A 51,756-nucleotide genomic window follows, 5' to 3' on the forward strand; every position below is an offset into this window, starting at 1 on the left:
TCGCCGCGCGGCGAGCTCGAGATCACCGACGTCAACCGCATCTATCTCGAACGCGGCGAGCTTTCGGTCGAATGCATGGGCCGCGGCTTCGCCTGGCTCGACACCGGCACCCCCGACAGCATGCTCGAGGCCGGCGAGTTCGTCCGCACCCTCGAAGCCAGGCAAGGCCTGCGCATCGCCTGCCCCGAAGAGATCGCCTATCGCCAGGGATGGATCTCGAACGCCCAGTTGACCACCCTCGGCCAGAAGATCGCAAAAAGCGATTATGGTCAGTATGTACTGCGCGTAGCGCAAGAGTTGGCCGGCTAACGTTTGGCCGACGGTTCCCCCCAGAAGTGAGGCGTGGGCCTGCGTCCCTGCGCTTCCTGGGTAGGGCCCTTATTCAAGGACACGCCCGTCTAGGTCGCGGACAAGGAAATCGTCGGCCCGTGCGGCAATTGTAAAGCAGCGTTCGATCGCATGATGGAGGGTGCCGTCGAGCTGCCGCTCCTCGGGCTCGAAGTCCTCGATCGACAGCCGGAGCTGCCGCAGGCGTGCGAGCGCGGCCGGGCGGAACCAGAACATCGACCCCTCGAAGAAACCCAGACGAACCGCTTCCTTTGGCGCACACATTTGTGCCGTGATCATCCTGACGCGCGCCTCGTTGCCCATCCAGTATGGTGGTGCTTCACGATAGCAGTCCCTCCAACCGACGATGCCCGTGTCGGGCTTTTCGAACGTGACAAGCGTCCTCCACGTCGCGTTACGCTCTCCCGCCAGCATCGTGAAAAGGAGCTTACGCCGGATCTCACCGTCCAGCAGGTGCGGGCTGCGCTTGGTGTGAAGCTTCAGGACAGCATCGTAGGCGTCAAACACCCCGGCATTGAGCAGCGCAATGAAAGGAGCGATGTCGCGGCCCCGATTTTCGCACGGGTGGATGATCACGTCGGGAATGTCCCATACCAGCCGCCGCACCTGCTCGACTCGGTCGGTTGGAACAGTGAGGTGCAGTTTCGCGCCATTGGGGAGCATCGCGCGACAATCGAGAACCTCGGGCAAAAGGTCGAGATAGAACAGATGCGCGACGAGCGCCGCTCTCACATCTGGCTGGGGCGTGGGCGTTCTGAAACGCGCCGCCAATCGTCGTAGGCGTCGCCCAGCCGGCGACACGAAAGCCGCGCCGATCGTGAGCGCTGCAATCTTCTGATAGACGTGGCGGGCATAGGCGCGAGAGCGAAACCCGAGACGGCCGATCGCGGTCAAGCGCGCGGGCAAGGCCATAACACGAGCCTCATTCCGAATAAGGCGCAACTTCGTCGAAGGGCGTGCATGCGTGCTCAATAAGCATGTTTTTGGAGAATTCCAAGGCATTTACCGCGTTCAGACCCTACGTATCACGCGGTACATGATGGCCATCATTGATCCGCCGATTCTCATCACAAAATCAACTCGGGCCTGGCAATTTGCAGACGAGGCGCTCGCCTGCCCCGTGTCGCCAACTCAAGTGAAGATGGTTCGGCGCCCTCTCATATAGGGCGTTTCAACGACCCAAGCTGAGGCCGTACCCTGGCTCACGCGCCGAGCTAACTGATCGAACCCACTCGCGGCGGAATGCACGAAGTCTCTTTCAAGGTATTCGTTGAGCGCAGTCTGTTCGGGCTGGCCATCCTACGCCGCATGAATTAAATGCCTCGTGACTATAGAAGGCAGATTTCGCCTGTGACGAACGAGACTGCACGGACTGCCGCACGGTCGCATGAGGTATGTAAAATGAGCAGCTCGAATAGAGTAGCGTTGATTACGGGAATAACGGGACAGGATGGCGCCTATCTTGCTGAACTGCTCCTTGCAAAGGGCTACACTGTTCACGGCATAAAGCGGCGCGCATCGCTCTTTAATACTGCCCGTATCGATCATATTTTTCGCGACCCTCACGAGACGGACAGCAATTTTTATCTCCATTACGGAGACATGACAGATTCAACTAATATCATTAGAATAATTCAACAATGCAAACCTGACGAGATTTATAATCTCGCAGCTCAAAGTCACGTCCATGTCAGCTTCGATACGCCCGAGTATACGGCCAATGCGGACGCTATCGGGCCGCTGCGTATCCTGGAAGCCATCCGAATACTCGGCATCGAGCGGCGATGCCGCTTTTATCAAGCATCTACATCCGAGCTGTATGGAAAGGTCCAGGAGATCCCGCAGCGCGAGAGTACCCCTTTTTATCCCCGGTCCCCTTATGCCGCTGCGAAGCTCTATGCCTACTGGATCACGGTCAATTATCGCGAGGCTTATGGAATGCATGCCTCGAACGGGATCCTGTTCAATCACGAGAGCCCCATCCGAGGCGAAACGTTTGTGACTCGCAAGATCACGCGAGCAGTCGCCGCGATCGCGCTCGGCCAGCAGGAAACGTTGTTCTTGGGCAACCTTGATGCAAAGCGCGACTGGGGCCATGCCCGGGATTACGTCGAGGGCATGTGGCGCATTCTGCAGCAGGACGAACCCGACGATTACGTGCTGGCGACCGGGGAAACGAAATCGGTGCGGGAGTTCGTCGAGAAATCCTTTGCCCATGCCGGGTTTACGATCGCGTGGCGCGGCGAAGGCGTTGACGAAGTCGGCGTCGATACCAAGACCGGGAAGACGGTCGTGCGTGTCGATGAGCATTACTTCAGGCCGACGGAGGTCGATCTTCTCATCGGCGACGCATCGAAGGCCCGTCAGCGGCTCGGCTGGAAGCCGACGACAAGCTTCGAGCAACTCGTGGAGGAAATGACGCTGGCCGACCTCGCCCAGGCTCGGAAGGCGAAGCAGCTTGGCGACATGCCGTGAAGGTCCTGCTCACGGGAGGCAATGGCCTCGTCGGAAAGGCCATCAGGCGTGTCGCCGCAGAGCTGCAGCTTGATTGGGAGTTGGAGGCGCCCTCGCGCAACGAGATTGACTTCGGCAGCCAAGCGGCTGTAGCGGACTGGTTCGGCGCCCACAGATATGACGCTGTCATCCACGCGGCAGCCCGTGTTGGCGGGATCAAGGCGAACATAACCTACCCGACGGCGTTCCTCGCCGAAAACGCGCTCATCAACACGCTCGTCATCGAGGCGGCGCGCTCTCAGGGCATCGCAAATCTTCTGTTCGTCGGAAGCTCGTGCATGTACCCCAAGGATCTGGACAAGAAGCTTGAGGAGACAGACATCCTCACGGCTCCGCTGGAGCCGACCAATGAAGGCTATGCCTTGGCGAAGATCCTCGGCGCGCGCCATTGCAGCGCCATTTCAAGCGAGTTCGGACTGAACTACCGGACCATCATTCCGTGCAACCTGTATGGCCCGGATGACCATTTTGACCTGGAAAAGGGGCACCTCATCGCATCGGCCCTGCGCAAGATCACGACGGCAAGGGACGAGGCGCTGCCGTCGGTAGAGATATGGGGCGACGGGACGGCGCGGCGGGAGTTCATGTTCGTCGACGATCTCGCGCGCTTCGTGATTGATTGGCTGCCGCGTCTCGGGGAATTGCCCCAGATGATCAACGTCGGTATCGGCCACGACCATAGTGTCAACGACTACTACCGGATTGCCGCCGATGTGGTGGGCTACGCAGGCAGCTTCGCACACAACACCGCGCTGCCGGCCGGCATGCGCCGGAAGCTCATGGACGTGGGCATGTCTAACAGCCTCGGCTGGCAGGCCACAACAGCCCTGAGCGAGGGCATGCGGAAGGCCTATCTGGGCATGCTACGCCAAGACGGGCAGGTCTCAAGGAAGGTATGACAGATATGAGCGTTTCCTTTCCCCTCGCATCGACGACCTGGGACGACGAAGAGCGCGCAGCACTGCAACGCGTCATCGACAGCGGCCGCTTTACCATGGGCCAGGAAGTGCGGACCTTCGAGGAGCAGTTCGCCACGTTCTTCGGCAGCAAATATGCCGTGATGGTCAATTCGGGCTCGTCCGCCAACCTCCTGGGCCTCGCGGCCGCGTTCTATCATCCGGACCTCGGGTTGCAGCCCGGCGACGAAGTCATCGTGCCCGCCGTCTCCTGGAGCACGACCTACTATCCAGTGCACCAGTGCCGCCTGTCGCTTCGATTTGTCGACGTCGATCGCAGGACGCTGAACCTCGACCCCGATCTCGTCGAAGCTGCGATCACACCGCGCACCAAGGCCATTTTCGCCGTCAACCTCCTGGGCAATGCCTGCGACTTCGCCAGGCTCCGGGAGATCGCGGAACGACACTCGCTCCTTCTGTTCGAAGACAACTGCGAATCGATGGGGGCCCTCTTCGACAAGCGACAGGCGGGCACTCTGGGCTTATTCGGGACGTTCTCAACCTTTTTCTCCCATCATATCTGCACAATGGAAGGGGGGGTCGTCGTCACGGACGACCGCAAACTTTACCATACCATGCTCAGCATACGCGCTCACGGATGGATGCGAGAACAGCCGCAGGACAGCCATCTCGCCGGCGACACGGATGAATTCAAACGCCTGTTCCGGTTCGTTCTGCCTGGCTACAACCTGCGCCCACTCGAAATGGAGGGCGCGCTGGGCCAGACCCAATTGCGTAAGCTTCCGGGTTTCGTCGCGGAGCGGCGCGCCAATGCCGCGCGTTTCACAAACGCTTTTGGCAACCTGCCGGGCGTCCGCATCCAGCAGGAGACGGGCGAAAGCTCCTGGTTCGGATTCGCCATCATCCTGGAGGGAAAGCTCGCCGGCAAGCGTGGCGAGCTGGTGCAGAGGCTCCAGCAGGAAGGCGTGGAGTGCCGCCCCATCGTCGCGGGGAACTTCACGGCCAATCCCGTGCTCGCACATCTCGACCACACGATCGCCGGCCCGCTGCCGGTCGCCGAGGAGATCGACGCCAACGGCTTTTTCATCGGCAACCACCACTATGAAACAGGGGACAAGATCGAGGCCATCGCCGATCTGGTCCGCGATTTCGCGCTGAGGCACGCAGCATGACGACCGCCCCGGACAAAGCCCCCCGCAGTTGCGCGCTCTTCGAGCGGCCCACAGCGAATTACGTCGTTCCCGACGAGGTGATCGGCGGCATTCTCGCGGATCCGGCGCAGCCTCTTGCGCGCATCGCGAAGATCATCCCACCTGAAGCGAGCGTCCTCGACGTCGGCTGCGGCAACGGTAACCTGGGCCGAGTGCTGAAGCGCGCGGGCCGGACGGCCGCCATAGATGGGGTCGAGCCCAACGGATTCGCCGCAAATCTCGCACGTGAGCACTACCGGCAAGTCTACGAGAGCGGCATCGCCGAACTCATCGCTGACGGCACTTTGGGCGACTACGACTTTCTCATCCTCGCGGACGTGATCGAGCACGTGCCGAATCCGTTCGACTTCCTGAGCGGCATCGCTCCACTCGTCCAGCGCGGAACGCGCGTGCTGCTGTCAGTGCCCAACGTCTCCTTCGGCGCGGTGCGGCTTTCGCTGCTGAACGGCTATTTCGATTACGTCGATTCCGGCCTGCTGGAGAAGACGCATCTGCGCTTCCTGACACTGAAGACGCTGCTCCAGCTCTTCTCGGACCTCGGCTGGGGGGTCGAGAAGGTCGTGCGGCTGCAGCGCAGCTTCTTCAACGTAGAATTCGACCGGAAGACGATCGCCGCCGAAGAGTCGGTTCTCCGGCGACTAGCCGCAGACCAGGAGGCACGGACCTACCAGCATCTCTTCATGGTGTCGGCTCGCAGCGACGTTGCTCCGCAGTATGAGGAATACGGCGCCAGCGAAGCCGATATCATGGCCCAGATTCCCGACGCCGCTATTATTCCCGAGGGCGACGGGCGGCCTTTTCCTCGCCCGAGCCTCCTCGGGAAGCTTCTGGGACGTTGATGGTGCGCCGGGGCGACGATCGTTTCGACGCCTCGCGCATTTCTGGCAAAGCCGAGACAATGACCAAAGTTTCCATTTGTATTCCAGCGTACAAGCAGGTTGAATTCCTGAGGGCCACGCTTGCTTCGATCGCCGAGCAGCACTTCCAAGGCTACGAGATAATCGTTTCCGACGACTCTCCGAACGACGAGGTCGAAAGGCTGATCGGCGAGTTCGACTTCGGCGGGCGGCTTCGGTACGTGCGGAATAGCGAAGCGCTCGGTTCACCACGCAACTGGAATGCCGCCCTGGCTCACGCACAGGGCGAATACCTCAAGATCCTGCATCACGACGATCACTTCTCCCACCCCGACGCGCTGGGGCGGTTCGTCGCGCTTCTGGATGAGAATCCGCAGGCGCTCTTCGCGTTTTCGGGCACGACCGTAGAGCACGTCGGGGACGGCTCCAAGCGCCACCATCACATAACCGACGCTCAGGCGCGCTCGCTCGCGCTGTTCCCGGAGCAGCTGTTCATGGGCAACGTGATCGGCGCGCCCTCCGCGACGATCGTGAGGCGGTCGCTCGGCATCGCGTACGATACGCGCATGAAATGGCTGGTCGACCTCGATTACTACATTCGCGCCTTGCGGGTCTGCGCCATCTTCGCCTACACGCCGGACCCGCTCATCACAACACCGACCAGCGCCGCCCACCAGGTGACGGAACTGGTGCGCGACGATGCCGCCGTCGATATCGGCGAGGCGCTGATGCTGTTTGAAAAGTGCCTCGATCGTCTCAACACCACGCCCGACGCTCAGGAAATCTGGATCAGGCTGCTGAGGAAGTACAAGATCCGCTCTGCAGACGACCTCGCTCGTTTCGGGCGCGTATCCGTAGCAATGCAGAGCTATTTCAAGGAACTCTACCGGACACCGCGCCTCCGCCCCGTCAGTTCGGCCCTTGTCGATGCCGCCAGAAACATATTGCCACACAGGGCAAGCCGAAGCCTTTTCGCTTCGATCCGCTATGGCCGCCATGTGTTGCGGATGACGCGAAATACCGCGATTAGGACCGCCTCGCGCGTCTATTTCTCCTTACCCCCCGGCTTCAGAGATACCTGGCGCAACTTCAAGCGGAACCTCGGAGGGCATCCGGATTGATTTTCCGATCTCCGCGATCACCTCTTTCGCCTGATCGAAATCCTGTTCCCACCATTTCGACCGGCGGATGATGTCCTGCGTTTCGGCGTCGAAGCGAAACTTGATCAGTCGCGCGGGCGCTCCGACCACAATCGCGAAATCCGGAACATCCGCATTGACAAAGGAATTTGCGCCGACAACGGCGCCGTTCCCGATCTTTACACCGCGGCGAATAACCGAATTTGCGCCGATCCAGACGTCGTGCCCGACAGTGCAAGGTGCAGCCGTCAACTCACGATACACGTCATTCATGAAGATAGAATTCGTCGAGACAGCGCCCAGCGCATGCTCGCCGGGGCCGATGGATACGTTGTTTGCTATCGAGCAGTAGCGCCCCACAGTCGCATTCGATATCAGGCAATTATACCCGATATAGCTATAATCGCCCACAAAACTCTCATCGGAGATGATAGAGTTTTTCATGGCCTCGACATGTTTTCCTTCGAAAATTTTACTTTCAAACTCAGATGAGATTATCGAACGACCCAAAGGCATCGACGTTATCTTTGAATTCAACATTTCCAAATAAAGATCGCCGATGGAATCTCTTATCCCAAATTCAACCGTCCTGAATCCAAATCTCAGCAAATCGACCATTTCTTTGTTGTAGTTATTCTCCATCTTCTCCCGCAATAGGTCTCCGGTAAGCCCCTCCCTGACGACCTTCGCGGCAAATTCCCCCATTATCATCTCCGCCTTCACTCGCGAGAGGACAGCAGAATGATCGCCACGCTCGAAAAAATGACGCTCTACCAATTCGGAAAAGATACTATCGTCGATAGTCTTCACTACAAATTCACGGCTCATCAGCCTTGACAGAATACCGGCAAGCTTTCTCTCAATCTTTTTCTTGACCGCGATTTTCAGCTTAGTAATCAGCGCCTCGCTCCCATTCCCTTACTTCGCGATCAGGCTCTTGATGCGTCGCTTGAGCGCTTGGCGGACATGTCCGGCGAAAGTCTCGCGAGCAGCGACTCCGCCGGCGCCTGGCGCCGGCAATTCCTTCGCGTCGCCTTCCACGTTCCAGGTTGTAACGGCGGAAAGCGCATGCGCCCGGTAATAGGCCTCCTCCTCGTCGACGACGGCGCTGTTGGTGTACCAGGGTAGATGGCGCGCCTGATAACGCCCCATCGTTCGCAGGGCGGGCCCGTAGCAATAGGGCACGCCCGGCCGGTAGAGCGCGAAGGTGGTGTCGATGTCAGCCTCGAACACATCGGGCTCGACCTGGCGGCCGTACAGGCCGCTTTCCCAGGATACGACGCGGTTCTTGAGATGGTAGTGATCAGGCAGGTCGTCGATGCGCAGTCCGAAGCCCGCCTTGAGGATATGCGGATAGGACTGCATGAGCCGCCTGAATCGGAAAACGGCGTCGAGCGGCACCTCCTCGGAGGGAATCACGTCCGGGTCGGTATAGACGAACCACTCCGACATGATCACGGGGTGAAGTTCGGGAAGCTTCCAGAGCGAAGTGTGCCCGAGATTATGGGGAGAGCGGATGACACGATGCCTGGTGGCCTCCAGATAGGCCAGGAGCGGCGGATAGGTCGAGGCGTTGTCGATGATCGTGATGTTCTCGTGGCCGGCGCGCTCCAGCCACTCCAGGAGGCGCCGCAGGCAAGCCACCCGATCGCGGGTATTGATGAAGACCGGCACCGACCTGACGAAGGCGGCAGCCTCGTTCGCCGGCGCCGCCCCGGCATCTGCCGGGATCGATCGTGCGTTGCCTTCGCGGCGCATCAGCGGGCGCAACGACGAGACGGCCTTGTTCAGAGCCCTGTCGAGACCCTGGCTGCCGCTCCGGAAGACTTTTCCATATTCTGCGATCCGACCACGAAGGTCGGCGATCTCGGTGCCCGACACTCCGAGCCGCGGCTCCGCCACCGCCAGCAAATCCTCGAGCTTCTGGACCTCCATGCCATCCCCTGGCCTTGCGGGCAGGGCATTTCCCGTGATGACGGCGTGCGCGACCTGTTGAAAGCGCGGCTCCAGCCACGGCCCCAGCTTTTGTGTTCCAGCCGTATAGTGTGCGAGCTGACGCAGTGCGGTCGAGCGTGCGACGCGTTCATGGGCAGCCGCGCGAACATTGCTGTCCGAACTCGGATGAACGCGATAACGCACCAGCGCCTCGGGAATGTTATCTCCTTTCGCGCCGCAATTGAGCATCCTGGCCCACAGGTCGTAATCCTGCGCAGGCATTTCATGATAGCGAAGCTGGTGAGCGTCCAGAAAGTCCCGGCGCATCATCACCGCCGGGTGGGCGAAAGGCGTCCCGACCATGGAATGCAGGGCGACCGCTGCAGCGCCGAGAGGTTCGCGATGCAAGCCGGTTGGATTGCCCTCTTGATCCATCATCTCGATGAACGAGCCGAGAATCGCGTGATCAGGATGAGCAGACAGCCACTCGACCTGCCGCGCGAGCCGGTGCGGCAATGCGATATCGTCCGCATCCAGGCGCGCTATCAGCGTGCCGCGCGCCTCGCCGAGGCCGAGATTGAGCGCATGCGACAGTCCAGGAGCGCCTCCACTGCGCCGCAGCACCCTGACGCGCGAATCCGTCGCCGCGAAACGGCGCAGGATCGTGGGAGATTCGTCAGTAGACAGGTCGTCCACCACCAGAAGCTCGAAGTCGGCGAAGGTCTGAGCGAGCACCGATATCAAAGTCTGCTCAAGATAGCGCTCCGCGTTGTGTACCGGCACGAGCACAGACACGAGCGGGGAAGCCTGCGGATGAGAGTCCATGTGCGATCAATACCTGACGAGATCCAACATCAGCACGTTACGGCGCTGTGGCCAAGCTCGACCTGCAGCCTGTTCCAGCGCGCTGGAATGAGGTCGGTGGCGTCCATTCCGGGATCGGCGAACCACCGAGCGGGTGCAATCACCCTCGCGTCCGGGCGCGGGTCGAGCCAGGCGCCCCACCAGCTGAACGTGCTGTTGGCGATCACATGGTGCCGACATGCGGCCATGATCCGCATGTCTTCGTAGGCCTTGTCGGCGGCATTGCCCTCGACATGCACCATCTCGATCGGCAGGCGGATGTTCTCGCGCGTCCACGCGTGATCGTCCGAAAAGACGAAACCGACCATGTCGGAGCCGCACTCCTCCATCAGCGTTGCGATCGCCTTCTCGTAATAGGCCGGAGAGCAGGTGCCGTGCACCGCGAGCGCGTTCGGGTTGCTTACGTAGTCCCCGCGCCGGATATGGATCGAAACGGTGTTGTCCGCCGCCGCCCGCTTCACGAACTCCGCATTCGCCGGAGACGGAGCATGGCGAAACTGAAAATCCCTTCTCAATGCATCCGCGAAGTCGGCAAAGTACCGCTCGCTCTGCCAATATCCATCAAGATAGACATTGCCAGATTGCGAAGCCACCGCTGGATCGAAGCGCAGCCCTTTCTCCACGACGTGCCGGACAGGACGGCGCCAAGGAAGCAAGCGGGTCCAGCGGCTGTCCGCTCCGAGGGGCACTGCCAGGCCGGCCGGCGCATCGGGGACTTCCAAAACGAAAAAATCCAGCGCATAGGCATGCACATTGTAGTCGGCGAATGCTTGGCGATCGATTGCTAGGCTGTCACGGTTCCTCAATGCCAGCGCGCGACCAGCTGCATACTGGAACATCTGGTTTCCGAGGCCGCCGATGATGCGGGTCGTTATCATGCTATCGTTGCTTTCCGCCGATCGACGACAAGGCGTCACGTAACGCAGACAGGAGACCACCTCGCGGATCAGCCCGAGGACCTTCGGCTTCAGCCGTCGATGGCCTGTCAGTCGCAGATTCGGGCAAGCTCGCCTCCGGAGCGGGGGCAACCGCTTGGCTGCGCGCGGCCTCTTCGGCGAGGAACTCGCTATTGGGCCGTATCGTGATCATCTCGGGCGGCTTCCGGCTCAATCCGACGATGATCTCCAGTGCGCCCGCCAGGTTTCCGAAGAACTGCCAGCGTGTCAGATAGTCCTGCCGCGCCGCCACCACGGCCGGAAGGCAAGTACCGTAGCCGGTCTCGTCTGCGAGCAAGCTACCAATCCGAGCGATCGCCGCTTCCGGCTCTGCGATATCGATGCGCGTGAACGCGTCGGGCGACGCATATCTCTCCGCATTGACGCTGCCGGAGTAAATCGGATGACAAAAGGCTAGCCACGCATCGGGCATCTTCTCGGTAACGAAATCCCGCTCGTCGCTGTTTTCCAGAACGAGCGTATATCGGTAGGGCAACAGGGTGTCCCACTTGCTTTCAAAAGGTCGAATTCCTCGCCCGAAGATATCGATCGCAGGATGCACTTGCCGCAAACGTTCGAGGAAATCGAGTCGCCGCCTGTGCCCTTCGGTAAAGGCTTTGTCGGATATCAGGACGCAGATGTCCCGGCTTTTGGCTGGCGGGGGCATCACCAGCAGTTCGTCGAGATCGCGCTCCACAAACCAGGGATGAGCGGGCTGAAGGTAGATCTGGCGGGGGTGAGACAGATCGTTGCGGCCACTGATGACATAGCCGAACTGAGCGAGAAACTCAGGATGATACCGGCCAATGTCACTTGGCTCTCCGGTGATGAACACTGTGCGATCCGGCGGACAGAAAACATCGGCTCGCGTCTCGAGCGACTCGAAGACGGCCCACGCCTCGCAATGCTTGAGCGCCTCGTCGACACTGAACCGAAAGCTTCCCCAACGGCCCGAGCGCCCTGGTGTCTGGCGCAACCAAGGCCACCGCGGCGCACAAGTATCCAGCCGGACCAACCGTGTCATATGCGCTGCATCTGCCACTGGGGATCGATATGGACATAGCCGAAGGGCTGCTCGCCCTTGTGTTGGACGTTGTAGTCCTTGGCTTCCGCGACTCGGAACGAGAGTTGCCCCGCCTCGCCGAAATAATCGCAGATCCCGAAACGGCTGGCGTGTACCTCAAAAATATATTCGCCGTGAACAAGAAGGTTAGCGGGGATGACGCCCTCCAGGACAAAATGCCCGATCGGGAACCGCGACTTTTCAGCATCCCAGTCGTCGAAAAGCGCCCGTGCGATCACATGACCGTCGATGGTCTTGACATAGAATCCGAGCCGAAGGTCGTCGATCGGCGTCAGAATCTCGACTTCGATCGAAACCGCAATCTGCTCTTCCCCGACGAAATCCATCAGGTTCCGCGTATCCTGACGGACGTTCATATCGACGAGAATGATATCGTCCGTGATGATCGGCAAGGACGCCGTCCGTCTCGTTATGGTACTGTTCAGGTATTTCCGGACGGCGCTTTCGACGGCCTGCTTCGGGCCGGCCCTGCCGGCCTCGAGCAGAAGGGCAGTATCGCACACGCCCCGCACCGCAGCCATGGAATGGCTAACGAACAGGACCGTCCGCCCTTCATGGGCCAAGGCGTCAAGCTTCTTCTGAGACTTGGCCTGGAAGCCCGAGTCGCCCACCGCCATGACCTCGTCGAGGATGAGAATATCCGGCTCCAGATGCGCGGCGACGCCGAAAGCGAGACGGACATACATGCCGCTCGAATAGCGCTTGACGGGCGTATCCAGAAACTTGGCGATTTCGGAGAAATCGACGATCTCATCGAACCGTCGCTTCACCTCGGCCTGCTTCATGCCGAGAACGGCGCCGCTAAGAAAGATATTCTCCCGCCCGGTCAACTCCGGATGAAACCCGGTGCCGACCTCGAGCAAGCTGCTGAGCCGCCCACGCACACTGACCTTGCCGCTGGTCGGCGCCATGACGCGCGACAGCACCTTTAGCAGCGTCGATTTCCCGGAACCGTTTCGGCCAATGACCGCCATGCGTTCGCCGGGCTCGACCTCGAAGCTGATATCCCGCAGGGCCCAAAAATCGGTACTCTCGTCGTCCTCGCCTGAAGGGCGCAACGAATGGAGCATGCGACCGACCGTGTCGCGCAAGCTCCCACTCTCGGAGTCGCTGGCTCGGCCGATCCGGAAACGCTTCGATAGGCCTTCGGCAATAATGGCTTTTTTCATCGTTTTTATAGGTCGTCGCAGAAACGACTTTCCGATTTCATGAAGAACCGCACGCCCGGAATCAGGCAAACTACGGTAAAGACGACCGCTACGCTGAAGCTGAATTTCGGAAACGGTGTTCCGGCGTCCAACAACGACCAGCGAAACCCATCGATGATGCCGACCATCGGGTTGAGCGCGAAGACCATACCCCACTTGCCGGGCACAACGCTGCTGGCGTAACCGACAGGGGACATGTAGGCGCCCAGCTGCAGAACGACCGGCAGAAGATACCTGAAATCGCGGTAACGGACATTAAGCGCCGCGACCCAGGTGCCGCAGGCCATGACGAACAAACACAACAACAATATACAGACTGGCAAGAATAAAACATTAATTCCAGGAGGATGCCTAAAATAGATCGCCAGCAAAAAATAGATAAAGAAAGATATTACGAAATCAACAACACCAACAAATATGCAACTGACTGGCAATATAATCTTAGGAAAATAAACTTTTGACACGATCGGCGTGTTCGCAATGACGCTATTGCCCGCCTCGGAAAAGGTCGTCGCGAAAAACATCCAGGGGAGGAGGCCCGTGAAAACGAGGAGTGCGTAGGGTGAGTCATTGGACGGCAGCTTCGCGAACCCGCCGAAGACGATCGTGAACACAATCATCATCGTCAGCGGGCGAATGACGGACCAGCTGAAACCAATAAGCGTCTGCTTGTATCGAACGACGAGATCGCGCCATACCAGCAATTGAAAAAGTTCACGGTGTTGCCAAACGTCGCGCCAATAGTTCGGATTCTGCGCGTCGGCCGTAATCTCGATCACTGCTTGATTGCCATCGGGCGCCGATTTGCCCTGTTCGGCAATAAGATACGCCATTAACCGATCATCCTGTGAAATTTCGCACGTTCGCGATGAAGCTGGTAGTGCAAATCCGCGCGCGTTTCTAGCCCGCATGGAGACGCAGCCCCGCCCCGCCTGTTGCGCTGATCGCACTGGCATCACCGACAATAACACTTCACGCGATGAGGCGGCTCTCTCGCCTTGTACAGGATCCCGCACTCAAAGCACACGGCTCAAATACTCGGCTCCAGCATCCCACGGGATCTGCCAAGCTTGCTCGGCACTCTGGAAGGGTAATAGACCGGATAATCCATGACCGAGCCACGACCACTGCCGTCCGAGCTGGGGTAGAGCGACTGAGGGCTCGTCTCAAAGAGGGCCGTTTGATGCGCTCCGAGCCGGAAGACTTTTGAGCGTTGATGCAAACGCGAACGCGTGGTGGAAAGCCATCAAATAGGAGACTTAGTGGGGAAACAACAAGCGTCGAAGCGGCTGCATTCCCAGCCCGAGCTGTTTGCGCCAGCGCATTATCGGTCGCTCGAAAGCGATATGCAGCACAATCCGAACAGCTACGGCGGAAGAAGCAGTTAGCGTGAGCCTGAGCGGCCGCGGAGCGCTAGCGGCGCCAGCAATTTCGCGACTGTAGCTATCATCCCTGCCCGAACCAGATGGATCGCGTAACTGCCTAACCAATGAAACGAAGAACGCGAGATGCAATCCCCAGTGAACACCATCTGGACCTGCTCACCGCGCATCACGACGACGTAAGCCGCCCGGTTGCGGGCGTCCCCGCACAGGATACGGTGTTCGCCGAGCAGCCACAGATCGCCACGACGGCTGACAGCAGTGGCCGCCAGCTCCGGCAGCGCATCGGCCGGATCCACCTTCGCCTGCAATGTGCACCTGTCCAGTCGGCCCGAGATGGCCCGGGCAAACGACAGGCACTTTGCTGATACCCAGCAGCCCGGCCGCCTCGTACCGATCGTGACCGGCGACGATCTCGCCGGCCTTGTCGACCATGATGGGCGCCACGAAACCAAACGCCTCGATGCTCTCCGCGATCAGGTGGATCTGTTTAAGCGCATGCGTATGTGCGTTGCGCGGCGACAGCTCGGACAACTCACGTTCGACGATCCGCAGCGCTAGTTGCGCTATCGCCCGGTCAAAGGCGGGTTGTCACCAACGCCGGTGCGACGCTGACGCGTCCGCGCGCGCGGGTGTCTCCCTTCCCACCACCGGTTGTTCCCAGCTACCTCAAAAGCAGTTCCCTGCTTGCGATCAGTTGAAATTCCTGCTGATTCAGGGGTCTTCATCGCCCGGCGTGTCTTGAAGATCTTCGCGTTTTCCGAATTCTGGAAGGTCAACGAGGCACTTTTCATCACGGAATTCCCTGATGTTTCCTGGCTAGCAGGGAGATGGCGCCCCACCGCCGAGGTTGATTTTCACCCCGCGCAGCATCGGCTCGGACATCGAGAAGCTTGTGCCATTTTGGCCGACGCCATAGACGATCTATAACGAGGAGTGCGCCACAGATGGTCTTGAAGATAATCCCGGTCGTGATGTGTGGCGGTGCGGGAACGCGTCTTTGGCCAGTCTCGCGGGACACGATGCCGAAGCAGTTCATCCCGCTGCTGGGGCAGGGATCGACCTTTCAGCGGGCGATGCAGCTGCTGTCCGATCAGGCCGTCTTCGCCGAGCCGATCGTGATCACCAACGAGGCCTACCGCTTCACTGTTCTCGAACAGTTGCAGGCCGTCGGGTTGTCCGCGCAGATCGTGCTGGAGCCGATGCGCCGTGACTCCGCTGCTGCAGTGGCTGTGGCGACCGAACTGGCTTTGGCGCGCGACGAGCAGGCCGTGGTCGGCGTCTTTGCCGCCGACCATATCGTTCAGGATGGCGCGCTTTTCGTCGAGACCTGCCGCAAGGCCGGCGCCGTTGCGGCACAGGGCCGGATCGTGACGATCGGCATCCCGCCGAGCCATCCTGCGACCGGCTACGGCTATATCCATCCCGGCGAGGAGATTGCCGGGGGCGCCCGACAGGTCGCGGCCTTCGTCGAAAAGCCTGACGCGCAGCGCGCCGCGCGATACCTGCTGGACGGCTATCTCTGGAACTCCGGCAACTTTATATTCGACGCCGCGACGATGCGCGGCGAGTTGGAGGCCTTCGAGCCGCAGGTCCTTGAGCCCGTGATCGCGGCTGTCGCCAAGGCCAAGCCCGATCTGGACTTCCTGCTGCTCGATGCCGAGGCCTTCGGGCAGGCCAGGACGATCTCGATCGATTACGCCGTGATGGAGCGGACGAAGAAGGCGGCTGTCGTCGCCGGCAATTTCGGCTGGTCGGATGTCGGCGGCTGGTCGGCGGTCTGGGACCTTGCGGAGAAGGACGCCAGCGGCAACGTCATCGAGGGCCGTGGCTATGTGCTCGACGGCTCGAACAATCTTGTCCGGTCCGAAGATGCGCTCGTGGCGGTGATCGGCCTCGACGATGTCGCGGTGATCTCGACGCGCGACGCCGTGCTCGTGGCGCCGAAGGCCAAGGCCGACAAGGTCAAGGAGATGGTCGCGCTCATCGCCGCCAGGGGCGAGTCGGAAGCCGGAGCCCATCGCGAGATTCAGCGCCCTTGGGGCAAATATCTCTCGGTCGACATCGGCTCCCGCTATCAGGTGAAGCGCATCACCGTGAAGCCGGGCGGCGTTCTTTCCCTGCAGAAGCACTATCACCGTGCCGAACACTGGGTCGTCGTGCGCGGCACCGCCGAGGTGACGCGCAACCACGAGACCATCGTCGTGCACGAGACCGAATCAATCTATCTGCCGATCGGCTGCGTCCACCGAATGGCCAATCCTGGCAAGATTCCGCTCGAGCTGATCGAGGTCCAGGTCGGGTCGTATCTGGGTGAGGACGACATTATTCGGATAGAAGATATCTACCGGCGCAGTTAGGGCCGGCCATGCATTGGATTGAAGCTGGCCACTCGATCGGGGCCGCACAACGATCCGGGCAGGGAGAGCACCGATGCGTGCTCGCGCCCAGGTCGAAATGGGAGTGCCTGTCGGGTTCGGGCTCGGCGCCAAAACGGCCTGTATGCGCAACCGAAACCACTGGCCGACGTGATTTCGGAGATCGAGTTACCAACGCCGACGCTTATGCTGGGGAATACGTCCCTCTTGCGAACGGGGCACTGAAAGCGGTCATTCGGCAGGACGGAGCGGGTCGGCAGGGGGCGGCCCACGCTGATTGTCATTGGCCAGAGCCAGGGCGATCGCGCCGCAATAGTTTGCCCACGTCGCGATGAACGCGCCGCATCGGCCGCAGAGGACTTCGCTCTCAGACTTGAGAACGCGCGGAGCTGAAACATGCGGAGAGCCACATGTTTCGCATCGGAACTCGTTCTGATCCATGTCGAAACACCCGGACTAATGTCCGTCTGTCGCGGCAAGTTCCGTGCCGGTTCATCCTCTGCCACGATAGACGCCGGAGCGCGCCTTGATCGAATGCCGCCAGCCGAGCGGCGATCCGAAGCACAAAGGCGGTGAGACGGCCGGTGCCGGGGCTGCCCGAGCGGCGCGATGGGCCGCTGTTCGAATGCAACGTTCCCCCGATGCGGACAGGTTCGACCTTCTCCACCTGCAAGCCATGAACCGGACCAGGGCGGCCCATGATCGACGCCTGGAGCGCCTGCTTGCAGGTGCGGCTCGCGCTCAATGCCCGCTGAAGACCAGCGCCTGGATCGGGAGCACCACCGCCTGGATCCGCAGCAGCAGGGCATGCACCAGGGCCACTGCGTCGACGGCATGGAGAACGAATTTTCGCCCGGTCGAGAGCTTGCCCGATACAATCAGGTCGTGGTTGCTCGAATAGGCGTTGGCGATGCAGCTGCTGCCCGGCGTCACTCCATCAAGCCCGTCGGGATAGAGAGGCTCGAGGTAGGCCAGCAGTGTCCCCGGCTTTGCAACCTGCTGGACGTCGACCAATTGATCCCCAGCCCGCACCTGGCCTGTGGCGATGAAGTCCTGAACGCCCGTCACCACCATCGGGATGATCACCCAGGGCTTCGACATACAAGTTACCTCGGCGACCATGCCGACCTTCATCACCTGTCCCTCGACCTGCGAGAAGCCGGCCTGAAGATAATTCCGCCCCGCCTCCTCCGGGATCAGGACGCCGGCCGGCCGCATGATGGGCGTGACGATGTCGCCGACGCGCAGCGTGAACTGCTCGACGCGGCCGTTCACGCCGGCGCGCACGACGGTCTTGTCGAGATCGGCCTGCGCTTGTGCGAGGGCAGCCTCCGCGCTGGCCTTCTCGGCCGGCAGCAAGGTCGAAATGCGGATCTCCGCGGTGGACTTCGCAGCAACGACAGCTGCCAGAGCAGCCTCGCGCCCGGCCGTCAGATTCTCGAGCCGTTCGATCTCGCGCCGCGCAACGATATCGTCGTTGCGGCGCCGCAGCTCCTGCTTTGTCTCCAATTCGTCGAGGGCTTGCTTATGGGCGCTTGCGGCCTCGAGAATGCGGCTCTCGTCGGTGAGAAGTTCGGCCTTGGCAACGGCGATGGCGGCCTCCGTTTCCGCGATCTTGCGCCGGGCCGTTTCAACCGCCGCCTCCTCCCTGGAGCTGTCCAGACGAAAGATCGGACTGCCCTTTGTGACGGGACCGCTGACTCCGAGGTAAACCTGCGCGACGCGTCCGGTACCCTCCGAAATGATCGGGACGGTCCGGAACATCACGGTCGCGTTCGTCGTCGCCGGGTGATTGTAGAAGATCACCGTGATCAGGCCGATCGTCAGCATGAGGCAGGAGATGATGCCCCATCGCAGCTCGAACCACACCGAATAGAAGGTGATTTCCTTGCCGAGCCGCTTGCCCTGCCCGTACCGCCGGTAAAGGTAGTCGGGCAGGAGCGTCAGCATGGAGCAGAACAGAAGCTCAAGCATGACCGCCCTCCACCTTCTGGAGTGCGTTGGGATCGCCCGCGCCAGATCCCGCCACCGGCTCCGCTGCCGCCGCGTCGTCAGCTCTTGTCGGCCGCCTCGGCGCTATCCCGGCAATGCGTTCGAGCGCATGTGCCATTCTGCCGAACAGCCCCGAGAAATCGGGGATATCGATCAAAGCGAGCAGTAGCCCGGCGACCCAGAACAAATGCACATGGGTGAACAGCGCGAGCAGCCCGAGGACCGCAACGATCTCGAACTGGAGCTTCTGGGATTTATGCGCCATGCGCTCCGGCAGGGTGTGCAGCCGAAGGAAGATCAAACCGACGCTCAGCACCGCCAGAAACAGGATCACGGCCGATACGACCATGAGAACGTCTGTCTCTCCCGGCGCAGTGATGAAGGCCGGCAGGGAGTGCGGTGCGAGCGGGTGAAGTTCGGCTGCCATAAACGCACTCCAGTCTCGAATCAGCCGATCCAATTCCGTGCGAAATCGGCTTCCTCATAGTCATCAGGCTTCTGCCGTTTGGGCAACTTGATCTTTTCCCGTGACGGCGCCTTGTAAGGGACGGAGCTGAGGATGTGGGAGATGATGTTGAGCCGGGCCTGGCGCTTATCGTCGGAGCGTACCGCATACCATGGCGCCCAAGTCGTATCGCTGGCGCGAAACATCTCGTCGCGGGCCCGCGAGTAATCGTACCAGCGCGAGTATGATTTCAGATCCATGGGAGACAGTTTCCAGATCTTTCGCGGATCGTTGATGCGCTCCTCCATCCGCCGCGTCTGTTCGTCCTGGCCGACTTCCAGCCAGTATTTCAGAAGGAGGGCGCCGGAATCGACTATCGCCTTCTCGACGCCCGGGACGACCTGCAGGAACCCTTTGGCCTGCTCCTCAGTGCAGAAGCCCATGACCCGCTCGACGCCGGCCCGATTGTACCAGCTACGATCGAAGATCACGATTTCGCCAGCCGCGGGAAGATGCGGCAGATAACGCTGCACATACATTTGCGATTTCTCGCGCTCCGTCGGCGGCGGCAGCGCCACCACMCGGAAGATCCGGGGACTGACGCGCTCCGTGATCGCCTTGATGACGCCGCCCTTGCCGGCGCCATCCCGCCCTTCGAAGACGATGCAGACCTTTGCGCCCGCATGCTTCGCCCATTCCTGGAGATTGACCAGCTCCGCGTGAAGATCGCGCAGCTTCCGCTCGTAGGGCTTTCGTTTCAGAGGCTCGCTACCCTTGGCTTTCATCGTCGGCGCCCTCCCCCTAGGACCAGCTCAAGAAGAACGCGACGTCGCCGGGCAGCCCGCTCGGCCAGTCGATGATCAAGGCGCGAAGCTTGTACTTGGCCGGCTGGAGATGCTCCTTCCAGAATTCATAGGCTTGCCGCGGCCGGCCGGTGAGCGTGGTCGGCCAGTCGGCTTCAGCGTTGTTGATGGCCCTGCCCCGATCCGTGCAGAGCTGGCTCGGGAAGCGCATGACGAGGACCTCGGTCTCACCCCGGCCGGCCGCCGCGCGGGTCTTTGCCGCGAGACTTTGCTTGATTTCCTCGATCTTCTCCGGGGTGACGGCAATTTCCTCCCGCAGAGTGGCAGCAAGCTTGCTCTGCGCTTCCTCAGCCTTGCTCATGGCGCCCGCCAGCTTGGACGCCCTCGCCATTTCGAGATCGGCCATGTAGGACCGAAGATCGTCGGCCGACATGAAGCTCTCGTCGGCGAGCGTGCCTGCGTTCGGACTTTGACTTGCGGGCGACATCGTTCGCATCTCCTTCAACGATCGCAACCAGCGTTCTCGACGCGGGGTCGAGCCGGCGAATTCAATATTTCTGGATGTAGACGGCCTCGGCGAAGGTCAGGTCGATCATGTCGCCGCGCCGCATGCGCCGGAGATCGTCCTTGATCCCGGGGTCGGCCACCGTAAGGCTGCGCGGCCCGGCCGGCCCGACGAAGTCCACGACGCCCGTGGCCGGATCGAACCTCTCGAAACGCGCGGTGATCGTCAGCGACCGCGTGACGAATTTGTCGGGCAGGTTGTTGAAGGACGGCGCGCCGACGGTATCGGTATAGACGATGCCCGGCCGGGCCCCCTTCCTTGCGCGCCTGGCGCCTAGGATCACCCCTTCGGCGCGCTGGATCTCCAGCCTGTCGCCAACGCGAATGCCCTGCAGGTCGCCAAACACCTCCGGAACTGCGACGTCCCAGACGAAACGTCCTTGCCGTACGGAGACGATGCGCGCGGCCGGGTCGACTCCGGCGACTTCGACATTGATCCGCTCGATCTCCACGGGCCCGACACCGGCCACGACGATGGTCGTGCTGGTGACCGTGGGCGCGCAAGCGGCGGCGCCCAAGGCCAACGAGATCGCCAGAGCCCAGTATGCATGCTTTGACATCGTCACTCTCCACCCTGAGTTGAAGTCACCGCTTGTTATTCCTTGATCGCCCCTTCGGACCGGACCTGCCACTCGCCTATCGACTGCCGAAGCTCGGACTCGAGGCCGTCGATCAGATGCCGATATTCGATGCATCGCGCAGCCCTGGCGGGAGCGTCGGAAGCCTCCCAACGCCGCAGGGCCTGCTCTGCGTCGGCGAGGTCCGCGCACAACGACCGGAAGCTCTGACTCCCCAGCACCAGCGCCTCGATCGCCTTCTTATGCTTCGGCAGCAGCCGAATGGCAGCCAGAACGCCCGGGTCCATTGGAGCGCGCCCCCTGCGAAACTGAATAATTATGTGGTCGCCCGACTGGATTGGGAGTAAATAACCGTAGATTACACAGAGAGCGCACCCTTTTTCTTGAAATTTTTACGTGGTTTTCTGGCTTGCGGGAGCCGATTCCATGGAGAATTGTCGTCTTTTTGAGCACGGAAATTTCGAAAACCATCCGGAAGCCGAGCTTCAGGACAGTGAAATTCGCGCTCAATTGGACAAGGTCATCGCCAGCACCGAGTTCAACGTGCCCGAGCGCGTGCGGCAGTTCTTGATCTATGTGATCAACCAGACCCTCTCGGGTCATGCGGACCGGATCAAAGCTTATTCCGTCGCGGTTGAAGTCTTCGGTCGCGATGCGAATTTTGACATTCAGAACGATCCGGTCGTTCGGATCGAAGCCGGCCGCCTCCGGCGCGCGCTGGAGCGCTACTATCTGCTGGCCGGAAGCTCGGACCCGATCCTGATCGAGATCCCCAAGGGCGGCTACGTGCCGCGCTTCCAGCGGCGAGAGGCTCCGCCGACCCACATCGAAAGTCCCGCGCTTATCCCTGCTCCGGAGAAGCAGGATTTGGCGGGAAGAGGCGACGCGTGGTGGGGAAGCCGGCGGTTCGCCTGGGCTATCGTTATGGCAGCGCTGTGCCTTGCCCTCCCGCTTTTGTGGTTAGCCATCCTGCCGGCGCCGGCGCCCCCCGCTAGGGAGCCGCCGCGACCGCAAGGCCCTTCCCTGATCGTCAGGCCGCTCTCGAATTTGTCGGGGCAGCCGGAGGTCAACGTCTATATCGCCGGTCTCGGAGAGGAACTGCTGACGCAGCTCTCGCGCTTCAAGGAGCTGACGGTTTTCGGGGGGGAAAACTCCGCCGCCGTATCGCCCCGCGTCTCGGCCTCGGAGCTCACAAGCCAGTTCGGCAACCGTTACATTCTTGAGGGTGGCATCCGTCTTTCCGACGGCAAGCTGCGGGTCACGATCCGCGTCCTGGATGGGGAGAGTTCCGCCATAATCTGGTCGGGAACCTATGACGCCGACCCGCGCGCCGCCGACATCGTCGGCGTTGAAACGATGATAGCCTCGAAGGTCGCGACGGCGGTCGCCCAGCCCTATGGAATCATTTTCAGCGCCCCACCGCGGCCCACGCAATCGGGCGGCGTCCAAAATCTCGAAACCTATCAATGCACCTATCGGTTCTATCGCTACCGCGCGGTGCTCGATCAAACCGAGCATGCGGCGACGCGCGCGTGCCTCGAGAATGTCACGGCACGCTACCCGGACTTTTCGACCGGTTGGGCGATGCTGTCCTACCTCTATCTCGACGAGGACCGTTTCCAGTTGAACAAGCGGCTAGGCTCGCCGCCGCCGCTGGAGCGGGCGAGGACGGCAGCCGAGCGCGCAGTTCATCTCGATCCGGAGAACATCCGCGCCCTTCAGGCGCTGATGACCGTCCTGTATTTCAGCAGAGAAGCCACCGAGGCGCTGCGGATCGGCTCTCAGGCGCTCGCGCTCAATCCGAACGATACCGAGCTGCTCAGCGAGTTCGGCAGCCGGGTGGCCCAGGCCGGAGACTGGCAGCGAGGAGCATCCTTGCTCGAAGAGGCCATGGCAAAGAATCCGGGCAACTCGGACTACTATACCGGGCTCCTGGCTTTGGCCGCCTATATGGAAGGCGACAACGCACGCGCCACCGACCTCATCCGCCGCGCAAACCTGCGTCGGTTTTCAATCTACCATTTCGTCGCCGCGCTGATATTCGCGCGGCAGGGATTGCACGCTGAAGCAGCGCAATCCCGCGCCGAGTTCCTGCAGCTGCGGCCAGGATTCTTCGACAAATTCGACGACGAACTCAACAGCCGCAACTTCAACGCAAGAGATCGCGCCATTCTGATCCGCGGCGCCATCGAGGCCGGCTTCCCCGTGCCCACCCGTTTCGCCGCTGAGACGGAACGGAGATCCGGCGCTCTCTCGAATTCGGGATCAGCGGAAACCGGCTCGGCGCGTAGCCAACCGTAACCTACTACCCCGGGTTTCATTCGCAGCTTTCTCTTTACCGCAACAGGGCAGCAAAGCGCCCGGTGGACATGGTGGCCCGACGCTGTCTCCTCGGCGGCCGCCATCAAGCACCTCCAGCTTTGATGCCCCAACAGAAGCGTCGCGCCTTGCGCCGTTTTTGTCTCGATCAGGCAGGTTCTCAACTGGAGGCTCGATGATCGCCATGGCTTGCCGACCGTGCCTGCTCACCCTCGCCTTTGCAGCGCTCGCGATACAGGGCGCGTGGGCGCAGACGACGGACTTCCAAGGAGCCTGGCTCGAAGAAGGGCAGGTCTGCACCAACGTCTTCGCGGCGGCGGGGAAGACACTCGGCTTCAAGCGGCCGGCCAACGCCTTTGCCGCGGCGTTCGTCATTCGGGGCCAGCGGCTGTCCACTCCGCTCGCGACCTGCAGGATCGGCCGCGTCGACCCGCAGGGCGAGCGGCAGATCCTGCATCTCAGCTGCACGACGACGATAGCGACCGATACCGCGCGGGCCGTGCTCGCGCTGGGTCAGGATGGCGGCCTCTATCGCTACAGCGCACCCGAGGGGGGCACTGCGATCAGATACCGGCGCTGCACTCCGGAGGCGCTGAAGACGCCTTAGACCCAGATACCGCTCGGAGCGCGTGCCGGAGGCCCGGCTGTCTACGAAGAGACTGAGGATTGGCCATGTCAGCTGTTGTCCACATCGTCGATAGCGACGCGGCATCCCAGGCGGGCATCGATCGGATGCTTCGAGCTTGCGGGTATGAAACCAAGGCTTATGTCAGCGCCGACGAAATCTTGAATCATCGGCCGGATATCGCAAGCGCGAGCTGCATCGTCATCGATACGCAGGCGCCGGATAAGTCGATCCCGGACCTGGTGAATTTGTTCAGCAAGGCCGGCCTGAACCTGCCCGTGATCTTCGTGACCGACCAAGGGGACATCCGGGTGGGCATCCGCGCGATCAAAGCGGGGGCTGAAGACTTGTTCATGAAGCCTGTCGAGCCCGACGAGTTCATCGACGCCATCGGCCGCGCGATCTCCCGCCATCGTCTCGTCAGTGAACACGAAAGCTGGGTTCGCGTCGGCTTGGCACGGCTGGGGCGGCTGACCAAACGTGAGCGGGAGGTTTTCGATCTGGTCGTTCGCGGCAAGATGAACAAGCAGATTGCCTTCGAGCTCGGAACGACCGAACGCACCATCAAGGCCCATCGTCACAAAGTCATGGAGAAGCTGCAGGTCCGCTCCGTCGTCGAGCTCGTGACCTGCGCCGAGCGGCTCGGTCTGCTCCGCCCGACAACCCCTGAGGGATGAGGCTGAGGCCTGCCGCTTATCGGCATGCTTGGCTCGGAAATTTATGCGCAGGCCTCTGAAACGAGGGTCGCAACGTGCCGCCTCCTCACCATGCGCCGGATGGGCTCAAGACGCCGAAGGCAGCCGCCGTCGCCGGCATTCTCTTTTCGGCTCTTCTCCTGTCCTCGCTGGTGTTGGTGCTGCAGACTTTGCGCCTCAACCCCCAGGATCCTGGAGATTGGGTGGGGCCCCAATCCTGGAAGGTTGCGCTCGCACTGAACCTGATCCCCTTCGCCGGTATCGCCTTCCTTTGGTTCATGGGCGTGCTGCGTGATCGATTGGGAGCTCAGGAGAACAGGCTGTTCGCAACGGTATTTCTCGGCAGCGGGTTTCTCTTCATCGGCATGCTCTTCGTCGCGGCCTCGGCCATCGGCGCGATCCTCCTCACTCACGCTGCCCGGCCGGGCGAGCTCATCGGCTCGGTAACGTTCACTCTGGCGCGATCCTTCGCCTACAATCTCGCCAGCATCTACGCGATGAAGGTTTCGAGCGTTTTCCTGATTACCGCCTCGACCATCGTGCTCCGCACCGGGATCACGGGACGATGGACGGCGTTCACCGGCTATGCGGCTGCAGCGGTCATTCTCTTCGGCAGTCACCTCGTCGACTGGACCTTCCTCGTCTTTCCGATCTGGGTGCTGATCGTCAGCTGCGACATCCTGGTTCGCGAATACCGGCGCGCCGACCGTCCCGGTTAAGCGCAATACCGGGCTATCGGGACATCTTCTCCCCGAGCATCCGGACCGCGTCTTCGAGATCGTCAAAAGCGATCGTCGCATCCGGGCCTTCGAAGAGACCTGCCCGCTCCAGAATCTCCCGCGGCTCCTTGTGCAGTTCCGCGATGGCGAATGTCAGCCCCATCGCCGCCAGGTCGGTCCGCCACCGCAGGAGCATGGTGGCCGCGGTCATGTCGATCTGCGCGACGGCGCTCGCATCCAGCACGAACCAGGATGTGCCGGGCGGGGCCTCCTTCGCCACGCTTTCGAGCCGGGAGCGGACGTAGTCGGCGTTGAAGAACAGAATGCTGCCCTGGATCATGAAGAGCACCATCCCCGGCGGTGGCGCGGCGCTCTCCATCCGGTGCATCTTGTAGAAGCCCGGCCTGCCGGCAACGAGCCCGAGCAAGGCATCCCGCGGCCGCATTTCCTTCAGCAGGACATAGAGCAGCGTGCCGGCAATGGCGATGACGACGCCGCTGAGCACGCCCAGACTGATGGCGCCCCACATGCTGATGAGGGCAAAGCCGAACTCCATGCGGCTGATCCGCCAGGTTTCCCGCAGCCCCTGGAGATCGATCAGGCTCAGCGCCGCAAAGGCGAGGATCGCCCCGAGCGCGGCATGGGGCAGGACTCGCAGCACATCGTTCAGATAGATCAGCAGAACCGCCAGTGCGGCAGCAGAGATCAGGCCTGCCAGCTGCGAACGGCCGCCTGCGGCCAGATTGATCGCGGTTCGCGAATCCGAGACCGTAACGGGGAAGCCGGTGAACAGGCCGGAACAGATGTTGGCCGCTCCCAGCCCCGTCAACTCCCGGTCGGCATCGACCTTGAAGCCGTCTTTTGCACCGAAGCTGCGCGCCCCGACGAGACCGGAGCTCACACTGACCAACCAGATCGCCGCGCCACCAAGCACGAGGTCCGGGATCGGCAAATGGGCGACGTTCGGCAGCGCCCATTTCGGCAGGCCGCCCGGAAGGCTGCCGATGACTTTCATGCCCCGGCCTTCGAAGTCGAAGACCGCCGACGCCAGCACCGCCACGACGACCACGACCAGCGGCCCGGGGATCGGGAAACGGAGGCGAGCCAACACGACGAGCAGCCCGAACATGGCTGCGCCGAACCAGACCGTGAGCCAATGGATCTGCGAGGCCTTCCGGATGATCTCGAGCAGCGGCAGCACCAGCCCGTCGGACTCGATACGCACGCCTGTCAGCCGCCCGATCTGCCCGACGAGGATCGATATCGAGATGCCGCTGATGAAGCCGATCAGGATCGGCCGGGACAGAAAGGAAGCGACGACGCCGAGCTTGAGCACGCTTGCGAGGATGCAGAATATCCCGACCATCAGCGCGAGCGCGGCAGCCGCGGCGACGCGACTCGCGGGATCGCCGAGAGGCAAGGTGGCGAGCGTGGCCGCGAGAACCGTCATCGTCGCCGCGTCCGGCCCGACGATCAGCTTGCGCGAGGGACCGAGAAGCGCATAGCCGACGAGAGACAAGATGCTGGCGTAGAACCCGACCTCAACCGGAAGCCCCGCGATGGCGGGATAGGCAACCGCGCTCGGAATGGCGACGGCGGCGATCGCCAGCCCCGCGGTGACATCGAAGCGCAGCCATTCCCACCTGTAGGGAAGCAGCCCTTCCGCGATCGGCAACCAGCGCTTCATCGACGCCACCATCCCGAGTTGTCGTCAGCGCCTGCGGAACCGCGGTTCGGCCCCGCCCGGCAGTGGGCCGCCCGCTCCGCTATTGCGCCTTCTGCGGTACGACTTTCTCCCAACCATGATCGGGGTTGAAGCTGTTCATGCGCGACGCGATGAGACGCGTATTGGGGCCCAGATCCTTCTGATAGACGGTGCCCGCGTGATTGACCAGGAAGCTCGTGATCCCCGATCTCGCATAGGTTGCAGGATAGGCGAGAACGGCGAATCCCCCGATCATGTTGCCGCCCGCGATGTAGTCGGTTGCCCCGCCCGCGGCTGAGGGCCCCTGTTTTTTCAGGATCTTGAAGTAGTAGCCGTGATATGGCTGCGGCGTCCCGCTAGCCTTGTAGCCTTCAGTTGCAGCCTGGGCAGCGAATTCACCAAGCGGGCTCGGTTCCTCGCCCGGCCCGGTCGGCCAGTAGAGACCGTCATGCTTGTCCGGTTGGCTGATGATTCTCTGCGCGTAGATGCCTGTGTTCCGGCCGTCATGGCCTTTCGAGGCGTACTCGAATTGCGCATCGAGGATCGCGAGGCTCGCCTGGATGGCATCCAGCTCGTTCTTGCCGATCCGGCGGGCGAGGAGTTCCCGGCGCCCGGCCTCGACCAGGAATTTCCAGCCGCCGCGCGAACGGACGATCGGGATCGGAAACGGAAATGCGTCCTCCCCGACCAGCAGCGTGGCGGTCCGGCCGGTTTCGACGATCGAATGCCGGGCATCATAGGCCGCGATGAAGCGCTTGCGATTATCGGCGTCGCGAACCTCGTCACCCGAGAAGATGATGTCCCGCCCGGACATGCCGAAAACGGAATACAAGCGCATGGAATCGCCATCGCGCACCGCGGCGGCAAGTGCCGCGGCCGCCTGTTCCGGCGATTGGAACAGCTCCTGTGCGCGAGCGGCCGTCGAAGCGGCACAGAAGCCCGCGGCAATCGCGCAAAGCAGGCGAACGAGCAGATGCGCCGCTGGCCATGTCATGATCATGGAACTGCACCCTCAGTTGCGAAACGCTCCAGCAGATGGCGACGCCGTTTCAGTTCAGAGCTTCCCGGCGGGAATGCGCGAGCCCGAAGCCTTCCAGTGGTCGAAGGTCTGGAAGGGAACGCCGATCTGGCGGTAGTCGACCCGCAGATAGCCGTCCGCGCCGCGATGCACCGCCTCGGGCGCGACCTCCTGCACCTCCTGCGCGATCACCCCGACATAGGTTGTGTGGGCGCCATTATAGGCGAAGCGGTAGAAGCCGAGCCCGTTCTCCATAACCCCCAGCAGCACGACGTGGTTCTTGAGCTGGATGTCGGAACGGCGCCCGCCGCCACCTCCGCGGCCACCGCCGCCTCCCATTCGCCCGCCACCGCCGCCGCCAACGCGCCCGCCACCGCCATATCCTCCACCGCCCATGCGTGCACCGCCACCAGCATGCATCGCGCGCCCACCACCGCCCGACGGCATGCGAGCCATGCTGGCCTGCCCGCGCTGCGATTGAAGGCTCGCGGCTCGGCCCGGCTGCATATTGCCGAAGGCGTTGTCGCGTGCCGGCCCCGGACGGCTTGCTCCGGATTGAGGGCGACGGGGCTGAGCGTTTGCCCGCGGCGGCGCTGAGCCCCGGCCACGGTCGGCGCCTGGACGCTCGCCACCGGGGCGCCCTGCCCGATCCCCGTCCGGCCTGTTGCCGGCAGCCGCGGCGCGATCCCCGCCCGGACGGTCGGGTCTGGCACCGGCTCCAGGACGATCCCCCGGCCTCTGATCCGGTCGTGCGCCCGCACCCGCTCCGCCGCGATCACCATCGGGGCGCAGAACCTGCTCGCCGCTGCGTCCGCGGAAGTCCATCCGGCCTTCGGCTCCGGCACGGATGCTGTTGTCGGAGAATTTCTGCCTGACCGCGTCGTTACGATATTGAACGCCCTGGCGATGCTGGGGGTTATGCTCCCAATGCGTCACGCGATTGCGGTCGATATTGATGTTCCCGCCGGCCCAGTTGACGTTTCCGCCCCAATACCCGCCAGAGGCCCAGCGCCCCAACGCATAAGCGGAGCCGAAGGCGAGGCCCGTCGCAAGAACGCCGGTGGCGATATAGCCCGGCTCGGGGAAATAATAGGGCGGGTATGCGGGATAGGGCCAGGTGCCGTAGACCACGCCCGGGTCGTAATAGGGCACATAAACCGTGCCCGGGTTGGTCGGCTCGATCAGGATCGTCTGCTTGCCGCTAGTCTGCTGGACCGTCACCTTCTGCTGGGAGCCGGACGACAGCTTCTTGGCGTCGTAGGCCCGCGTCCGCATGCGCTGGACGCCGTCCATGATATCCGGCTGCTGGGCAAGCACCGCGTCGCCGAGCTTTTGTGTCCAATCGAGATTCTTGCTCATCATCTCCAGCACGGAGGCCGTCGCGACCAGCGACTTTACGCTCGCATCCCAGGACTGCTTCTCGGCAGCCGCCTTGAGCTGGTCGCCCTTGAGCTTCTTGTTGGCTGCAACCCATCGATCCGCCTGCACCACCTCGAGCGGATAGGTCGAGGCCATCAGCACTTGCGCCAGCAAGTCGTCCGGATAGAGCGCGATCGGCGCGACCAGCGCATCGAGCTGGGCGGCGGAGAGAACCTGCTCGCCCTGCTCCGCCTGAGCTGCGGCTGGCGCTTGCGGCTGAGGAGGCGGCGCAACCGTCTGCGCGAGGGCCTGAGAAGCGAGCCCACTGACGACGACAGAGGCGAACACAATTCGCAGATGCATGGCATGACCTCGCAACAGCTCCGAAACGCCATCTGGGGTTTCGCGCCGCAGTGACGCTCGTTTGCCTATCGGCGGCGTTCGACCAGCGACCTGATCGGACCCTGCCGCCAAAAAGTCTGAACTTCTTCCTGGGCCATGCGCATGTTTGCGGCCATGCGCCCGTCTAGAATGGTGTCGTGGCCTTCGAAGACCATGACCTTCAATCTTCATCTCCGACAGATTCTCTCCGACCAGACGATTACTACCATCCCCGAGGACCGACACCTGTCCCTAGGGACAATACGCCACTCCTCGGCGCCGCCGACCGGGATCGGGATTTCAACCCGAAGGGGAGCGGGTCCGGTTGCGGTCCTCATCCGTTCCCACGCCTTTTCGCCTGGTCATCCCGGAGCGCGGACGGGCCGCGCTCCTTGAGAGAACAGGCCGCGCACGAAGCCTCGGGAAACCGCGCGATCGGCATCGGCGAGGACTGCTTTCAACGTCTGGTACGTCGCGCGCAGAGCGGCCCGTTCAGTTCCATACTCGTCGACAAGCTCGACGATCTCCCATTCGAGTTCGTCCGCTTCCGGCGGCCCCTCAAGCGGCTCGGCTGTCATTGTTCCCATCCTCGGAAATGAGAACATTAGAAGAACGTATCAGGTGACGGAGTCAATCGACCCGGAGTTGCACCTGTCGGTGGTGCCGACGATCTCGGCGGGAGCTGATGCGCCCGAGAGCTGGGTGGAATTCGGATGTCCCGAACCTGCCCGGCAACGGCCTGAGGCTTGCCTGACATTCGGTCTCGGCAATCCCGCCGCCGCCGGCTGTCACCGGGCATGCCCCACTTTATTCCTATTTCCGGGCGCGTTTTCCCACATGGAAACCCTATGCCTCCCCTCATAAATCCGGGAGCGCCGGCTCGCTGACGGCCGTCAGCGGCAGCCGGCAATCGAGGGAGGCTTGCGATGGCGAACTCGGAAAGCATCCAGGACGCAAATGGGCTCCCGGTCGATCCAATCGCCGGTGCAGCGTATCGGGAGCGACCCGATTTTCCGGTAGCGGCCGGGTATCTGGCCGCCCTGGTTTTGACGGCCTTGGCGACGGTGATCGCGTCCGCCCTGGAAAGCGTGGCAGCAGTTCCAAACCTTTCGCTTATCTACGTCCTGCCAGTCATCATGGCTGCCATTGTATTTGGATTTGGCCCCTCGATGCTCGCCGCCGTGGCGGGCGCGTCGGCCTACAATTTCTTCTTCACCGCGCCGCGCTTCTCGTTCCAGGTCGAGGATCCCGCGAACATCTGGGCGATCGGATTGCTTCTCGTCGTGGGCGGGATGGCGAGTGGCCTGGCATCGTTGGCGGCCCGGCGGCAAGGGGCGATCAAATTGCGGCTCCGCCAGGAACAAGCCTTGCAGTCCTTCAGCTCTGCCGTCTCCGTAGCGAGGCAACCCCGTGACATGGCGAACAGGGCCGCTGCGGCGCTGGAAGAGATGTTCCATGTCTCGGTCGCAGTGATGACGCCCGCTGACGGGCGGCTTGAAATCATATCGTCTCTTGGACCGATCACCGCCAGCGCAAGCGAGCTGGCTGCCGCGCAGTCATCGCTCGACCAAGGCCATCTCGCGCGAGCTGGAGTATATCCTTTCGACACCTCGCGCTTCGACTTCTGGCCGATCAAAGCCCCCAATCAGCAGCCTGTGGTGTTGGGCTTGGCATTCGACCCGCAGGAATATCCTGAACATCCCGAGCTGTTCATTGTCGTTGTGGGTCGACTTCTGGCCGCGGCCTTGAGTTCACGAAGCACCGTCCAGCCGGCGGTAGCGGAATGAGAGGCGCCATCGCCCCCTATCCGGCGCACCAGAGCCGCATGCCTTGGAGATCGCGACGGCCTCAGAGCCATGTCCACAAGATCGCGGCGAGCTACAAATGGCTGGCGGCGAGGGCAGAAGAACAGCCCGTAACCCAGCGCCTTATGAGAAACTGGCTGGGGCGCCAGGATTCGAACCTGGGAATGGCGGTACCAAAAACCGCTGCCTTACCACTTGGCGACGCCCCAATGCGTCGCGCCTTCTAGAACGCGTCGCCGTCCTGCGCAACCGCCTCGCGACGTCCATTCGGGGCCTTCGCAAGAAATCATCCCCGACCTGCAAACGAGCTGTTGCGCCGCGCCCGCGTGCTGGCTATAAGCCGGCCACCAGTTGATCGGAGTGTGGCTCAGCCTGGTAGAGCACCTCGTTCGGGACGAGGGGGTCGCAGGTTCAAATCCTGCCACTCCGACCAAAATTTCCCGAGACATATCAAGTAGTTGAGAATGGGCCGAAAGGCCCTTTTTCGTTTCCGGACAGAAACTCCCGCCCACGCAGCAAAAAGCCGGCCCCGATCCGAGCCAGCCTTGTTGGTCAGTTGTGCCTGCCCTATGCCGCCCGGCTAGCCCGGACGGCCTCCTCCCAGTCGCGCACGGTCGAACCGACGTGATCCTGCAAGTGCGAGACGCACCTCAGGATGGCGGCAACGCCGCGGGGGTCGAGGCGATGGCTCGCGCCAGCTTCGAGGAGCGAGCAGACCGCGTCCGCCATCTCGCGAGCGGCAGAGACGTCGTCCTCCATCGCGAGGATAAGCGAAGAGCTTTGCGCGATGGATGTTTGCGGCGTGACGGGGCTAGGACCCGGCGGCGATAGCGGACCTCAGCGCTGCCTCGGCCCTCGGACCGACGTTCCGTCGGCACTCAGGCCATGTGCAGTCTGGAACGCCTTAACAGCTGCTTTGGTCTTCGGCCCGGCCACGCTGCCAACAACAAGCGAATTGCCGAGCGCGACCAGCGCCCGCGGGATGGCGGTCGTATCCATGAAATGCTCCGAATGCGAAAACCGCGCGAGGCAGGCGGGAAGGGGCACAAGCTTGGCTATTCGGCCTGCAGTGGCTAATCCCCAACGCATGGACAAGAAATGGACCACGCAAGCGTCGCGAACCGTGATCAAGGATCGCTGGATCAATCTGCGCGCGGATGACTGCTTCACCCCCTCAGGTCATGAGGTCGCGCCGTTCTACGTTCTCGATTATCCCGATTGGGTGCATGTCGTGGCAATCACGCCGTCCGACGAGCTAGTCCTGGTACGCCAGTATCGGCATGGCGCCTCGGACTTCTTTCTCGAGCTCCCGGCTGGCACCGTCGATGCGACTGATACGGATCCCACCCAGGCTGCTTCTCGTGAGCTGGAAGAAGAAACCGGATATCGGGCTGCGGATTATCGATTCGTGACGTCGCTTTATGCCAACCCTGGCAATCAGACGAACCGTGTCCACACGTACCTTGCCCTAAACGCCATGCCGACGGGCGTTCGCAAGCTGGACGCCGCCGAAGACGGCATGACGGTTCATTTGATGCCGGTCCGAGAGATGGTGTCGGGGCTGAAGGACGGGCTGTTGCCAGAGTCGCTCAACGTTGCATCGCTGTTCATGGCGCTTGCCGCCGCCGGGCGAGTTTCCCTGAGTTAGGCGGCGGCCCGGTCGGAGCCTCGCCCGATCGCATAAAGGCAAAGAGCTTTACGCGGTCGACAGTTGCGACGTGACGGGGCTGGGGCTTGTCGGAAACTGCGGACTTCCGCGCCGCCTCGATCCTCGGACCGACAATTCCGTCGGCACTCAGCCGTGTGCAGCCTGGAGCGCCTGAACCGCCGCCTTCGTCTTCGGCCCCATCACGCAGTCCACGACCAGTGAATCGCCAAGCGCGACCAGCACCTGCTGAATTGCGGTCGTGTCCATGGAATTCTCCCGGTGTGAAAGGCCCGCCAGAGGCGGCCGGTGGTTGCCAAGCGAGCGATGTGCTAGGCTATTTGAATGAAGCCGCGCATTCTTGAGCTAGATGGCCTGCGCGGGATTGCCGCGCTCGCTGTCTACTTCATCCACTCCGGTGGGTTTGGTTTGCGAGGTTTCGGCGATCTCGGGAACGCGATCGTCGATCACGGCAAGTTCGGTGTGACGCTATTCTTCGTCGTCTCTGCGTTTTGCCTTTGCCTCAGCATCGCAACCGCGGTCGAAGGTGAGCCTGTTGATTGGCGTAGGTTCTTCATTCGCCGGTACTTTCGGATCATGCCACTGTTCTACGCGGCCTGCGCGGTGACGGCTGTGGTAAAGATCTGGGGCGGGATGCCTGCAGATTATGTCGCCGGGGTTCTCACCAAACATTTTTCACTGATCACAATGGTTGACCCGACTACGCGAAACGCCCTTATTGGCATCGAATGGTCAGTTTTCGTCGAGTTTCTGTTCTACTTCATGTTCCCCTTCGTGCTCGCGTGGCTCATTGAGGCGCCTTTGAGCATGGTAGCGGTCACGGCTGTCCTGATGTGGCCCCCCGTATGCAAGGCTATTACAGACAATCTCGGGATCGTCGAACCCAACTTCACGATCTTTTGGCACTTCCACTCGTTCTTAATCGGAATGCTGGTCTTCAGGCTTGTTTGGGCCGATGCCCAGAGACGACCGGTGCTTGGATCGGCTCTGTTTGCGGTCGCCGTTGGCCTGAGCGTCGTCGCAATTGACAAGCATGATCACGGATTCAGCGTCTCGGCCGTTTCACTGGCTGCGGCATGCACGATTGCAGCAGCCCATTACGGCAGCCCCCTTGTCGCATGGTTGCGGTGGAGGCCGCTCACTCTCGTGGGAGCCGTCAGCTTCTCGATCTATCTGTTCCACCCGCTTATGATGGGCGTTGTGGGTGAATTCAACGCTCTGACACCGCTGCAGGCCGTTTTGGCGCTTTGTCTCACGCTGGGCGTATCGTCTTGCACCTATCTGGCAATTGAAGTCCCAGCCCAGCAATTCGCGCGGCGCATGACTCTGCGACACTCGCCAACTCCGGCCTGACGGTCTCCACTGGCGTCAGGGTACGGGCTTTCGCAGTGGCCGCCAGTCAGATTGCGCCCGCGCGCGGGAGTGTTGGACAGCCGCGCTCGTCTTCAGCCCGGCCTCCTTCGACCTTCGGCGTCTAGCGAAGCGCTGCCTGCACCTTGGCGACATTCATATCGATGCTCCGCGCATGGAGCGCCTCGGGGGCGGCGAATGGGCTATCAGCCGAAGGGCTCGGCCTTCCGCCGTTCCGATCAGAGGCGGTGCGGAAAACCTCCGCCCACAGGTCCAGCCAGGCTGGACCTCGCCAGGGCACGGGATGAACTGGCTCGCGATCGATGGGTGGAAGCAATCTCCAATCCCAACGCCTGCGGGCGGCTGAAGACTTCGACAACGTGACCGTCGACAACGCGCGCATACTTCTGCATTGCGGACCTCATCAAAACTCCAGGAGGACCATGCCGTCAGCGCCGTTCTGGCCGTCAGCGGTCGTTGCCGCCACGCCCGAGGAACCTCCGCCGGGCTGCATGGCCTTCGAGCTGCTGCCGACAGTGATCGGAGTGCCGGGAGTATTAAAGGCGCCTCCGCCTGCCGAGGCGATATAGGCGGAGGCAAATGAGGTAGCTGTTCGCCGCCTGCTGGCCGAGTTGGTTGATCTGGCCGCTCGAACCAGCGCCGACGACGTCGGACGGCGTCGCGGCGTAGCCGGAATAGCCGGAGCCACCACAACCGGTCGCAGAGTTACCCGTTCCGAACGAAGAAGATCCTTCAGCTTGGGTGTTGGCGCCGGCACCGGCCGAAGTACCCTTGGTGCCTCCAGCGCCCATAACGATAGTGATGACTTCGCCCCGCATGACGTCGAAGACGCCTTCCCAATAGCCACCACCGTTGCCGCCACAGCCGGATCCCCCGGCCGAAATTAGCGCCCCCCACTGCCGCCAGCGCCCCAAACGCGAGAGCGGGCCTTGAAGATGCCGGCTGTGTCGCCGATACCGAGCAGAGCGGCGCGGGATTTGCCTGATTGAGGCAAACCAGCCCATCCCCGGCGAGGCTACGCACACAATCGGACCGACGGTGCGATCACGGGGACGATGAGCCGGCCGTCGTCGAATGCGACGCGCACGTCGAAATCGCCAGCCGAGCAGGCAACTCGCTTCGGCACCATCAGCACGAAGCCGAACCGGGCCCCGGCAAGATCGGGCCGCGACCATGAACGTGCCTTGTCTGCCCGCATCCGCCGCGATCGCTCCATGACGACGATGCTTCCGTTTCGAAGGACGGCGGCGTGGGTCACGAGCTGAGGCTTGTCGAGGTCGATGGCATATCCGCGTATGACCAATGTGTCGTCCGGCAGCCGGTCGACGGAGTCGACTTCCGCGCGAATCGTCGCCGAAACGGCTGGCTTGCCGTCGGTGATGATCGCCGTCGCATGAGCGTAGGCCGCCCGCTTTTCCCGGGCATCGAACTCGGCATAGGCGGCGATGCCGACGAAGATCGCGATGAAGCTGAACGCGAGCGCGCGAAGACGGGATATGGGAGCTGCAGCGATCCTGGTCTTGAACCAGCGGTGCATGCCGAGATCCGCCGGTGCGAGCGCCAGCGCGAATGCGATGGAGGCCCCGATTCCGCCGAGCCAGAGCGCAAGGCCGGGCGCGAAAGCCGGCGCGAAGCCGCCGAAGAGCGTCATCAGCGGCATATGGCAGAGATACAGCATGTAGCTCGCGTCACCCAGACGCTCACCGATGATGCCGAACACTGTTTCGGGCGCCGGCTTCGGAACGCGGACGGCTGCCGCGACGATGAGGATCGCAGGGATGACCGACTTCATTCGCGGATCGCCCGGGATGAGATAGGCGGCCGCCACCGTCGCGGCTATCGCGACAAGCCAGAGGCCCGGTGGCAGCCAGCGACGCCGGGCCAGGCCTGGAAGCAGGAAGCCGACCAGAAACGGCAGATTGATCGCCTGGAGCGGCAGTGCGCTGAGGAGCGGGAGAGTGTCGTCCCGCACGAGACCGTCTTTCGCGAGCGCGACGAGAATGAGGGCGATCCAGCACGCCGCCAGCCAGGCTGCAAACTGGCGCAGGCCGGCAAAACCCAGAAGAGCGAGAACGACGTAGTAGCTCATCTCGTAGACGAGCGTCCATTCGACGGCGAGGAAGTAGTCTCGGGGGCCTGCCGGCGCGAGCAGGAGGCCGACGACATCGATGCTGCGCAGGAAGCCGGCGGCGAAGAACGCTACCCAGAAGATCGCCACCGCGAGCAGCATCGGCGGATAGATCCTGACCAGTCGGTTCACCATGAAGCGGGCAGGATCGTCGCGCTGGATGAGTTCTCCCATCAGATAGCCCGAGAGGGCGAAGAACACCGCCACCCCATAGGCGCCCCAGAACCCGCCGAAAACCGTCAGAAAGCTGGCGTTGCCGCTGATTCGCTCGACGATGACGGAGGCATGGTAAAGCAGGACGGACAGCGCGGCGGCAGCGCGCAGATACTGCAGCCTGACATTTCGAAGCATCAGCGAGCCGTCCTTCGCCGGCGGCGCAACGAAGCGCTCGGACAGGATCGGCTGATCTGCTGCTGGAAGTAGCGATGTCGGCGTATGGCGCATTTGCGATCACTTGCTGCGTTTCGAGGCAAGCACACCCATGTGCCATAGATTGGCGATATTCTAAAGTTCGAGCAGACGGGCGTCGCCTGACAGAATAGACGCTGAGCGTTCCTCACCGAGACCCCAACGAAACCTGGATACCCGATTTTTCCCAGGGGACGTTCGGGGCGAGCGGGGGTCGCAGGTTCAAATCCTGCCGCTAAGATCAAAATTCCGGAGATAATTCAGCTGGCTACAGGAATGGCCCTCTCGGCCGCTTCTTGCCGCTGACAGGGATAGCGACGGCTTCGGACGGCATCAGCCAGCCCTACCTGCTCACCATCCGGGTCGGTCTGTGACAGCGAAGCGACGGCTATCGCTCAGCCCGCGTCGCGGCCTCAAGGACCGGCATGAGATCCCAGATTCGCCGGTTGAGCGCATGAAGCTCGCGGATCGTGCGGGAAATCTCCTCCAGCCTGGCCTCATCGACGGCCCGTTGGATACCAAAGCGCAGATTGCCTCGGCTTTCCTCCACCTTCATGTGCTGGGTATGGGTGATCTCGCCCTGCGGATCGAGGACGAAGGTCGCGTGGCTGAGATCATTGCGCAGCCGCGTCGCCGCCGAGAAACGTTCAACGACCTCGCCGAGCTCGCTACGCACGGCCCTGTCGGCCAGCGCGATCTTGGCCAGACGCTGCACCAGATCCAGCCGCGCGCGCGTGGTATTCAGCGTGGCGAAGACGATCGCCGCCGCTTTCTCGTCACTGCCCAGCAGCCACATCAGCACATAGATGAACAGGCTTTCGTTGTTCGACCAGGCGAGATTCAGATCGCCTACGAGGTTCATGAAGGCTACTCTTCGGCTCGAAGACGGGCGCGCGGCCGCCGCTTCCAGAGCATCGAAATCCGGCCGGGGCGGCAAGGCAGCTTGTCCTCGGGAGAGCTTGCGCATCGGACGTTTCCTCTAGGCTTCGCTCAGAGCGGAGGCGCCATGTTCGAATTGCTCAAGATTCGCAAGGCGCGCCGCATGGCCCATGCCGCGATCGACCCCTTCTTGCGTCGCGACCCCGGCGGAGCGGCAATATTGCAGGCCGGCGACTGGCTTCATCCGCAGATCATCGGCTTCCTCGCGACGCTCGTCACATTGATTGCGCAGCGCCATTGCGGCCCGATGCGCAACCATGCGCTCGCCGCGGTTCAGGCCCATGTCCTGAACGCCGTCACGGGAATTGGCCCGGAGCTGATCGGAGAGGAAATCTGCCTGCTCACCAGCCACGAGGATCCGGCCTTTGCGGCCGGTGCCCGCGGCGCCGTCGCTTTTCTCGAGATGCTGCGCCCCGCGACCGAGCTTGACGAACTCGACACCCCCGTCATGACGCTCGACCCTGCCTTGCAGCGGCTCTGGGAAGAACATGTCGATCAGTGCCTCCGCCGCAGTCCCCGGCCGCAGTAACCGGCGCCGCCGAAACGACGATGAGGGCGCCTCGCGCCGACTTCTCCGCCGCAGTCGTCAACGCCCCCCCTCGTCGTCGGCGCCGCCCTCTCGGCCGGCTGGCTCATCGAACAGACTCAACTCAAGCTGCTGTTCGAACACTTCATCCCGGGGATCGGCGCTTGTGCCGGAGCCTCGCAGCAGCCTGTGCAAAGCCGCGAGGAAAACAGTATCGTCGAGGTGATGTTCTGCGCTCGCAGTCACCGCCAGGAAGCGTTCATAGCGCGCCTTGCAGACGGCCTGCCCGGGCTGGAGCGGCGCGGGGCTATCGGGAAACGGCTCACGCAGCACTCGTTTCACCACGCTCTCGCTGAGCCATGAACCCGGCAACTCCTTTGCAGCGTCCAGGCCGGTGGTGATTTTCGTTTTGAGGTGCCAGGCGGTCCGGACGGACACCCCGAGGATCTGCCCCAGTCTCTGTGAACTGATGCGCTCTCCGGTCGCCGTCAGCAGATAGAGCGCTTGCAGCCAAACATGCATGGGCACGTGGCTGTTCTGAAAGATCGTGCCATGCCTGATGGTGAAGGGCTTGCGACAGGCATAGCACTTCCACATGCCGATCGGCGTGCTCAGCCCGCTCAGCCGGCCGAGCCGACTGCTCTCCCCGCAATGCGGACAAACCGGCCCATCCCGCCAGACCAATGCCTCGAGCGAGAGGAAAGCAGCCTGTTCGTCGTGCATGCGGACGGCATTCGGCATAGCCAATCTCCGGCACACAAAGCAGCAAGCGCCACGAGGCCACCTCCTGGGTCATTAAAATTCAATGAAKCCGATAACGCAGGGTAACAATTCAGCACATTGACCCATAAGCCCCTTCATGGCTGTTTATATACAGCAAACGAAACCTGCGAAAGAAAAAACTCTAATATATCACTTATTTAAATCGCCTTTAATTCGCAATTTAGACCATTAGAGACTCTCTATTTCTATATTTTACTATAACATTCATCACATATAACAAATATTACGACAATTTGTATGAATATTTCGGCCGTATTTCCTGATATAAAATCTCGAAACAGCCTTGCAAAAATTCCCTATCGAAAAATTTATCCTTACCCGCCCCTCTCATGAAAGGAGAAGGAATGAAATAATTGTACCTTATCCCACGCCGAAATCCAAGATCGAGCACATCTTCCATGTAACGCGTAAGATTCAAGTGCTCAATCACCTCCAATCGACATCGTCCGAATCCGTGCTGCGCACCGCAGAAGAGAGGCGCTGCCGGACCCTATCGATGTCTCCCGAACGCGTAGGAGCATGTCATGGGTCAGCCCAACAACCAGCGGAACTATCACGACGACGATCCGACGCAGGGCCAATTGCAGGGCCAGGCTGAATTGCAGGCTCAGTTGCAGGGCCAAGGTCAAGGACAGGGCCAGGGACAGGGCCAGTCGCAGGGTCAGGCTCAGTATGCGGCTCAGGCGGTAGACACCGACGTCTGGAACTCTGCCAGCAATTCGAGCGAAAACGGCAATCTCAACCTGAACGGAAACGGCAACCTCAACGCAAACGGCAACCTGAACTTCAACGAGAACGTCAATCACATCGACAACCAGGTCGAAAATCACGTAGACAACGCCGTGAATGTCGATGTGGCCGTTGACCTCGACCTGTCGGGAGCGCTCCTGCCTCCATCGGACAATGATGTGATCGATATCGACACGATCCACGATATCAGTGAATCGATCATCATGCCGGACGTGGTCACCCAGACCCTCGAAAGCGGCAACAACTTCAATCTCGATCAGGTCAACAACCTGGCCGACAACGATACGCTCAACAATCCGTCCGTGAGCTACAGTGCGAACGGCCTGTCGGGTGGCTTGGCCGAGACGTCCTGCTGGGATCCCAGCTCGAGCGATCCGGGTGGCGTCGGCGACTTCACGATGATCGCGCGGGCCGTCGGTGGCGAGGCGGAATCCCATGTGGGCGCGATCACCGGCGACGACGGCACCTTCAGCGGGATCGGCGCTGCTTCGGCGGCTGCCAGCCTCACGCAGGAGGCCTTCACCCAGTCGATCGTCATGGGTGCCAACATCCAGTTCAACTCGGTCGACCTGACGATGGTCGGAGGGGACGCGAACGACGCGTTCTGAAAGCTGGCGCAACCATGGGACCGCGCGGGGTCGAAACTCCCCGCGCGGTTTCGGCTCCGGGCTCTTCCATGTCCATGCGCGACATGCGCCTGAAATCTTCCCGCCCGGCGCAAGCTGGACGCAGCGGAGGATCGTGCCATGCAAGCCGGCGGCTTCACCGAGACGATCTGGCAGTTCATCGGCTATCTCCGCCTGTCCGATTCCGTCGCGCGGACATCGAGCTTCTATGAAGCTGAGGCACCGTCGCCCCTCCCTCCTGGCGTTGACGACCTTCTTCGCGAGCCGCGCCGCGGGCTGGATTTCGACGAGCTCACCTCGGTCCCGACCACGATCAAGGAAACGCCGGCCTCAGACCCGCATGCGAGTTTCGCACCGGTATCCATGCCGGATCCCCATGGCCTGCCGAACAAGGCACTGCCGGCGCTTCCGCCGCCGTTGAAGCCGCATCCTTTCGATGCCTACGAGGTGAGCGTTGCGCAGCATGCGGGTCCGCGGGTGATCGTCGCCGAGTATCGGGCAGGCGGGGACGAAACCCTGCTGCAGCTCAAGCAGATCAACATCGCGGATGACCGCGATCTCGTGACGTCGAATGCCGTGACCAATGCCGACGGCACCCCGGTGGTCCCGCCGGAACTGCGTCTCGAAAGCCAGTTCGCGACCCTCGTCCATCAGGCCAACGACATCGCGCCGGATGGCATTCCCGATATGAACGAAGCGCTCCATGCGGGGCCGCAGGAGATCATCGCGGTGGTTTCGGCGCGCGATGCCTTGTGGGCACAAACCGGGAGCCCCTATCCGGAGGGCAGCACCGTTCCTGCAGCGCCGGAAGGGCGCATCGTCGACGGCGTCGTCGGCGCGCCCGATCCCATCGTGCCGACCGTCCTCGACAGCGCCCCCTGGCGGTCCKAGGATTCGCCCGCGCAGCCCGTCACCGAGGCGAAGCTGGAGGTGGCGGCCCCGACAGGCGCCGTCGCGACGCTGGCCGAGACCGGTCTCAACGTCCAGATCAATGCGGCCGCCATCGTGGACGCCAACGAAGCTGTCGGGTCGATGATGGTCGGCGGCGACTATTTCTACAGCCGCGGCATCGTTCAGACGAACATCCTGGTCGACAACGATCACGTCGACGTCGCCGTCGCTGGCTCACTCTCCCCTGTCATTGGAACTCACGGCAACGAAGTCCACAACATCGCGGAGTTCGTAACTCATCACTCGACCATCGACGTCAAAGGCGCGGCGGCGACGCCCCATTGGAGCGTCGATGTCATCTCGGGCGACTTCTACGACATCAAGTCGGTCGTTCAGTTCAACAGCCTGGACGACAATGATAGAACCGTCCAGGCGGAAGCCGGCACCTACTTCGATCTCCGCACCGGCGGGAACGAGCAGCTCAACCTGGCGAAGATCCGCGGCGCCGCCGACTATGACGTCATTGTCATCGGCGGAAATTACCATCGCGCCGACTGGATCTATCAGTACAACATCGTGCTCGATCCCGACTATGCCAAGCTCTACAGCACCGGCAATGCGGACGACGACGCCACCGTCACCACTGGCTTCAACAGCCTCACCAACAACGCATCGATCGAGACCTACGACGCATCGGCCTTCAAGCCGATGCTCGGCGCCCATCACGCACTGATGGACCAGCTCGCCACCCGAGAGACGATTTTCACGCCCAATGCCGATTGGCATCTTTACGGCAGTGCCTCCGGGACGTTGAAGATCCTCTACGTGGCCGGCGACTACTACGATGCGAATGTCATCACCCAGGTCAATTTCATGGTGGATGGCGACCAGAGCATTCAGGCCAGCGCCAGGGAAGGCACGGAGCAAGGTGTCGCCGCGGGCGGCAACAGCGCCCTCAACGAAGCCTTCATCGTCGATCCCGGGCTGATGTCGACCTCGAACTATCTCGGCGGCCACGCCTATGAGGAGTCCGTGCTGATCCAGGTCAACATCGTCACCGACAGCGACACTGTGAAGGTCCACGACACCAGCACGCTCGTTCCGGAACTCGTCGCCTTCGCCGAGCACGCCACGCAGCAGCCTGAGCCGCATTGCCGACATGCGCCTCCACCGGACCCGGCCCAGCACGATCATCTGACGTCGAACATCATGGTCTGAAAGCAAGAAGACGAGACGGGGAAGGGGCATGACCGAGAAGTGCGAAGCAACGTCCGCGGCACTGCCTTCGGCCGCCGCCAAGCCGATGCGAGTGGTCGGTCTGCCGCCGACGATCGGGCTGTCGGCGATCCCGGTCGACCACACCGCCAACACCAACAGCCCGGCCGCTTCACCGAGGATCGAGGCGTCCCCGCCTCGCAGGGAAGCGGATGTCCGCGCGGATGCGCGCGGCGACGGCCAGCCGGCGCCCGAGCCGGTCCCGCTGCGCTCCAGGACCGACGCGGAGACCCCGAAGAAGGCCTCCGACGGCGGCAGGGGCCGGGGCGGCGGTGGAGGCGGCCGCGGAAGAGGAGGCCCTGGTGGCGGAACGCCGATCGAGCAGCGCCTCGGCGATCGCGACTTCAAGCAGGTTCTCGGCGCGGGCCTCGCCGGCGCACGGCGCAACATGATGATCGTGGCAGTGTTCTCGATCGTGGTGAACACGCTGGTGCTCGCCGTGCCGATCTACCTCTTCCAGATGTCGGACCGCGTGCTGACGAGTCGCAGCCTCGACACGCTCATGATGCTCTCGATCATCGTCATGCTGGCGATCGGGGCGCATGTGCTGCTCGACATGGTCCGACGCTTCATCCTGATGCGCGTCGCCGTCGATGTCGAAAGCCGGCTCGGCGGCCCGGTGCTCGCCGCAGCCGCCAAGGCGGCCCAGACAGGCTCGAACCGCGAATTTCAGACGCTCGCCGATCTCCAGCAGATCCGCAGCTTCGTGACCGGTCCGGTCATCCTGACCATGCTCGATGCGCCGACGGCGCCGATCTATCTGCTGGCGGTCTTTCTGATCCACCCGCATCTCGGATACATCGTCACCGTTGCGGCGTTCGTCCTGTTCGTGATCGCCTATCTCAACCAGCAGTTCACGGCAGCCCCCTTCGCGCGGTCGAGCGCCTTTTCGACCAGGGCGAACCTGCAATCGGAGGCGATGTCCCGCAACGCGCAGGTCATCAACGCCATGGGCATGATCCCCGAGGGCGTCGTGATGTGGGGCCGCGAAACGGCGGAATCCCTGAAGGCTCAGGTCAGCGCCCAGGACCGCAACATCGTGATGACCGGCGCTTCCAAGTTCTTTCGCCTCGGGACGCAGGTGGCGATGCTGGGTTGGGGGGCGATGCTCTCGCTCGAAGGCCAGCTGACGGGCGGCATGGTGGTCGCCTCCTCCGTGGTCGCCGGCCGTGCGCTGGCGCCGCTCGAAGGCACGATCGAAGGCTGGCGCAGCTTCATCCATGCACGCGCCGCCTTCCAGCGCGTCAAAGCGCTGCTGCAGGCCTCCCCGCTCAATCTCGACCGCCTGAAGCTGCCCAATCCCAAGGGCCGCCTCGATGTCGAGCGCATCCTCTACGTGCCGCCGCCGACCAAGAAGGTCATCCTCAACGGCATCAGCTTCAGCCTCGAACCCGGGGATTCGCTGGCCATCGTCGGGGCCTCCGGCTGCGGCAAGTCGACCCTCGCGCGCATGCTCGTCGGCTCGATCGCGCCGACCGCCGGTACGGTCCGGCTCGACAGGATGGAACAGCGCAACTGGGATCCCCGCCAGTTCGGCGAGAATGTCGGCTACCTGCCGCAGGATGTTCAGCTCTTCCCGGCCTCCATCAAGGCCAACATCGCCCGCATGCGCGAGGACGCTTCCGACACCGATGTCTTCGAGGCCGCCGAAATCGCCGATATCCACGAGATGGTCGCGCAATTCGCCCATGGCTACGAGACGCAGATCGGCATCGATGGCGCGCCGCTCTCCGGCGGGCAGAAGCAGCGGCTCGGTCTGGCGCGTGCCTTCTTCGGCAATCCGCGCCTCGTCGTGCTCGACGAGCCGAACTCCAATCTCGACGTGCTGGGCGAGGTGGCGCTCGCGCGCGCCTTCGAGCGGGCAAAGGCGCGCGGCATGACGGTGGTGGCGATCACGCAGCGCCCTGCCCTGCTGCGCAGCGTCGACAAGATCATGATGATCAAGGACGGCGCCGTGCAGGCGATCGGAGCACGCGACGACATCCTGCCGATGATCGTCGGGCGGCGCAGCATCGACGGCGGTACGCCGAAGCCGCACTGACGGGAACGGGCGACCGCTGTCGCTGCACGGGTCGGGGAGACGGAGGGGCAAATGGCTAGTCAATTGATCTCGCAGCCCTGGTATGCGGACGTGCCGCGCAGCACGCGCATGGCCACCTTGAGCGGCGTCGTCATCGTCGCCGCGACGGTCATGGGCTTCGGTGTCTGGGGCAACACCGCCCCGATCGCAGGCGCGGTCATCGCGACCGGCGTGTTCGTCACCACCGGCCAGAACAAGACGATCCAGCATCTCGAAGGCGGGGTGATCCGGGAAATCCTCGTCCATGAGGGCGATGTGGTCGAAAGCGGCCAGCCCCTGGTCAAGCTCGACGACACCTCCTCGCGCGCCGAGTTGCGCCGCCACGAGCTCAAGCTCTTTCGCCTGGAGGCGATCGAGACGCGGCTCCGGGCGGAAGTCGCCGGCCGCAGCGACTTCTCCTTTCCCCAGCATCTGACCGAAAAGCGCGAGGATCCCGACATCGCCGCGTTGATGGCGGCGCAGCTCATCGCTTTCAGAGCCCGGCAGAACAACACGGCCAGCGAGATCGCCGCTCATCAGAAGAGCATCGACGCGCTGGAGGAGAAGATCACCGGCAGCAAGGTGCAGCTTGCCGGCGTCCAACAGCAGTCGCGATTGCTGAAAGAGGAGCTCGAAGGCAAGCAGGCGCTCCTGCAGCGCGGCTACATCCGCAAGCCGGAAGTGCTCTCGCTCCAGCGGCTGGCCGCCAGCCTGACCGGTGAAGCCGGGCGCATCACCGGCGATCTCGGCGATTCCCGCGAGCGGATCGCCCGCTCCCTCGAACAGATCGACGGCGTGCGCAAGAACGCCCAGAAGCTCGCCTCCGACCAGTTGCAGGACATCAGCGCCGACCTCAACGACGTCCGCGAGCGCATCCATACGGTGAAGGGCATACTCGACCGCTCGACAATCGCCGCTCCCGTCAGGGGGACGGTCGTCAAGCTCCGCTATCACACGCCCGGCGGCGTCATCGAGGCCGGCAAGAACATCATGGAGATCGTCTCGCTGCAGGACGAACTCATCATCGAGGCGCGTGTCCGGCCCCAGGACATCGACAAGATCAAGCACAGCCAGCTCGCCACGGTGCGGCTGACCGCCCTGAACCAGCGCACGACGCCGATGGTCAGCGGCCGCGTCATCTATATTTCCGCCGACGCGCTGCCGGACGAGAAGCAGCGCGCCTACCCCGGCGTGCCGGATCTCTACGTGGTGCGTGCCCGGCTCGACGCCAGGAGTCTCGCCAGCGTTCCCGGCTTCCAGCCGACGGCCGGCATGCCGGCTGATGTCTACATTCAGACGGCCGAGCGGACCTTCTTCGAGTACTTGCTGCAACCGCTCAAGGACAGCATGGCGCGGGCTTTCCGCGAGACCTGACTTCGGAACGTCGACCGGCGAGATCGCCTTCGCCGGTCGAGACGGCGGTTTCCCCGGGCTCCCAGGCACCGGGGAAACCGTCACCCCCCTGTTAAATGGTATGACTATTGCTTCGGCTCCCGTAACGGAGTCGAAGCATGCAGCACCGCTGGCCCAACGACGCGAAAGCCATGATCACCCTGATCGCCGTCTCGGCGTTCTGCATTCTGGGCTGGCTTGCGGATATCGGCCTCTGAACCTCGACCTTCGGCTGTCGAGGCCATTGTTGCACACCGCCGGCCCGTTCTAGATTACCGCCCGGATCGAAACGAACGGTTGGGCCATGAAGCGCATCATCCTCCTCGCCGGCCTGCTTGGGCTCGCTCTCTCGCTCTCGGGCTGCGACAAATGCGGGAACTTCCCCCCGCTCTTCGGCCCCTATGACGGCAAGAGCTGTGGTGGCGGCCAGTCGACGAGCTAGGCCGCGCCGCAAATCACCGACGAACAAAAAGGCCGGGTGCAGACCCGGCCTTTGTCTTGAGAGCTCCTATCGAGCGGGGGAGGACCGGCTCAGCCGCGCCGGCCGATCAGCGACCAGCCCGCCCCGGCGACGCAAGCCGTGAGCGCGACCTTCAGCGCTTCGCCGAGCAGGAAGGGCTGCACGCCATAGGCAAAGGCCTTGGCGAAACCGACGCCCGTCGCGCCGCCCGCCATCTGGGCACCGAAGGCGAGCCACAGGCAGCCGATGGCCAGGAGCGCAACATCGGCCAGGACCAGCCCGCCGAGGAGGCGCAGCAGCGAGGCGCCGCGCTGGGCAGCCCAGCCGGCGATCGCGGCCGCAACGATGAAGCCGATCAGGAAGCCGCCCGTCGGTCCGACGAGATAGAGCGGGCCAGCCGCGACCGGCGGCGTATTGGTGAACACGGGCAGCCCGGCCAGCCCGTACGCAATGTAGAGCGCCATGGTTGCGGCGCCGAGGCGCGCGCCATAGGCGGCGCCGAGGCCAAGCACGGCCAGCGTCTGCAGTGTCATCGGCACCGGCCAGAACGGCACCTTGATCTTGGCCGCCGCAACGAGGAGCAGGCTGCCGGCAAAGGCGAGCGCGACATTGCGCAGCATGGCGGTGCGGCTGCCCGCCGCGGGAAAGAGCGTGCCGGCGAGCGTCGGAGCTTGCATGGGGATCATATCGGCCATGGGCTTGTCGTCCTTTCCCGAAAAGACCGCGCGCCGCGGCCGCTATTGCGTCTATAGAAAATGCGGCTAGGCCTCACAAGCGAGCAGGCTTCGCAGGAATGGGCAACCGGTCTGGCGAAATCGGCTCAGGCCCGGACGAGGCACGGCAAGATGGCGGACGACATCGAATTCGACAGGAGCGCGACGACGCCGGCCGGCGAGGTCGCGACACTGTCGCCGCTGGTGCGCCGCGTCATTGCCGGCAACGGCGGCCCGATGACCTTCACCGGCACCTGCACCTACATCGTCGGCCGTGGCACGGTCGCGGTCATCGATCCCGGTCCCGATGATCCCGTCCATGTCGAACGCCTGCTGACCGCGCTTCGCGGCGAGACGGTGAGCCATATCGTGGTGACGCACACCCATCGCGACCACTCACCGGCCGTGCCGGCCCTCAAGGCGGCGACCGGCGCGCGCGTGGTCGGCTGCGGGCCGCATCGCCCCTCCCGAGCACTCGGCCCCGGCGAAGGCCGCGTCCTCGATGCCGCCGCCGACACGGGTTACGAGCCGGAATGGCTGATGCAGGACGGCGACACGGTTTCGGGGCCGGGCTGGAGCCTGGCCGCCGTCGAAACGCCCGGCCACACCGCCAATCATCTGGCCTTCACGCTGGCTGAGGAAGCGACGCTGTTCTCGGGCGACCACGTCATGGCCTGGTCGACCTCGATCGTGGCCCCGCCGGACGGCTCGATGGCCGCCTATATGGCCTCGATCGAAAAGCTGCGCGGCCTGGAGCATGCACGCTACTGGCCGGGCCATGGCGGCCCCGTCACCGAACCGCAGCGTTTCCTGCGCGGGCTCGTCCATCATCGCCGGCAGCGCGAGGCGGCGGTTCTCAACCGTCTGAGCCAAGGCGACGAGACGATCGCCGCGATGGTGCCCGTAATCTATCAGGGCCTGGCGCCGGCCCTGCATGGCGCGGCTGCGCTCTCGGTGCTGGCGCAGCTCGAGGATCTGGTGCTGCGTGGCGCGGTCCAGGCCAGCGACGCCGTTCCCGCCCTGACCAGCCGCTACCGCCTGGCCTGAGCGTCCCGCCTGCATCGGACAGAATAGTGGTTTCCACTTTTCGGAGAAATCCGATGCTAAAAGGCTAGATCGCCACTTCGCGTGCGATGGGACGCGCGGCGAGCTAGCGGTTGTCCATCAGCAGCTCGACCTCGTCGACGAAGGCGGCGATGCGCGCCGCGTTGGCGCCGAGATCGTGGCTGCCCAGCCGCGAGGCCGAGCGGATGTCGATGCGGCTGCCGTCGACACGCGGCCTGACCCGGATGGTGATGTCCTCCGAGAAATGCAGGATGCGCCCGCGCGCCACCGCCTCGATCCGCCCCGCCCCGCTGCGCCCGCCCGGTCGCACGGTTTCCAGCACCTGCCAGCCGAGCCCCGTCGCAGCACGGCGCGCGACATCGAAGGCGCTCTCGGCGGGAACCTCCAGAAGGATCGGCACCGCCTTGGGATAAGCCTGACGCTGCACGCGCCGGCGCACGGACGGCACCTCGGGCGGCACGCGCCCCCCGCGTGCGGTCATCGCGGCCTGCGAGCGGCTGAAGGCAGGCGGATCGTCGATATCGGTCGAGACATCGGACAGAGCAGGCTTCGTCACGAGCTTCACTGCGACAAAGCCGAGCGGAACGAGCAGGATCAGCGACAGCAGCATCGCCCAGGCGGCCATGCCGACGCCGCGATGACCGGACTGCCAGATGCGGATGAAGGCCAGGATCGCCAGCCCCAGCGCGGCAAAGACGAAGATGTAGGCACCGGCGACAGGCGCGAGCCCTTCGATGCTTGGCTCACGGAGCCGCACGAGCAGAAGCGACAAGAGCAGCACCGCGAGCGAAAACCACGCCAGCCGCCGGCTCCAGATGGCGGCGCGCGAAACCGGTTCCTCGAAGACGAGACGGCGATGCATCGCCTTTAGGTGACGCCGGACGAAGAGGAAGGCAAGACAGCGGCGGAAGCTAAGCGCAATCTTAATCAAATTGGCGGTAGCTGGGCGCGAAGAGGCGCCGGCTCGCGCCGAGGCGTCTCTTCGGCCTGCGTAAACCGCCTTTCCCAGCCGCACGTCGCTCCCCGAGTCCCGCCGTGAAATTCTTCCCCTCGTCGATCCAGAACTACCTTGTGGCCACCATGGCCTGCCTGTGCGTGCCCGGCATCGGCGCGCTGACCTACATGGCGGAGCAGTCCATCGCGGAGGTGCGCACCAATATGCAGCTGGCGGAGCTGGTCGAGGCCGACAAGGCCTTGCTCCTCGCCGGCAACATGATCCGCTCCGCCCGCGGCCAGGCGCAGACCAGCATTCAGGTCGCTGATGACCCGACCCCTGGCCTGAAGCAGATCGAGGAGGCCAGCCGCGCCCGCATCGCCGAAGCGATCACGCAGCTGCAGGACACGGATCTGCCGAACCGCAAGGGGCTGATCGCCGGCATCCAGCAGGAGCAGAAGCTCTCCGACGCCAAGATGGCCGACCTCTATGCCGAGGCCGGCAAGCCGAAGGCCCAGCGCAGCCTCGCTGCGACCATGCCCTGGTACAACAGCGTCGGCGCCATCGAGACGGCCATCGTCAAGGCATCGGACGAAACCTCCAATGCCACCCGCCTCGCCGACCCCGTCCTGGCCGATCTTCAGGGCTTCAAATCCACAGGATGGGACGTTCGCGCCAATTACGGCACGCAATGCTCGCTGCTGCGCCCCGCCTTCGGCTCGGGCAAGGCGCTCGATGCCGCGCAGCTGCGCCGCCTCGGGGAATTGCGCGGCGTCTCGAACGCTTCCCTGGATACCTTGAAGCAGCTCGCTTCACGGCCGGGCGTGGGCAGCGAACTCACCCGGAAGATCGGTGTCATGACGGCAGACGTCAACGCCTCGAACCGCAAGATGGATGAGCTGATCGGCAAGCTCGGCCAAGGCTCCGCCCCCGTCATCGCGGCCGACGAGTGGACGAAGCAGTGCAACGCCCCCTTCGAGCCGATCGTGGCGGCCGTAACCCAATCGCTCGACGATATGAGCACGCGGACGAGCGAGAAGCTCAATCAGGCCTGGGTGAAACTCGGCATTGTCGGTTCCCTGCTCGCAGCGCTTCTCGTCATCTGTGTTCTGAGCTGGCGCGGTGTGCAGCGACGCGTCGTGCGTCCGCTCATCTCGCTGAAATCCGCCCTGGACGGCATGCAGCAGGGCGATTTCACGCAGGCCATTCCTCCGGCTCCCTCGCCGGATGAAATCGGCGCGCTCAGCGGCGCGCTCGAAACCTACCGAGAGAACGCGCTGGCGCTCGAACAGAACCGGCGTGACCGTGAATTCGCCATGCTGGCCGATGCCGAGCAGGCCGCCCATGTCCAGAAGCTGCTCGGCGAGGTCGCAACCATCGTCGCCGACGCCCGGAACGGCAACTTCTCCGGCCAGGCCAAGGTCGGCGGCATGGAGGGTCCGTTGAAGGAGCTGGTCGAGGGCATCAACGAGATCAACGTGGTGGTTGATTCTGCGACGACGGAGTTTGCGCAGACGCTGTCGGCGATCGCGGGTGGCGACCTGACCAACCGGGTCGAGACGGCCTATCGCGGGCGCTTCGCCGATCTGAAGGGCGCGATCAACGAGACGGTCGATCGGCTCTCGGCCACGGTGGCGACGATCCAGACCACCTCGGCCGATGTCGGTCTCGCCGCGCGCGAGATCCATATGGGTTCCGACGACCTCTCCAAGCGCACCGAGGAGCAGGCCTCCTCGCTCGAGGAGACCGCCGCCACCACCGAGGAGCTCGCAGCTTCGGTCAAGGCCTCGGCCCAGGCCTCGAAGGACGCCGCCCGCATCGCCGACGACGCCATGCAGGCCGCCGAGAACGGCGGCGCCATCGCCGGCCAGGCGGTCGAGGCCATGGCCCGCATCGAGAGCGCCTCGCAGAAGATCTCCGACATCATCCGCGTCATCGACGACATCGCCTTCCAGACCAACCTGCTGGCGCTCAACGCCGCGGTCGAGGC

The 51,756-nt window shown here is 62.9% G+C and carries 47 protein-coding genes and 2 tRNA genes; 23 read left to right on the plus strand and 26 right to left on the minus strand.

Annotation, left to right across the window (positions count from 1 at the left end; genetic code table 11):
* Positions 1-309, plus strand: a 309-nt coding sequence (locus AC1DIN_RS26225) for a sugar phosphate nucleotidyltransferase (protein WP_476811874.1), incomplete at its 5' end; no start/stop codon positions are given.
* A 69-nt stretch (positions 310-378) separates the two neighbouring features.
* Here AC1DIN_RS26225 and AC1DIN_RS26230 read toward each other — a convergent pair.
* Positions 379-1,260 carry a rhamnan synthesis F family protein gene (locus AC1DIN_RS26230; RefSeq protein WP_441473610.1) on the minus strand — a complete coding sequence of 294 codons (882 nt, stop codon included), beginning with the start codon at positions 1,258-1,260 and terminating at the stop codon, positions 379-381.
* A 489-nt stretch (positions 1,261-1,749) separates the two neighbouring features.
* On the opposite strand from AC1DIN_RS26230, the gene gmd reads away from it, so the two are divergent.
* From gmd to AC1DIN_RS26255, 5 genes are read left to right on the plus strand one after another with little or no spacing between them, the layout of a single operon-like run.
* The gene (gene gmd / locus AC1DIN_RS26235) at positions 1,750-2,823 is read left to right on the plus strand and encodes a GDP-mannose 4,6-dehydratase (RefSeq protein ID WP_441473611.1); all 1,074 of its coding nucleotides are present in this window, start codon (positions 1,750-1,752) and stop codon (positions 2,821-2,823) included.
* Entirely contained in the window at positions 2,820-3,761 is a 942-nt protein-coding gene (locus AC1DIN_RS26240) for an NAD-dependent epimerase/dehydratase family protein (RefSeq protein WP_441473612.1), read from the plus strand. The genes gmd and AC1DIN_RS26240 overlap by 4 nt, the downstream gene beginning before the upstream one ends.
* Positions 3,762-3,766: 5 nt before the next feature.
* Positions 3,767-4,951, plus strand: a complete 1,185-nt coding sequence (locus tag AC1DIN_RS26245) for a DegT/DnrJ/EryC1/StrS family aminotransferase (protein WP_441473613.1) — start codon at positions 3,767-3,769, stop codon at positions 4,949-4,951.
* Positions 4,948-5,829 carry a class I SAM-dependent methyltransferase gene (locus tag AC1DIN_RS26250; protein WP_441473614.1) on the plus strand — a complete coding sequence of 294 codons (882 nt, stop codon included), beginning with the start codon at positions 4,948-4,950 and terminating at the stop codon, positions 5,827-5,829. Before AC1DIN_RS26245 ends, AC1DIN_RS26250 begins: the two co-directional genes overlap by 4 nt.
* Positions 5,829-6,968, plus strand: a complete 1,140-nt coding sequence (locus AC1DIN_RS26255) for a glycosyltransferase family 2 protein (protein ID WP_441473615.1) — start codon at positions 5,829-5,831, stop codon at positions 6,966-6,968. Before AC1DIN_RS26250 ends, AC1DIN_RS26255 begins: the two co-directional genes overlap by 1 nt.
* Here AC1DIN_RS26255 and AC1DIN_RS26260 read toward each other — a convergent pair.
* The 7 genes from AC1DIN_RS26260 to AC1DIN_RS26290 form a co-directional block, all read right to left on the minus strand.
* On the minus strand, positions 6,903-7,796 hold the full coding sequence (locus AC1DIN_RS26260; protein WP_476811875.1) for a CatB-related O-acetyltransferase: 894 nt from the start codon (positions 7,794-7,796) through the stop codon (positions 6,903-6,905). The two genes, AC1DIN_RS26255 and AC1DIN_RS26260, sit on opposite strands and share 66 nt — an antisense overlap.
* Before the next feature lie 108 nt (positions 7,797-7,904).
* Positions 7,905-9,746 carry a glycosyltransferase gene (locus AC1DIN_RS26265; RefSeq protein WP_476811876.1) on the minus strand — a complete coding sequence of 614 codons (1,842 nt, stop codon included), beginning with the start codon at positions 9,744-9,746 and terminating at the stop codon, positions 7,905-7,907.
* Positions 9,747-9,775: 29 nt separating this feature from the next.
* Complete coding sequence (locus AC1DIN_RS26270; RefSeq protein ID WP_441473618.1) at positions 9,776-10,663, minus strand: alpha-1,2-fucosyltransferase; 888 nt, start codon at positions 10,661-10,663, stop codon at positions 9,776-9,778.
* A gap of 1 nt (position 10,664) precedes the next feature.
* Positions 10,665-11,696 (minus strand): glycosyltransferase family 10 domain-containing protein, encoded by a 1,032-nt coding sequence (locus AC1DIN_RS26275; RefSeq protein ID WP_441473619.1) that lies wholly within the window; start codon positions 11,694-11,696, stop codon positions 10,665-10,667.
* A gap of 44 nt (positions 11,697-11,740) precedes the next feature.
* Positions 11,741-12,973, minus strand: a complete 1,233-nt coding sequence (locus AC1DIN_RS26280; RefSeq protein ID WP_441473620.1) for an ABC transporter ATP-binding protein — start codon at positions 12,971-12,973, stop codon at positions 11,741-11,743.
* A gap of 5 nt (positions 12,974-12,978) precedes the next feature.
* Positions 12,979-13,845, minus strand: coding sequence for an ABC transporter permease (locus AC1DIN_RS26285; RefSeq protein ID WP_476811877.1), 867 nt, complete (start codon positions 13,843-13,845; stop codon positions 12,979-12,981).
* Positions 13,846-14,553: 708 nt separating this feature from the next.
* Positions 14,554-14,928, minus strand: coding sequence for a ParB N-terminal domain-containing protein (locus tag AC1DIN_RS26290; protein WP_441473622.1), 375 nt, complete (start codon positions 14,926-14,928; stop codon positions 14,554-14,556).
* Between the two features lie 413 nt (positions 14,929-15,341).
* On the opposite strand from AC1DIN_RS26290, the gene AC1DIN_RS26295 reads away from it, so the two are divergent.
* Complete coding sequence (locus AC1DIN_RS26295) at positions 15,342-16,754, plus strand: mannose-1-phosphate guanylyltransferase/mannose-6-phosphate isomerase (RefSeq protein ID WP_441473623.1); 1,413 nt, start codon at positions 15,342-15,344, stop codon at positions 16,752-16,754.
* Between the two features lie 759 nt (positions 16,755-17,513).
* Here AC1DIN_RS26295 and AC1DIN_RS26300 read toward each other — a convergent pair.
* The 6 genes from AC1DIN_RS26300 to AC1DIN_RS26325 all read right to left on the minus strand — a co-directional run bounded on the left by AC1DIN_RS26300 (position 17,514) and on the right by AC1DIN_RS26325 (position 21,441).
* Positions 17,514-18,746: an HlyD family secretion protein gene (locus AC1DIN_RS26300; RefSeq protein ID WP_476811878.1), complete on the minus strand. Its 1,233-nt coding sequence runs from the start codon at positions 18,744-18,746 to the stop codon at positions 17,514-17,516.
* Positions 18,739-19,191, minus strand: coding sequence for a hypothetical protein (locus tag AC1DIN_RS26305; RefSeq protein ID WP_441473625.1), 453 nt, complete (start codon positions 19,189-19,191; stop codon positions 18,739-18,741). Before AC1DIN_RS26305 ends, AC1DIN_RS26300 begins: the two co-directional genes overlap by 8 nt.
* 20 nt (positions 19,192-19,211) lie before the next feature.
* Positions 19,212-19,994, minus strand: coding sequence for a polyphosphate kinase 2 (ppk2, locus tag AC1DIN_RS26310; protein WP_476811879.1), 783 nt, complete (start codon positions 19,992-19,994; stop codon positions 19,212-19,214).
* Positions 19,995-20,010: 16 nt separating this feature from the next.
* On the minus strand, positions 20,011-20,499 hold the full coding sequence (locus AC1DIN_RS26315) for a hypothetical protein (RefSeq protein WP_476767067.1): 489 nt from the start codon (positions 20,497-20,499) through the stop codon (positions 20,011-20,013).
* A 61-nt stretch (positions 20,500-20,560) separates the two neighbouring features.
* Complete coding sequence (locus tag AC1DIN_RS26320; protein ID WP_476811880.1) at positions 20,561-21,136, minus strand: hypothetical protein; 576 nt, start codon at positions 21,134-21,136, stop codon at positions 20,561-20,563.
* 35 nt (positions 21,137-21,171) lie between these two features.
* Positions 21,172-21,441 (minus strand): hypothetical protein, encoded by a 270-nt coding sequence (locus AC1DIN_RS26325; protein ID WP_476767069.1) that lies wholly within the window; start codon positions 21,439-21,441, stop codon positions 21,172-21,174.
* Between the two features lie 139 nt (positions 21,442-21,580).
* On the opposite strand from AC1DIN_RS26325, the gene AC1DIN_RS26330 reads away from it, so the two are divergent.
* The 4 genes from AC1DIN_RS26330 (at position 21,581) to AC1DIN_RS26345 (ending at position 25,512) form a co-directional block, all read left to right on the plus strand.
* Positions 21,581-23,455, plus strand: a complete 1,875-nt coding sequence (locus AC1DIN_RS26330) for an adenylate cyclase (protein ID WP_476811881.1) — start codon at positions 21,581-21,583, stop codon at positions 23,453-23,455.
* 202 nt (positions 23,456-23,657) lie between these two features.
* Positions 23,658-24,080: a hypothetical protein gene (locus AC1DIN_RS26335; RefSeq protein ID WP_476811882.1), complete on the plus strand. Its 423-nt coding sequence runs from the start codon at positions 23,658-23,660 to the stop codon at positions 24,078-24,080.
* Between the two features lie 65 nt (positions 24,081-24,145).
* Positions 24,146-24,775: a response regulator transcription factor gene (locus AC1DIN_RS26340; RefSeq protein WP_476811883.1), complete on the plus strand. Its 630-nt coding sequence runs from the start codon at positions 24,146-24,148 to the stop codon at positions 24,773-24,775.
* Positions 24,776-24,849: 74 nt separating this feature from the next.
* Positions 24,850-25,512, plus strand: coding sequence for a hypothetical protein (locus tag AC1DIN_RS26345; RefSeq protein WP_476767073.1), 663 nt, complete (start codon positions 24,850-24,852; stop codon positions 25,510-25,512).
* 13 nt (positions 25,513-25,525) lie between these two features.
* Here the strand turns inward: AC1DIN_RS26345 and AC1DIN_RS26350 are convergent, their stop codons facing one another.
* From AC1DIN_RS26350 to AC1DIN_RS26365, 4 genes are all read right to left on the minus strand, one after another.
* Positions 25,526-27,199, minus strand: a complete 1,674-nt coding sequence (locus AC1DIN_RS26350; RefSeq protein ID WP_476811884.1) for a SulP family inorganic anion transporter — start codon at positions 27,197-27,199, stop codon at positions 25,526-25,528.
* Positions 27,200-27,278: 79 nt separating this feature from the next.
* A complete protein-coding gene (locus tag AC1DIN_RS26355; protein WP_476811885.1) occupies positions 27,279-28,217 on the minus strand; it encodes a DUF2950 domain-containing protein in 939 nt (312 codons plus the stop codon).
* A 54-nt stretch (positions 28,218-28,271) separates the two neighbouring features.
* Positions 28,272-29,957, minus strand: a complete 1,686-nt coding sequence (locus AC1DIN_RS26360) for a DUF3300 domain-containing protein (RefSeq protein ID WP_476811886.1) — start codon at positions 29,955-29,957, stop codon at positions 28,272-28,274.
* Positions 29,958-30,337: 380 nt separating this feature from the next.
* A complete protein-coding gene (locus tag AC1DIN_RS26365; RefSeq protein ID WP_476811887.1) occupies positions 30,338-30,553 on the minus strand; it encodes a hypothetical protein in 216 nt (71 codons plus the stop codon).
* A gap of 348 nt (positions 30,554-30,901) precedes the next feature.
* On the opposite strand from AC1DIN_RS26365, the gene AC1DIN_RS26370 reads away from it, so the two are divergent.
* Positions 30,902-31,762: a DUF4118 domain-containing protein gene (locus AC1DIN_RS26370; protein WP_441473637.1), complete on the plus strand. Its 861-nt coding sequence runs from the start codon at positions 30,902-30,904 to the stop codon at positions 31,760-31,762.
* 152 nt (positions 31,763-31,914) lie between these two features.
* Here AC1DIN_RS26370 and AC1DIN_RS26375 read toward each other — a convergent pair.
* Positions 31,915-31,989 (minus strand) — tRNA-Gln (locus AC1DIN_RS26375).
* Between the two features lie 147 nt (positions 31,990-32,136).
* Here AC1DIN_RS26375 and AC1DIN_RS26380 point away from each other — a divergent pair.
* A tRNA-Pro gene (locus tag AC1DIN_RS26380) sits at positions 32,137-32,213 on the plus strand.
* A gap of 404 nt (positions 32,214-32,617) precedes the next feature.
* Here AC1DIN_RS26380 and AC1DIN_RS26385 read toward each other — a convergent pair.
* Entirely contained in the window at positions 32,618-32,779 is a 162-nt protein-coding gene (locus AC1DIN_RS26385) for a peptidoglycan-binding domain-containing protein (protein WP_441473638.1), read from the minus strand.
* 88 nt (positions 32,780-32,867) lie between these two features.
* On the opposite strand from AC1DIN_RS26385, the gene AC1DIN_RS26390 reads away from it, so the two are divergent.
* Positions 32,868-33,428 (plus strand): NUDIX hydrolase, encoded by a 561-nt coding sequence (locus AC1DIN_RS26390; RefSeq protein ID WP_441473639.1) that lies wholly within the window; start codon positions 32,868-32,870, stop codon positions 33,426-33,428.
* A 147-nt stretch (positions 33,429-33,575) separates the two neighbouring features.
* On the opposite strand, the gene AC1DIN_RS26395 is transcribed toward AC1DIN_RS26390, so the two are convergent.
* Positions 33,576-33,695, minus strand: a complete 120-nt coding sequence (locus tag AC1DIN_RS26395; RefSeq protein WP_441473640.1) for a peptidoglycan-binding domain-containing protein — start codon at positions 33,693-33,695, stop codon at positions 33,576-33,578.
* A gap of 75 nt (positions 33,696-33,770) precedes the next feature.
* On the opposite strand from AC1DIN_RS26395, the gene AC1DIN_RS26400 reads away from it, so the two are divergent.
* Positions 33,771-34,799: an acyltransferase family protein gene (locus AC1DIN_RS26400; protein WP_441473641.1), complete on the plus strand. Its 1,029-nt coding sequence runs from the start codon at positions 33,771-33,773 to the stop codon at positions 34,797-34,799.
* Positions 34,800-35,832: 1,033 nt separating this feature from the next.
* On the opposite strand, the gene AC1DIN_RS26405 is transcribed toward AC1DIN_RS26400, so the two are convergent.
* Together AC1DIN_RS26405 and AC1DIN_RS26410 are read right to left on the minus strand one after the other, a co-directional pair.
* On the minus strand, positions 35,833-37,389 hold the full coding sequence (locus tag AC1DIN_RS26405) for an acyltransferase family protein (protein WP_476811888.1): 1,557 nt from the start codon (positions 37,387-37,389) through the stop codon (positions 35,833-35,835).
* 352 nt (positions 37,390-37,741) lie between these two features.
* The gene (locus AC1DIN_RS26410; protein WP_476811889.1) at positions 37,742-38,215 is read right to left on the minus strand and encodes a hypothetical protein; all 474 of its coding nucleotides are present in this window, start codon (positions 38,213-38,215) and stop codon (positions 37,742-37,744) included.
* A gap of 144 nt (positions 38,216-38,359) precedes the next feature.
* Between AC1DIN_RS26410 and AC1DIN_RS26415 the strand changes: the two genes are divergently transcribed.
* Positions 38,360-38,821, plus strand: a complete 462-nt coding sequence (locus AC1DIN_RS26415) for a hypothetical protein (protein WP_476811890.1) — start codon at positions 38,360-38,362, stop codon at positions 38,819-38,821.
* 57 nt (positions 38,822-38,878) lie between these two features.
* Here the strand turns inward: AC1DIN_RS26415 and AC1DIN_RS26420 are convergent, their stop codons facing one another.
* On the minus strand, positions 38,879-39,559 hold the full coding sequence (locus tag AC1DIN_RS26420; protein ID WP_476811891.1) for a transposase: 681 nt from the start codon (positions 39,557-39,559) through the stop codon (positions 38,879-38,881).
* A gap of 566 nt (positions 39,560-40,125) precedes the next feature.
* On the opposite strand from AC1DIN_RS26420, the gene AC1DIN_RS26425 reads away from it, so the two are divergent.
* The 5 genes from AC1DIN_RS26425 (at position 40,126) to AC1DIN_RS26445 (ending at position 47,036) form a co-directional block, all read left to right on the plus strand.
* Positions 40,126-40,959, plus strand: a complete 834-nt coding sequence (locus tag AC1DIN_RS26425) for a hypothetical protein (protein WP_476811892.1) — start codon at positions 40,126-40,128, stop codon at positions 40,957-40,959.
* A 138-nt stretch (positions 40,960-41,097) separates the two neighbouring features.
* On the plus strand, positions 41,098-43,086 hold the full coding sequence (locus AC1DIN_RS26430; protein WP_476811893.1) for a hypothetical protein: 1,989 nt from the start codon (positions 41,098-41,100) through the stop codon (positions 43,084-43,086).
* 28 nt (positions 43,087-43,114) lie between these two features.
* A complete protein-coding gene (locus AC1DIN_RS26435; RefSeq protein WP_476811894.1) occupies positions 43,115-45,184 on the plus strand; it encodes a type I secretion system permease/ATPase in 2,070 nt (689 codons plus the stop codon).
* 51 nt (positions 45,185-45,235) lie between these two features.
* A complete protein-coding gene (locus tag AC1DIN_RS26440) occupies positions 45,236-46,576 on the plus strand; it encodes an HlyD family type I secretion periplasmic adaptor subunit (RefSeq protein WP_476811895.1) in 1,341 nt (446 codons plus the stop codon).
* A 322-nt stretch (positions 46,577-46,898) separates the two neighbouring features.
* Positions 46,899-47,036, plus strand: a complete 138-nt coding sequence (locus AC1DIN_RS26445) for a hypothetical protein (protein ID WP_441473650.1) — start codon at positions 46,899-46,901, stop codon at positions 47,034-47,036.
* A gap of 89 nt (positions 47,037-47,125) precedes the next feature.
* Here AC1DIN_RS26445 and AC1DIN_RS26450 read toward each other — a convergent pair whose 3' ends face one another.
* Positions 47,126-47,749 carry a biotin transporter BioY gene (locus tag AC1DIN_RS26450; protein WP_476811896.1) on the minus strand — a complete coding sequence of 208 codons (624 nt, stop codon included), beginning with the start codon at positions 47,747-47,749 and terminating at the stop codon, positions 47,126-47,128.
* Between the two features lie 150 nt (positions 47,750-47,899).
* Between AC1DIN_RS26450 and AC1DIN_RS26455 the strand changes: the two genes are divergently transcribed.
* Positions 47,900-48,814: an MBL fold metallo-hydrolase gene (locus AC1DIN_RS26455; protein ID WP_476811897.1), complete on the plus strand. Its 915-nt coding sequence runs from the start codon at positions 47,900-47,902 to the stop codon at positions 48,812-48,814.
* 103 nt (positions 48,815-48,917) lie between these two features.
* Here the strand turns inward: AC1DIN_RS26455 and AC1DIN_RS26460 are convergent, their stop codons facing one another.
* Positions 48,918-49,694 (minus strand): DUF1499 domain-containing protein, encoded by a 777-nt coding sequence (locus AC1DIN_RS26460; protein WP_476811898.1) that lies wholly within the window; start codon positions 49,692-49,694, stop codon positions 48,918-48,920.
* 173 nt (positions 49,695-49,867) lie between these two features.
* Here AC1DIN_RS26460 and AC1DIN_RS26465 point away from each other — a divergent pair.
* Positions 49,868-51,756, plus strand: a 1,889-nt coding sequence (locus AC1DIN_RS26465; RefSeq protein ID WP_476811899.1) for a methyl-accepting chemotaxis protein, incomplete at its 3' end; no start/stop codon positions are given.

This window comes from Allobosea sp. 05T438, assembly GCF_056396025.1.

Bases quoted from the DNA above. Each gene is read 5' to 3' on its own strand.
- AC1DIN_RS26230 (WP_441473610.1), bottom strand. From the start codon at position 1,260: ATGGCCTTGCCCGCGCGCTTGACCGCGATCGGCCGTCTCGGGTTTCGC.
- gmd (WP_441473611.1), top strand. From the start codon at position 1,750: ATGAGCAGCTCGAATAGAGTAGCGTTGATTACGGGAATAACGGGACAG.
- AC1DIN_RS26245 (WP_441473613.1), top strand. From the start codon at position 3,767: ATGAGCGTTTCCTTTCCCCTCGCATCGACGACCTGGGACGACGAAGAG.
- AC1DIN_RS26250 (WP_441473614.1), top strand. From the start codon at position 4,948: ATGACGACCGCCCCGGACAAAGCCCCCCGCAGTTGCGCGCTCTTCGAG.
- AC1DIN_RS26255 (WP_441473615.1), top strand. From the start codon at position 5,829: ATGGTGCGCCGGGGCGACGATCGTTTCGACGCCTCGCGCATTTCTGGC.
- AC1DIN_RS26265 (WP_476811876.1), bottom strand. From the start codon at position 9,746: ATGGACTCTCATCCGCAGGCTTCCCCGCTCGTGTCTGTGCTCGTGCCG.
- AC1DIN_RS26270 (WP_441473618.1), bottom strand. From the start codon at position 10,663: ATGATAACGACCCGCATCATCGGCGGCCTCGGAAACCAGATGTTCCAG.
- AC1DIN_RS26280 (WP_441473620.1), bottom strand. From the start codon at position 12,973: ATGAAAAAAGCCATTATTGCCGAAGGCCTATCGAAGCGTTTCCGGATC.
- AC1DIN_RS26285 (WP_476811877.1), bottom strand. From the start codon at position 13,845: ATGGCGTATCTTATTGCCGAACAGGGCAAATCGGCGCCCGATGGCAAT.
- AC1DIN_RS26295 (WP_441473623.1), top strand. From the start codon at position 15,342: ATGGTCTTGAAGATAATCCCGGTCGTGATGTGTGGCGGTGCGGGAACG.
- AC1DIN_RS26300 (WP_476811878.1), bottom strand. From the start codon at position 18,746: ATGCTTGAGCTTCTGTTCTGCTCCATGCTGACGCTCCTGCCCGACTAC.
- AC1DIN_RS26305 (WP_441473625.1), bottom strand. From the start codon at position 19,191: ATGGCAGCCGAACTTCACCCGCTCGCACCGCACTCCCTGCCGGCCTTC.
- AC1DIN_RS26315 (WP_476767067.1), bottom strand. From the start codon at position 20,499: ATGTCGCCCGCAAGTCAAAGTCCGAACGCAGGCACGCTCGCCGACGAG.
- AC1DIN_RS26320 (WP_476811880.1), bottom strand. From the start codon at position 21,136: ATGTCAAAGCATGCATACTGGGCTCTGGCGATCTCGTTGGCCTTGGGC.
- AC1DIN_RS26325 (WP_476767069.1), bottom strand. From the start codon at position 21,441: ATGGACCCGGGCGTTCTGGCTGCCATTCGGCTGCTGCCGAAGCATAAG.
- AC1DIN_RS26330 (WP_476811881.1), top strand. From the start codon at position 21,581: ATGGAGAATTGTCGTCTTTTTGAGCACGGAAATTTCGAAAACCATCCG.
- AC1DIN_RS26335 (WP_476811882.1), top strand. From the start codon at position 23,658: ATGGCTTGCCGACCGTGCCTGCTCACCCTCGCCTTTGCAGCGCTCGCG.
- AC1DIN_RS26340 (WP_476811883.1), top strand. From the start codon at position 24,146: ATGTCAGCTGTTGTCCACATCGTCGATAGCGACGCGGCATCCCAGGCG.
- AC1DIN_RS26350 (WP_476811884.1), bottom strand. From the start codon at position 27,199: ATGAAGCGCTGGTTGCCGATCGCGGAAGGGCTGCTTCCCTACAGGTGG.
- AC1DIN_RS26355 (WP_476811885.1), bottom strand. From the start codon at position 28,217: ATGATCATGACATGGCCAGCGGCGCATCTGCTCGTTCGCCTGCTTTGC.
- AC1DIN_RS26360 (WP_476811886.1), bottom strand. From the start codon at position 29,957: ATGCATCTGCGAATTGTGTTCGCCTCTGTCGTCGTCAGTGGGCTCGCT.
- AC1DIN_RS26365 (WP_476811887.1), bottom strand. From the start codon at position 30,553: ATGACAGCCGAGCCGCTTGAGGGGCCGCCGGAAGCGGACGAACTCGAA.
- AC1DIN_RS26370 (WP_441473637.1), top strand. From the start codon at position 30,902: ATGGCGAACTCGGAAAGCATCCAGGACGCAAATGGGCTCCCGGTCGAT.
- AC1DIN_RS26385 (WP_441473638.1), bottom strand. From the start codon at position 32,779: ATGGATACGACCGCCATCCCGCGGGCGCTGGTCGCGCTCGGCAATTCG.
- AC1DIN_RS26390 (WP_441473639.1), top strand. From the start codon at position 32,868: ATGGACAAGAAATGGACCACGCAAGCGTCGCGAACCGTGATCAAGGAT.
- AC1DIN_RS26395 (WP_441473640.1), bottom strand. From the start codon at position 33,695: ATGGACACGACCGCAATTCAGCAGGTGCTGGTCGCGCTTGGCGATTCA.
- AC1DIN_RS26400 (WP_441473641.1), top strand. From the start codon at position 33,771: ATGAAGCCGCGCATTCTTGAGCTAGATGGCCTGCGCGGGATTGCCGCG.
- AC1DIN_RS26405 (WP_476811888.1), bottom strand. From the start codon at position 37,389: ATGCGCCATACGCCGACATCGCTACTTCCAGCAGCAGATCAGCCGATC.
- AC1DIN_RS26410 (WP_476811889.1), bottom strand. From the start codon at position 38,215: ATGAACCTCGTAGGCGATCTGAATCTCGCCTGGTCGAACAACGAAAGC.
- AC1DIN_RS26415 (WP_476811890.1), top strand. From the start codon at position 38,360: ATGTTCGAATTGCTCAAGATTCGCAAGGCGCGCCGCATGGCCCATGCC.
- AC1DIN_RS26420 (WP_476811891.1), bottom strand. From the start codon at position 39,559: ATGCCGAATGCCGTCCGCATGCACGACGAACAGGCTGCTTTCCTCTCG.
- AC1DIN_RS26425 (WP_476811892.1), top strand. From the start codon at position 40,126: ATGGGTCAGCCCAACAACCAGCGGAACTATCACGACGACGATCCGACG.
- AC1DIN_RS26435 (WP_476811894.1), top strand. From the start codon at position 43,115: ATGACCGAGAAGTGCGAAGCAACGTCCGCGGCACTGCCTTCGGCCGCC.
- AC1DIN_RS26440 (WP_476811895.1), top strand. From the start codon at position 45,236: ATGGCTAGTCAATTGATCTCGCAGCCCTGGTATGCGGACGTGCCGCGC.
- AC1DIN_RS26445 (WP_441473650.1), top strand. From the start codon at position 46,899: ATGAAGCGCATCATCCTCCTCGCCGGCCTGCTTGGGCTCGCTCTCTCG.
- AC1DIN_RS26450 (WP_476811896.1), bottom strand. From the start codon at position 47,749: ATGGCCGATATGATCCCCATGCAAGCTCCGACGCTCGCCGGCACGCTC.
- AC1DIN_RS26455 (WP_476811897.1), top strand. From the start codon at position 47,900: ATGGCGGACGACATCGAATTCGACAGGAGCGCGACGACGCCGGCCGGC.
- AC1DIN_RS26460 (WP_476811898.1), bottom strand. From the start codon at position 49,694: ATGCATCGCCGTCTCGTCTTCGAGGAACCGGTTTCGCGCGCCGCCATC.